General features: G+C 60.7%; 56 protein-coding genes and 1 pseudogene (2 of these 57 running past the window's edge). 33 read left to right on the top strand and 24 right to left on the bottom strand.

Annotation, left to right across the window (positions count from 1 at the left end; all coding sequences use genetic code 11):
- From FZ934_RS03975 to FZ934_RS03965, 3 genes are all read right to left on the bottom strand, one after another.
- On the bottom strand, positions 1-1339 hold the 5' portion of the coding sequence (locus tag FZ934_RS03975) for an RNA degradosome polyphosphate kinase (protein WP_153270018.1). Its footprint begins 866 nt before the window's first position; the window shows 1339 of its 2205 coding nt (coding positions 1-1339); the start codon lies at positions 1337-1339; its stop codon lies off the left edge, out of view.
- Positions 1340-1404: 65 nt separating this feature from the next.
- Complete coding sequence (hdaA, locus tag FZ934_RS03970) at positions 1405-2118, bottom strand: DnaA regulatory inactivator HdaA (RefSeq protein WP_153270017.1); 714 nt, start codon at positions 2116-2118, stop codon at positions 1405-1407.
- The gene (locus FZ934_RS03965; protein WP_153270016.1) at positions 2115-3236 is read right to left on the bottom strand and encodes an AI-2E family transporter; all 1122 of its coding nucleotides are present in this window, start codon (positions 3234-3236) and stop codon (positions 2115-2117) included. Before FZ934_RS03965 ends, hdaA begins: the two co-directional genes overlap by 4 nt.
- Positions 3237-3480: 244 nt before the next feature.
- On the opposite strand from FZ934_RS03965, the gene purM reads away from it, so the two are divergent.
- Together purM and purN are read left to right on the top strand one after the other, a co-directional pair.
- Complete coding sequence (purM, locus tag FZ934_RS03960) at positions 3481-4554, top strand: phosphoribosylformylglycinamidine cyclo-ligase (protein WP_153270015.1); 1074 nt, start codon at positions 3481-3483, stop codon at positions 4552-4554.
- On the top strand, positions 4551-5225 hold the full coding sequence (purN, locus tag FZ934_RS03955; protein WP_153270014.1) for a phosphoribosylglycinamide formyltransferase: 675 nt from the start codon (positions 4551-4553) through the stop codon (positions 5223-5225). Before purM ends, purN begins: the two co-directional genes overlap by 4 nt.
- 82 nt (positions 5226-5307) lie before the next feature.
- Here the strand turns inward: purN and FZ934_RS03950 are convergent, their stop codons facing one another.
- Positions 5308-6471, bottom strand: a complete 1164-nt coding sequence (locus FZ934_RS03950; RefSeq protein WP_153270013.1) for an alpha-D-ribose 1-methylphosphonate 5-triphosphate diphosphatase — start codon at positions 6469-6471, stop codon at positions 5308-5310.
- A 143-nt stretch (positions 6472-6614) separates the two neighbouring features.
- Between FZ934_RS03950 and FZ934_RS03945 the strand changes: the two genes are divergently transcribed.
- Together FZ934_RS03945 and FZ934_RS03940 are read left to right on the top strand one after the other, a co-directional pair.
- The gene (locus FZ934_RS03945) at positions 6615-6854 is read left to right on the top strand and encodes a type II toxin-antitoxin system Phd/YefM family antitoxin (protein ID WP_037134645.1); all 240 of its coding nucleotides are present in this window, start codon (positions 6615-6617) and stop codon (positions 6852-6854) included.
- Entirely contained in the window at positions 6854-7255 is a 402-nt protein-coding gene (locus FZ934_RS03940) for a type II toxin-antitoxin system VapC family toxin (protein ID WP_153270012.1), read from the top strand. Before FZ934_RS03945 ends, FZ934_RS03940 begins: the two co-directional genes overlap by 1 nt.
- On the opposite strand, the pseudogene FZ934_RS03935 reads toward FZ934_RS03940, so the two are convergent.
- Together FZ934_RS03935 and FZ934_RS03930 are read right to left on the bottom strand one after the other, a co-directional pair.
- A pseudogene (locus FZ934_RS03935) lies at positions 7252-7844 on the bottom strand (NUDIX domain-containing protein). The gene FZ934_RS03940 and the pseudogene FZ934_RS03935 overlap by 4 nt on opposite strands.
- Positions 7841-9979 carry a molybdopterin-containing oxidoreductase family protein gene (locus FZ934_RS03930; protein WP_153270011.1) on the bottom strand — a complete coding sequence of 713 codons (2139 nt, stop codon included), beginning with the start codon at positions 9977-9979 and terminating at the stop codon, positions 7841-7843. Before FZ934_RS03930 ends, FZ934_RS03935 begins: the two are co-directional and overlap by 4 nt.
- An 83-nt stretch (positions 9980-10062) precedes the next feature.
- Between FZ934_RS03930 and FZ934_RS03925 the strand changes: the two genes are divergently transcribed.
- Together FZ934_RS03925 and FZ934_RS03920 are read left to right on the top strand one after the other, a co-directional pair.
- Entirely contained in the window at positions 10063-10932 is an 870-nt protein-coding gene (locus FZ934_RS03925; RefSeq protein ID WP_153270010.1) for a 23S rRNA (adenine(2030)-N(6))-methyltransferase RlmJ, read from the top strand.
- 59 nt (positions 10933-10991) lie between these two features.
- Positions 10992-11588, top strand: coding sequence for a glutathione S-transferase (locus FZ934_RS03920; protein ID WP_153270009.1), 597 nt, complete (start codon positions 10992-10994; stop codon positions 11586-11588).
- Here FZ934_RS03920 and FZ934_RS03915 read toward each other — a convergent pair.
- Positions 11579-12484: a LysR family transcriptional regulator gene (locus tag FZ934_RS03915; protein WP_153270008.1), complete on the bottom strand. Its 906-nt coding sequence runs from the start codon at positions 12482-12484 to the stop codon at positions 11579-11581. The two genes, FZ934_RS03920 and FZ934_RS03915, sit on opposite strands and share 10 nt — an antisense overlap.
- A gap of 113 nt (positions 12485-12597) precedes the next feature.
- Here FZ934_RS03915 and FZ934_RS03910 point away from each other — a divergent pair, with 113 nt between their 5' ends.
- Entirely contained in the window at positions 12598-13413 is an 816-nt protein-coding gene (locus FZ934_RS03910; RefSeq protein WP_153270007.1) for an SDR family NAD(P)-dependent oxidoreductase, read from the top strand.
- A 63-nt stretch (positions 13414-13476) separates the two neighbouring features.
- Here FZ934_RS03910 and FZ934_RS03905 read toward each other — a convergent pair whose 3' ends face one another.
- Positions 13477-14109 carry an outer membrane protein gene (locus FZ934_RS03905; protein ID WP_153270006.1) on the bottom strand — a complete coding sequence of 211 codons (633 nt, stop codon included), beginning with the start codon at positions 14107-14109 and terminating at the stop codon, positions 13477-13479.
- A gap of 362 nt (positions 14110-14471) precedes the next feature.
- Here FZ934_RS03905 and FZ934_RS03900 point away from each other — a divergent pair, with 362 nt between their 5' ends.
- From FZ934_RS03900 to FZ934_RS03880, 5 genes are all read left to right on the top strand, one after another.
- Positions 14472-15239, top strand: coding sequence for an SDR family oxidoreductase (locus tag FZ934_RS03900; protein WP_153270005.1), 768 nt, complete (start codon positions 14472-14474; stop codon positions 15237-15239).
- Positions 15236-17272 carry an excinuclease ABC subunit UvrC gene (uvrC, locus tag FZ934_RS03895; RefSeq protein WP_153270004.1) on the top strand — a complete coding sequence of 679 codons (2037 nt, stop codon included), beginning with the start codon at positions 15236-15238 and terminating at the stop codon, positions 17270-17272. The genes FZ934_RS03900 and uvrC overlap by 4 nt, the downstream gene beginning before the upstream one ends.
- Before the next feature lie 110 nt (positions 17273-17382).
- Positions 17383-17973, top strand: a complete 591-nt coding sequence (pgsA, locus tag FZ934_RS03890; RefSeq protein WP_153270003.1) for a CDP-diacylglycerol--glycerol-3-phosphate 3-phosphatidyltransferase — start codon at positions 17383-17385, stop codon at positions 17971-17973.
- On the top strand, positions 17970-18224 hold the full coding sequence (gene moaD, locus FZ934_RS03885) for a molybdopterin converting factor subunit 1 (protein WP_153270002.1): 255 nt from the start codon (positions 17970-17972) through the stop codon (positions 18222-18224). Before pgsA ends, moaD begins: the two co-directional genes overlap by 4 nt.
- Before the next feature lie 213 nt (positions 18225-18437).
- Positions 18438-18899, top strand: coding sequence for a molybdenum cofactor biosynthesis protein MoaE (locus FZ934_RS03880; RefSeq protein WP_153270000.1), 462 nt, complete (start codon positions 18438-18440; stop codon positions 18897-18899).
- 12 nt (positions 18900-18911) lie between these two features.
- Here the strand turns inward: FZ934_RS03880 and FZ934_RS03875 are convergent, their stop codons facing one another.
- Positions 18912-19808, bottom strand: a complete 897-nt coding sequence (locus tag FZ934_RS03875; RefSeq protein ID WP_153269999.1) for a branched-chain amino acid ABC transporter permease — start codon at positions 19806-19808, stop codon at positions 18912-18914.
- A 62-nt stretch (positions 19809-19870) separates the two neighbouring features.
- Between FZ934_RS03875 and FZ934_RS03870 the strand changes: the two genes are divergently transcribed.
- Positions 19871-20419 carry a CGNR zinc finger domain-containing protein gene (locus tag FZ934_RS03870; RefSeq protein ID WP_153269998.1) on the top strand — a complete coding sequence of 183 codons (549 nt, stop codon included), beginning with the start codon at positions 19871-19873 and terminating at the stop codon, positions 20417-20419.
- Positions 20416-20922: a hypothetical protein gene (locus tag FZ934_RS03865; protein ID WP_153269997.1), complete on the top strand. Its 507-nt coding sequence runs from the start codon at positions 20416-20418 to the stop codon at positions 20920-20922. The genes FZ934_RS03870 and FZ934_RS03865 overlap by 4 nt, the downstream gene beginning before the upstream one ends.
- A gap of 70 nt (positions 20923-20992) precedes the next feature.
- Here FZ934_RS03865 and ndk read toward each other — a convergent pair whose 3' ends face one another.
- A complete protein-coding gene (gene ndk / locus FZ934_RS03860) occupies positions 20993-21415 on the bottom strand; it encodes a nucleoside-diphosphate kinase (protein WP_016553456.1) in 423 nt (140 codons plus the stop codon).
- 191 nt (positions 21416-21606) lie between these two features.
- On the opposite strand from ndk, the gene FZ934_RS03855 reads away from it, so the two are divergent.
- From FZ934_RS03855 to FZ934_RS03835, 5 genes are all read left to right on the top strand, one after another.
- Positions 21607-22122 carry a DinB family protein gene (locus FZ934_RS03855; protein WP_153269996.1) on the top strand — a complete coding sequence of 172 codons (516 nt, stop codon included), beginning with the start codon at positions 21607-21609 and terminating at the stop codon, positions 22120-22122.
- Positions 22123-22266: 144 nt separating this feature from the next.
- On the top strand, positions 22267-23313 hold the full coding sequence (locus tag FZ934_RS03850) for a GGDEF domain-containing protein (RefSeq protein WP_153269995.1): 1047 nt from the start codon (positions 22267-22269) through the stop codon (positions 23311-23313).
- Between the two features lie 46 nt (positions 23314-23359).
- Positions 23360-25240 (top strand): ABC-F family ATP-binding cassette domain-containing protein, encoded by a 1881-nt coding sequence (locus tag FZ934_RS03845; RefSeq protein WP_153269994.1) that lies wholly within the window; start codon positions 23360-23362, stop codon positions 25238-25240.
- A gap of 127 nt (positions 25241-25367) precedes the next feature.
- The gene (locus FZ934_RS03840; RefSeq protein WP_153269993.1) at positions 25368-26198 is read left to right on the top strand and encodes a polysaccharide deacetylase family protein; all 831 of its coding nucleotides are present in this window, start codon (positions 25368-25370) and stop codon (positions 26196-26198) included.
- Positions 26199-26293: 95 nt separating this feature from the next.
- Entirely contained in the window at positions 26294-27220 is a 927-nt protein-coding gene (locus FZ934_RS03835) for a Gfo/Idh/MocA family protein (protein WP_153269992.1), read from the top strand.
- Positions 27221-27256: 36 nt separating this feature from the next.
- Here FZ934_RS03835 and FZ934_RS03830 read toward each other — a convergent pair whose 3' ends face one another.
- Together FZ934_RS03830 and FZ934_RS03825 are read right to left on the bottom strand one after the other, a co-directional pair.
- Complete coding sequence (locus FZ934_RS03830; protein WP_153269991.1) at positions 27257-27706, bottom strand: DNA polymerase III subunit chi; 450 nt, start codon at positions 27704-27706, stop codon at positions 27257-27259.
- Positions 27703-29202, bottom strand: coding sequence for a leucyl aminopeptidase (locus tag FZ934_RS03825; protein ID WP_153269990.1), 1500 nt, complete (start codon positions 29200-29202; stop codon positions 27703-27705). Before FZ934_RS03825 ends, FZ934_RS03830 begins: the two co-directional genes overlap by 4 nt.
- A gap of 177 nt (positions 29203-29379) precedes the next feature.
- Here FZ934_RS03825 and FZ934_RS03820 point away from each other — a divergent pair, with 177 nt between their 5' ends.
- From FZ934_RS03820 to rsmA, 7 genes are all read left to right on the top strand, one after another.
- On the top strand, positions 29380-30153 hold the full coding sequence (locus tag FZ934_RS03820; RefSeq protein WP_153272359.1) for a phosphatase PAP2 family protein: 774 nt from the start codon (positions 29380-29382) through the stop codon (positions 30151-30153).
- Between the two features lie 98 nt (positions 30154-30251).
- The gene (lptF, locus tag FZ934_RS03815) at positions 30252-31430 is read left to right on the top strand and encodes an LPS export ABC transporter permease LptF (protein ID WP_153269989.1); all 1179 of its coding nucleotides are present in this window, start codon (positions 30252-30254) and stop codon (positions 31428-31430) included.
- A complete protein-coding gene (gene lptG, locus FZ934_RS03810; protein ID WP_153269988.1) occupies positions 31427-32515 on the top strand; it encodes an LPS export ABC transporter permease LptG in 1089 nt (362 codons plus the stop codon). Before lptF ends, lptG begins: the two co-directional genes overlap by 4 nt.
- Entirely contained in the window at positions 32515-34866 is a 2352-nt protein-coding gene (locus tag FZ934_RS03805) for an LPS-assembly protein LptD (RefSeq protein ID WP_153269987.1), read from the top strand. Before lptG ends, FZ934_RS03805 begins: the two co-directional genes overlap by 1 nt.
- Positions 34867-35047: 181 nt before the next feature.
- Positions 35048-35998 (top strand): peptidylprolyl isomerase, encoded by a 951-nt coding sequence (locus FZ934_RS03800; RefSeq protein ID WP_153269986.1) that lies wholly within the window; start codon positions 35048-35050, stop codon positions 35996-35998.
- A 6-nt stretch (positions 35999-36004) separates the two neighbouring features.
- Positions 36005-37030 carry a 4-hydroxythreonine-4-phosphate dehydrogenase PdxA gene (gene pdxA, locus FZ934_RS03795; protein ID WP_153269985.1) on the top strand — a complete coding sequence of 342 codons (1026 nt, stop codon included), beginning with the start codon at positions 36005-36007 and terminating at the stop codon, positions 37028-37030.
- Positions 37030-37857, top strand: a complete 828-nt coding sequence (rsmA, locus tag FZ934_RS03790) for a 16S rRNA (adenine(1518)-N(6)/adenine(1519)-N(6))-dimethyltransferase RsmA (protein ID WP_153269984.1) — start codon at positions 37030-37032, stop codon at positions 37855-37857. Before pdxA ends, rsmA begins: the two co-directional genes overlap by 1 nt.
- 42 nt (positions 37858-37899) lie before the next feature.
- Here the strand turns inward: rsmA and gmk are convergent, their stop codons facing one another.
- From gmk to fabD, 7 genes are all read right to left on the bottom strand, one after another.
- Complete coding sequence (gene gmk / locus FZ934_RS03785) at positions 37900-38565, bottom strand: guanylate kinase (RefSeq protein ID WP_153269983.1); 666 nt, start codon at positions 38563-38565, stop codon at positions 37900-37902.
- A gap of 3 nt (positions 38566-38568) precedes the next feature.
- Positions 38569-39456, bottom strand: a complete 888-nt coding sequence (locus FZ934_RS03780; protein WP_153269982.1) for a YicC/YloC family endoribonuclease — start codon at positions 39454-39456, stop codon at positions 38569-38571.
- 14 nt (positions 39457-39470) lie between these two features.
- Positions 39471-40709, bottom strand: coding sequence for an endolytic transglycosylase MltG (gene mltG, locus FZ934_RS03775; RefSeq protein ID WP_432443601.1), 1239 nt, complete (start codon positions 40707-40709; stop codon positions 39471-39473).
- Between the two features lie 107 nt (positions 40710-40816).
- Entirely contained in the window at positions 40817-42079 is a 1263-nt protein-coding gene (fabF, locus tag FZ934_RS03770) for a beta-ketoacyl-ACP synthase II (protein WP_153269980.1), read from the bottom strand.
- Between the two features lie 93 nt (positions 42080-42172).
- Positions 42173-42409: an acyl carrier protein gene (locus FZ934_RS03765; protein ID WP_003502080.1), complete on the bottom strand. Its 237-nt coding sequence runs from the start codon at positions 42407-42409 to the stop codon at positions 42173-42175.
- Between the two features lie 290 nt (positions 42410-42699).
- Positions 42700-43437: a 3-oxoacyl-[acyl-carrier-protein] reductase gene (gene fabG / locus FZ934_RS03760; RefSeq protein WP_056825515.1), complete on the bottom strand. Its 738-nt coding sequence runs from the start codon at positions 43435-43437 to the stop codon at positions 42700-42702.
- Positions 43438-43466: 29 nt separating this feature from the next.
- Positions 43467-44411 (bottom strand): ACP S-malonyltransferase, encoded by a 945-nt coding sequence (fabD, locus tag FZ934_RS03755; RefSeq protein ID WP_153269979.1) that lies wholly within the window; start codon positions 44409-44411, stop codon positions 43467-43469.
- A gap of 208 nt (positions 44412-44619) precedes the next feature.
- On the opposite strand from fabD, the gene FZ934_RS03750 reads away from it, so the two are divergent.
- The 6 genes from FZ934_RS03750 (at position 44620) to rplI (ending at position 50299) form a co-directional block, all read left to right on the top strand.
- The gene (locus FZ934_RS03750; RefSeq protein WP_153269978.1) at positions 44620-45663 is read left to right on the top strand and encodes an aldo/keto reductase; all 1044 of its coding nucleotides are present in this window, start codon (positions 44620-44622) and stop codon (positions 45661-45663) included.
- A gap of 144 nt (positions 45664-45807) precedes the next feature.
- Positions 45808-47583 carry an adenylate/guanylate cyclase domain-containing protein gene (locus FZ934_RS03745; protein WP_153269977.1) on the top strand — a complete coding sequence of 592 codons (1776 nt, stop codon included), beginning with the start codon at positions 45808-45810 and terminating at the stop codon, positions 47581-47583.
- 254 nt (positions 47584-47837) lie between these two features.
- Positions 47838-48296 carry a 30S ribosomal protein S6 gene (gene rpsF, locus FZ934_RS03740; RefSeq protein ID WP_112656099.1) on the top strand — a complete coding sequence of 153 codons (459 nt, stop codon included), beginning with the start codon at positions 47838-47840 and terminating at the stop codon, positions 48294-48296.
- Positions 48297-48308: 12 nt separating this feature from the next.
- A complete protein-coding gene (gene rpsR / locus FZ934_RS03735; protein WP_007531286.1) occupies positions 48309-48557 on the top strand; it encodes a 30S ribosomal protein S18 in 249 nt (82 codons plus the stop codon).
- A 155-nt stretch (positions 48558-48712) separates the two neighbouring features.
- Complete coding sequence (locus tag FZ934_RS03730; RefSeq protein WP_153269976.1) at positions 48713-49696, top strand: DUF2232 domain-containing protein; 984 nt, start codon at positions 48713-48715, stop codon at positions 49694-49696.
- Between the two features lie 21 nt (positions 49697-49717).
- Positions 49718-50299 carry a 50S ribosomal protein L9 gene (gene rplI / locus FZ934_RS03725; RefSeq protein WP_153269975.1) on the top strand — a complete coding sequence of 194 codons (582 nt, stop codon included), beginning with the start codon at positions 49718-49720 and terminating at the stop codon, positions 50297-50299.
- A 57-nt stretch (positions 50300-50356) separates the two neighbouring features.
- Here the strand turns inward: rplI and FZ934_RS03720 are convergent, their stop codons facing one another.
- Genes FZ934_RS03720 through FZ934_RS03710 form a run of 3 tightly spaced genes read right to left on the bottom strand, consistent with a single transcriptional unit; the run spans position 50357 to position 53570 of the window.
- Positions 50357-51421, bottom strand: coding sequence for an HlyD family secretion protein (locus tag FZ934_RS03720; protein WP_153269974.1), 1065 nt, complete (start codon positions 51419-51421; stop codon positions 50357-50359).
- A 21-nt stretch (positions 51422-51442) separates the two neighbouring features.
- Entirely contained in the window at positions 51443-53116 is a 1674-nt protein-coding gene (locus FZ934_RS03715; protein ID WP_153269973.1) for an MFS transporter, read from the bottom strand.
- A 10-nt stretch (positions 53117-53126) separates the two neighbouring features.
- Positions 53127-53570, bottom strand: a complete 444-nt coding sequence (locus FZ934_RS03710; RefSeq protein WP_056825500.1) for a MarR family winged helix-turn-helix transcriptional regulator — start codon at positions 53568-53570, stop codon at positions 53127-53129.
- A 342-nt stretch (positions 53571-53912) separates the two neighbouring features.
- Between FZ934_RS03710 and FZ934_RS03705 the strand changes: the two genes are divergently transcribed.
- A complete protein-coding gene (locus tag FZ934_RS03705; protein WP_153269972.1) occupies positions 53913-55406 on the top strand; it encodes a replicative DNA helicase in 1494 nt (497 codons plus the stop codon).
- 30 nt (positions 55407-55436) lie between these two features.
- Here the strand turns inward: FZ934_RS03705 and FZ934_RS03700 are convergent, their stop codons facing one another.
- A complete protein-coding gene (locus FZ934_RS03700) occupies positions 55437-55739 on the bottom strand; it encodes an AzlD family protein (RefSeq protein WP_153269971.1) in 303 nt (100 codons plus the stop codon).
- On the bottom strand, positions 55736-55822 hold the end of the coding sequence (locus FZ934_RS03695; RefSeq protein WP_153269970.1) for an AzlC family ABC transporter permease. It continues 618 nt past the right edge of the window; only the last 87 of its 705 coding nucleotides appear in the window; its start codon lies off the right edge, out of view; it ends in the stop codon at positions 55736-55738. Before FZ934_RS03695 ends, FZ934_RS03700 begins: the two co-directional genes overlap by 4 nt.

Below are 55822 nucleotides of genomic sequence, written 5' to 3'. Positions count from 1 at the left end.
CGAAGACGACCTGCACGCCGGCGCGTTCGAGGTCGCGCGCCCAGCGGATGTTGGCTTCCTCGTCGAAACGCGCCTTCAGCTCGACCAGCGCCGTCACCGACTTGCCGGATTCGGCCGCGTCGATCAGTGCGCGCACGATCGGGCTGTCGTTGGAGGTGCGGTAGAGCGTCTGCTTTATCGCCAGGACGTCAGGATCGCGTGCAGCCTGAAGCAGAAACTGGACCACCACGTCGAAGGACTCGTAGGGGTGGTGAACCACCATGTCCTTTTCGCGGATGGCGGCGAAGCAATCGCCGGCGTGTTCACGGACGCGTTCTGGAAATCGCGCATTGTAAGAGGGGAAACGCAGATCGTCGCGCGGCGCCTTGGTGATCTCAGACAGCGTGTTCAGGGCTAGCAAGCCCGGCAGAACGGCCACGCGGTTATCGGGCACGTTTGTCGCCTGAACCACGAACTGGCGCAGCGATGCCGGCATTTCGGAATCGGTTTCGAGTCGGATGACCGAACCGCGGCGGCGGCGCTTGAGCGCCGTTTCGAAGAAGCGGACGAGATCTTCTGCTTCTTCCTCGACTTCAATATCGCTGTCGCGGATGATGCGGAACGTACCGGAGCCCTGCACCTCGTAGCCCGGGTAGAGCCGGTAGATGAAGATATTGGCGACGTCCTCGAGCGTGATGTAGCGGATCGTATTGCCATCATCGGGCAGGCGCACGAAACGATCGAGCGCCGGTGGCAGGCGCAGCAACGCCGTCATCGGCTCGCGGCCATTCTTGCTGACCAGCTGCAGGCCTATGGAGAAGCCGAGGTTCGGGATGAAGGGGAACGGATGGGCCGGGTCGATCGACAGCGGCGTCAGCACCGGGAAGATCGCCTGCTCGAATTCGGTCGCGAGCCAGTTGCGATCGGTTTCACTGAGTGCGCCCGGACGGACGATCAGGATATCTTCCTTGGCAAGATATTGCTGCAGGACCGCCAGCGAGGCCTGCTGCTCCATCTGCAGGTTATCGATCTCCTGCAGGATGGCGTCGAGCTGCTCGGCGGGCGTCTTGCCGTCAGGCGTGCGAACGACGATGTTCTGGCGCACCTGCCCTTCAAGACCGGCAACGCGCACCATGAAGAATTCATCGAGGTTGGCGGCCGAGATCGACAGGAAGCGAACGCGCTCGAGCAGCGGATGCTCGGTGTTCAGCGTTTCCTCAAGGACGCGCCGGTTGAACTGCAGCCACGAGAATTCGCGGTTGATGAAACGCTCCGGGCTGGAAAGCAGCTCTTCGAGCGGCAACACCGTCTCCTTCGCTTCAGGAGTAGGTTCGTTGTGCCCCGCGACTGCGCTGTCCATTGTCCAATTGCCCCGTTTTCACTCGCTTTGCGAATTATATCAGTTTCACGACGGAACTGTGACAGTCAATCAGCCGCGCCGGAATTGCCCAATTCATTCAACACTTCGGCCGCAAGAGTGCGACTGATTTTCGTGCCTCGAGAGAGCGCCAGCCGGTCCAGTCTTTCGACGATCGTCTGCGCGGCATTCAACGAGCGCTCCATTCGATTAACGATATAGAGCACGAGTTTGTCGTCTATATTAAGCTGCCGGTCGGCGAAGAGCTTCACGATCACCTGACAGAGGAGTTCCTCGTCAGGCTCGCCGATCTCCACCACGGTCGCGGCCTTCAGCCGGGAACGCAGGTCGGGCAACTCGACAGCCCAGGACATCGGCCAGAGGCGGCTTGTCATCAGAAGGCTGTGTCCGTTTTCGCGAACACTGTTGATGACGTGGAAAAGCTCATTGTCATCGAAGCCGACCCGGTCGACGTCCTCGAAGAGCACCGGCCCGTTGGCGGCGCTGACGGCGGCGTACGCTCCCTTGGCCGGCTGGATATCGACGGCGCCGCTATGCTGCTTCCAGATATTGGCAAGATGCGATTTGCCCGAGCCCACGGGACCGGCGAGGATAACGACAGGCGACGGCCATTGCGGCCAGGCATCGACGATCGCGACAGCTGCAGCCAGGCGTTCGGAGATCAAGAGATCGTCGCGACCGCTTGCGGCGGCGTGCGAAAAGGCCAACGGGATCTGTTCCACTGCGACGCGCCTGGAACCAGCATTCTTCACTTCGTTCATTTAGGGTCAGCTTTTGTCCTGCGAACCTGGCCAGTTTTCGACCCGCCCGCATAAAGATCGCTCTCAAGGTAGCGTGAAAGCGCAAAACGGACAAGCACGCCAACGGCCGCAGCGGCCGGAACGGCCACCAGGAGGCCGACAAAACCGAACAGCGCGCCGAAGGCAAAGAGCGCAAACATCAGCCAGACGGGGTGAAGGCCAACACTATGCCCGACGAGCTTCGGCTGCAGGATATTGCCTTCCATGAACTGCCCGCTGAAGAAGACGGCAAGCACGGCCCCGACCCAGATGTAATCCGGCCAGAACTGTACGATGGCGACGCCAACGGCGAGCACCAGTCCGACCATCGAGCCGACGTAAGGGATGAAGCTGATCATGCCCGCGAAGAGGCCGATCAGCAGGCCGAAATTCAGGCCGACGAGCGAGAGGCCGACCGCGTACCAGATGCCCAGGATCAAGCAGAGAGAGCCCTGCCCGCGGATGAAACCCGCGATCGCCTGGTCGATTTCGCGCGCGATCTGGTGGACGTTGGCGACATAGTCCCGCGGTATGTACTGATCGACCTTCGAGACCATTCGATCCCAGTCAAGCAGCATGTAGAAGGCGACAACCGGGGTGACGACCATGAGCGAGATGACGTTGACGACGGCAAGGCCGGAACTCCATACCTGACCGAAAAGCCCGGTGAGCAGTCCGAAGCCCTGCGAGAGGATCTCTGAGAAATTGTTCTTGATCGTTCCGAGCTGGTTGCGAACCCATTCAGGCAAGAGCGAATTCTGCGACTTGGCGATGAAGGTCTGCAGCTGATCGATGTACCCCGGCAGACGGCCGGCGAAGTCGCTCAGCTGGCTGGCAAGGACCGGTATCAGGATCATCAGGGCCAGCACGATCATCACGATGAAGGCGATCAGGATGACGATCGTGGCCATTAGGCGACTCAAGCCGAAGCGCTCCAGCCGGTCCGCCACCGGATCGAGGAAATAAGCGAGCGCCATGCCCGCAAGAAACGGCAGCAGGATCGAGCTGAAGACGAAGAGGAAACCAATGAAGAAGGCGAGCACGATCAGCCAGAAGATGACCTGGCGCTTCAGACCCGCCCCGCTAACCTGCTGTGGCATCATATTCCCCGCTGATCGACGGTCTCGATTTCCGCATCGTCGCGATGCAGCCTTGGTGCACATAGGATGTGGCTGAGAGAATGGTCAACCCCGCCGCTAAAAATCCCGAGAGCCTGCTTCAAAAGAGCGGGAAATTGGGGCTTTTTCCATGCAATCCCTTGCATATAGGCCCGTGTCATGCAATGGCGACCCGCATATCGAGGCGGTGACATTTCCCGCCCGCGCACAGCCATCGGAGAGCAGCATGAGCCAGTCTGGAAAAAACGGCCTGACCTATAGCGACGCAGGCGTCGACATCGATGCCGGAAACCTTCTGGTGGAGAAGATCAAGCCCGCCGTGCGCTCGACGCGCCGCCCGGGTGCGGACGGCGAGATCGGCGGCTTCGGTGGCCTGTTCGACCTCAAGGCTGCAGGCTTCACCGATCCGGTTCTCGTTGCCGCCAATGACGGCGTCGGCACCAAGTTGAAGATCGCCATCGACGCCGATTATCACGACACCGTCGGCATCGATCTCGTTGCGATGTGCGTCAACGATCTGGTCGTCCAGGGTGCGGAACCGCTTTTCTTCCTCGACTATTTCGCGACAGGCAAGCTCGATCCCGATCAGGGTGCGGCGATCGTCGAGGGTATTGCTGCCGGCTGCCGTGACGCGGGCTGCGCGCTGATCGGCGGCGAGACCGCCGAGATGCCCGGCATGTACTCCTCCGGCGATTACGACCTTGCCGGCTTTGCCGTCGGTGCAGCCGAGCGCGGCCAGCTGCTGCCGTCGGGCGACATCGCCGAAGGCGACGTGATCCTCGGCCTTGCCTCCTCGGGCGTTCATTCCAACGGCTTCTCGCTGGTGCGCAAGATCGTCGGCATTTCGGGCCTTGCCTGGGATGCCTCGGCGCCATTCGCGGAAGGCAAGAGCCTCGGCGAAGCGCTGCTGACGCCGACCCGCATTTATGTAAAGCCGCTCCTGAAGGCGATCCGCGAAACCAAGGCCATCAAGGCACTGGCGCACATCACCGGTGGCGGCTTCCCGGAGAACATTCCGCGCGTTCTGCCGAAGCACCTCGCAGCCGAGATTGATCTTGCTGCCGTCAAGGTACCGGCCGTGTTCTCCTGGCTTTCCAAAACGGGCGGCGTTGAAGCCAACGAAATGCTGCGCACCTTCAACTGCGGCATCGGCATGATCGCAGTCGTTTCGGCCGAGAATGTCGCGACGGTTACCGCCGCGCTCGAAGCTGAAGGCGAGACAGTTGTGACGCTCGGCCGGATGATTGCCCGTGCCGAGGGTGCAGGCGGTACGCTCTACAAGGGCACGCTCGCCATATGACATCGCCGCGCAAACGCGTCGTCGTCTTCATCTCCGGCGGCGGTTCCAACATGATGGCGCTGGTCGCAGCCGCCAAGGCTGGCGACTATCCGGCTGAAATCGTCGGCGTGATCTCCGACAAGGCCGACGCCGGCGGGCTCGCCAAGGCGTCAGCCGAGGGCATTGCGACCTTTGCCTTCGTGCGCAAGGACTATGCGAGCAAGGAAGCGCACGAGGAGGCAATCTTTGCCGCGCTCGATCAGCTGTCTCCGGACATTCTCTGCCTTGCAGGCTACATGCGACTGCTGAGTGGCACATTCATCCAGCGCTACGAGGGACGGATGATCAACATCCACCCTTCCCTGCTGCCGCTGTTTCCTGGCCTGCACACGCATCAGCGCGCCATCGACGCCGGGATGCGGATCGCCGGCTGCACGGTGCATTTCGTCACCGAAGGCATGGATGAGGGACCGGTCATCGGCCAGGCGGCCGTTCCTGTTCTCTCCAGCGATACTGCTGACAGCCTCGCGGCACGCGTGCTCACAGTCGAGCATCAGCTTTACCCGCAGGCGCTGCGGCTCTTTGCCCAAGGCAAGGTGAAGATGGAGCGCGGCAAGGCCGTCAGCACCGACGCTGCAGCAGCGCCGGCGGAACGCAGCAGCGTTATCTCGCTGATCGGCGAAGGCGCCTGAAGCACCCGCCCTGCTCCAATTCTCTGTTTCTACGCATATCCATGTCCCGAAAGGCTCCCCTCTCGGGACATATTCCGTGCCCTCAGGCGGCAAGCGCCCGAGGCTGATGCAGCGTGCCATCGCTGTAGACGAACAAACCCTTGCGGAAGGTCGCGCGGATGCGATGCACGTCACCGTCTTCGATGACAACCAGATCGGCCTGCTGACCGACGGCAATTTCCCCGCGATCCATAAGGCCGGCGGAGCGCGCCGCATTGCGGGTCGCCATGGCGACGGCGTGCGGCAGGCTCGTGCGCTCGGCGATCTTAAAGATGCCGGGCACGAAGGCCGCAGGATGATAGTCGGCGGCGATGACGGTCAGAAGGCCGGCGGCAGCGGCATCCAATGCGCTGAGATTGCCGGACATCGATTGGCCACGCAGCGCGTTCGGTGCGCCCATCAGCGTCCAGAGACCGCGACGCCGCGCTTCTTCCGCTGCCGGTAGCGTCACCGGAAATTCGCTGATCGTAACGCCGAGATCGTGCATCTGCGCGACCTTCTCGGCGCTATCGTCATCGTGGGAGGCGAGCGACAGCTTGTGCTTCAGCGCAAGATCGACGATCTGCTTCAGCTTGATCTCGATGTCAGGATTGTTGCGCATCTCGATACGCTTGGCGACCATCTCGGCGGCCATCTCCTCGGAAATGGCGCGACGTTCGGCGATGCTCAGGATGTAACTCTCGATGTTGTTGTACTGCCCCTGCCCCGGCGTGTGATCCGTCAGCGAGACCATGTCGACATGGCCGGCATCGAGCAGCTTTTCGAGCGTCGGCGCGGCGCCGAGATTGGTGATCTCGTAGCGCGCATGGACACGATGATCGATGAGCAGGTTGTTCTTCAATCGGCTGATGCTTTCGATCACGGCCGATGTCGTTTCGAGCGAGCGGACGTGGCCGTAGACGCTTTCCGTCGCGAAGGAGACGGCCGCGAATGCGGTCGTGACGCCTGCGGCTGCAAGCTTCTTGTCCAGTTCGTGGATGCTGAAATCGATCGGCATCGGTGCATTCGGGCGCGGCGCAATCTCGCGCTCCACCATGTCACCGTGAAGGTCCACGAAGCCCGGCATCAGCAGACGCCCGCCGCCCTCGATCGCAGCGTTGGCGACCGGTTCGGGACGGATTTCAGCGATGACGCCATCCTCGACACGGACCGAGCCGTGGCTCACGATCTCATCTGGAAGGACAAGAGTAAAATTGCTGAGCCACATCGGTTCTTCTCCAGGCAGGTATTTATGACAAGGCGGAGCGCATAGCGCTGATTCATGACATCGGTGTGAACACACTACAGGTTGGTCATGCAGTTGACCAACTTTTACAGGGAGGCTAGATTCAGCAAGGCAAGGAGCAGGAAATGACGATCAAGGTTAAGGTGGCTGAAGCAAAGACGCGCCTGTCCGAGCTTCTGACGCAGGTCGAAGCGGGACAGGAGATCGAAATCTCGCGTGGCAGCGTCCCTGTTGCACGGCTGACCAGAATCGACGATCGCGAAGAGCGCGCGCAGGCCATCCGCCTGCTCCGGATCGAGCGAGCGGAGCGTACAAAGACGACCGCTGATGAGATACAGCAATGGCGGCTTGAAGGACGCCGCTGATGCCTTTTGTCGCTGACGCATCGATCGCCGCAGCCTGGCTGCTGCCCGACGAGGAGAATACCGAGGCAGAAGCTGCGTTATCCCGTTTGGAGATCGAGGATGCGTTCGTGCCGGATCTCTTCTGGCATGAAATGCGCAACATTCTGCTGGTCGCGGAGCGCAGGCGGCGCATCACAACCGAGGACATTCTGGGTTGCCTTGTGCGCCTCGAAAGTCTCCCGCTGAGAACAATGTTCGACGACGACCACCAGACGATCATCCGCCTCGCGCGAAAGCATCACTTGTCGGGCTATGACGCGGCTTATCTCGCCCTTGCCCTGGCTCAGGCCGTGCCGCTTGCGACAATGGACGCGAAGCTGAGAACCGCGGCAGCGGCAGAACACTTGCAACAGATGCCCTAGCGCAGGGCGCCGCGGTTCATTGCCGCCCATTGCAGGAGCGTGATGGTCTTCAGGTCGATGATCTCGCCGTGCTCGATCATCGCCACCGCCTTGTCGAGTGGGACCTCCAGAACCTCGATGTCCTCGTGCTCGTGGGCAAGACCGCCGCCGTCGGAGACGCGGTCGGTAGTGTCGATAGAGGCGGCAAAGAAATGCAGCAACTCCATGCTCGAGCCCGGCGAACTGTAGGCCTTGAAGAGAAAGCGGACGTCGCGGACGCGGAAACCGGTCTCTTCCTCGGCTTCGCGGCGGATGGCCGCTTCCGGGGCATCGCCATCAAGCAGCCCTGCCGGGCCTCGATGATCCAGGCCGGCTCGCCATGAAGGAAGACCGGCAGCCGGAACTGGCGGACGAGGACAACGGTGTCTCGCTTGGGATCGTAGAGCAGGATGGTCGCGGCCGGCGTGCGATGATAGACCTCGCGCTGCAGCCGGTGTGTCTCGCCCTCGGAATCCGTATAGTCGATCTGGAAACCGCTCAGGCGCGTCCAGCCGTTCGAGAGCGTCTTTTCGTCGACGATCTCGGCTTTTGCCTTGTCAAATTTCGTCATGCGACATCCTTGCGCAGCCAGACCTTGTTGTCGTGAACCGCCGCGCCGCCATAGGGTGCGACCGGATCGGCGCCGGTCAGGACGTTGATGCCCTCGCCGTCGACATGCGCCTTGTTCGGCCAGAGACCCTCGGCGATCAACACGCCCGGCTTCACCTCTTCGGTGACGCGCACATGGATCCTGAGGTCGCCACGGTCGTTTCCGATCCGCACGAGATCGCCATGGTCGATACCACCGGCAAGGGCGTCGGCCGGGTTCATCATCAGTTCCGGCCGCCCTTCCTTCTGACGCGAGGTCTTCGTTTCAGCGAAGCTCGAATTCAGGAAGTTACGGGCCGGCGACGTTGCGAGGCGGAAAGGATGCTCGGCATCGGCAAGCTCGATGACATCAACCTGATCCGGGAACGCCGGCAGCTGCTCGTGTGGTCCGAGAGCACCGACAGCGGCCGGCGGCTTGTTCGGCGCGGCGCCTTCGACCCAGTCCGGGCGGAAATGGAACTTGCCGTCGGGATGCGCGAAACCCTTGAGGAAATGCGCGTCCTCGAAATCCGGCTGGCGGTCGAACCATTTGTGTTCAAGGAAATGATCGTACCCCGGCAGGTTGCTGTCCTGAAGGACACGGTCGATCATTTCGCGCGCCGTGAAGCCGAAGCCCGGACGATCCGCAACACCGAGGCGCTTGGCCAGTTCTTCGATCACGAACAGGTTTGTTCGCACCGTCTCCGGAGGCTCGACCAGCTTCGGGCCGAGCAGGATGTGGTTCTGGCCTCCGGCGCGATAGATATCGTCATGCTCGACGAACATCGTTGCCGGGATGACGATATCGGCCATCTCGGCGGTATCCGTCATGAACTGCTCGTGCACCGCGACAAACAGGTCGTCGCGGGCAAAGCCGCGCTTTACCAGCCGTTGTTCGGGGGCGATGTTTACCGGATTGGTGTTCTGGATCAGCATGGCCGCCACGGGACCGCGATGGCGGAGCGCTACGGCATCGCCGGTCAGCGCGCGGCCGATCTGCGATTGGTCGATCATGCGGATATCCGCGTCCTTCATCGACTTGCCGGTCAGTTCCGCATTGTTCATGCGGAAGATATCGCTGTTGGAGTGGAAGGCACCGCCGCCCTCATACTGCCAGGAGCCGAGCACCGTCGCGATCGAGGCCGCCGCATGCATGGCGACCGCACCGTTGCGCTGGCGGGTGAAGCCGTAGCCGAGGCGGAAATAGCTCTTCTTCGTCGTGCCGACGAGGCGCGCGAAGGCCTCGATCTCGTCGACGGAAAGGCCGGTGATGGCGGCGGCCCATTCGGGTGTCTTCGTCTTCAGGTGCGCTTCAAGACCGGCGGGGTCGTCGGCATACTTCGCCATGTACTCACGATCGGCATAGCCGTCGCGGAAGGCGATGTGCATGACGGCACAGGCGAGCGCCGCGTCGGTGCCCGGCTTGACGATCAGCGCCATATCGGCCTGCTTCATCGTCGGATTTTCGTAGATGTCAACGACGACGATCTTGGCGCCACGTTCCTTGCGGGACTTGATGGCGTGGGTCATCACGTTGACCTGCGTGGACACCGCGTTCGTGCCCCAGATCACCACGCAATCGGTGCGGCCCATCTCGTGCGGGTCGGGTCCGCGCAGCGTGCCGGTGGCCATGGTGAAGCCGGTCCAGGCCGGATTGGTGCAGATCGACGAGAAGAAACCGGAATAGCGCTTGGCGTGGCGCAGCCGCTCGATCGAATCGCGCTGAACCCAGCCCATGGTCCCGGCGTAGAAATAGGGCCAGATCGCTTCGCTACCGTCTTTCGCTTCCGCCTTGACGAAGGCTTCGGCGATTTCATCCAGAGCTGCGTCCCAGGAAATCTGCTGCCACTGCCCTGCCCCCTTGGCGCCGGCCCGACGCAGCGGATGCATCAGCCGGTCCGGATGGTAGAGCCGCTCGGCATAGCGCGCGACCTTCGCGCAGATAACGCCCGAGGTGTAGCTGTGATCGTTTGCGCCCCGCACGCGGCCGATGCGACCGTCGTCGCCGATCTCCACCTCCAGCGCGCAGGTGGAGGGACAGTCGTGCGGACAAGCGGTGTGACCGAGCCTGACATTCGACTTGGCGGATTTGGCGTGAATGGGGGTCGCAATGTTCATGGCTTTTCTATATTCGAACCGGAAACCAGCCAAAAGTCACAAATGACGTCGATCAGCCGAATTCATCACGGGCATCAGCGAAAATGAACTACCGCCATATCTACCACGCGGGCAATTTTGCCGATGTGCTCAAGCACGCCGTTCTTGCCCGGCTGATCCGCTACATGCAGAAGAAGGATGCAGGCTTTCGCGTGCTCGATACGCATGGCGGCATCGGGCTCTACGACCTCTCCTCCGAGGAGGCACAAAAGACCGGCGAATGGAGCGAGGGCATCGGCAAGCTTCTGGACGCGGAACTTGCCCCGCAGGTCGCCGAGCTGCTTGAGCCCTATCTTACCGCCGTGCGAGAACTGAACCCGGAGGGCGGCATCCGCTTCTATCCCGGCTCTCCGAAGCTCGCCCGCATGCTGTTTCGGCCACAGGACAGGCTCTCCGCGATGGAACTGCATCCGGAGGATTTCGCGCGGCTGCACCGGCTGTTCGAGGGCGACCATCATGTCCGGATCACCGAACTGAACGGCTGGCTTTCGCTCGGCGCACACCTGCCGCCGAAGGAGAAGCGCGGCATCGTCCTCGTCGATCCGCCGTTTGAGGAGGATGGCGAATACGAGCGTCTGGTCGACGGCCTGGCGAAGGCCTATCGCCGCTTCCCGGGCGGCACCTATTGCCTGTGGTATCCGCTGAAGAAGGGCGCACCCATCAAGGAATTCCATGAGGCGCTGCAGGACCTCGACATTCCGAAGATGCTCTGCGCGGAACTCAGCGTTCGCAGCGACCGGGGGATTACCGGATTGACCGGCTCCGGGCTTGTTATCGTCAACCCACCCTTCACACTGAAGGACGAGTTGCACGCTCTTCTACCCGCCCTCAAGGATCATCTGGCGCAGGATCGCTATGCATCGCATCGCGCATTCTGGCTGCGCGGTGAAAACAAGGTGGCGAAGAACGGTTGACCGACTCTTTGCGGCGAGAAATAGTCGCGCCGCAACACGCCCGTTCCGAAAGAGCCGCCATGAAGATCCTTTGCTCGCCGACATCTCCCTATTCCAGCAAGGTCCGCATGGCTGCGCGCTATCTGGAGCTCGATGCTACCGAGATCCGCGTCGATACGAATGCCGGCCCGGCTGTTCTGGTCGACAACAATCCGCTCGGCAAAATCCCGACCTTGCTGACCGATGACGGCCTGTCGATCTTCGACAGCGTCGCCATTATGCATTACTTCGGCCGTCTGAAGGGCAAGCGGCTTTACCCGTCCAAGAATGGCAAGCGCACCGAGGCGGAAATTCTTGAAGCCTTGTGCGACGGCATTTGCGATTGCCTGCTGGCAATCGTCTACGAACGGCGCTTCCGTGACGAAGAGAAGATCCACCAGCCGTGGATCGACCGGCAGTGGAAGAAAGCCGTCAGCGGCTTGAACCATCTGAGCGTTCATCTGCCGAAGATCGGAAAGCGGCTGCATGGCGGGCATTTCGCTCTCGCCGCGGTGCTGGGTTACCTTGATCTACGCTTCAAGGGGCAGTGGGAAGCCGACCATGCCGAACTCATCGGCTGGAGCCGCGACTTCCAGAAGAAATTTCCGGCCTACGGCGAACTGAAGCCTCAAGCCTGAGGCTGCATCCTCTCGGCTTTGACAAAATCGATGAAGGCCCGCAGCGCTGTCGGCAGTTGCCGGCGGCTCGGGTAATAGAGGAAGAAGCCCGGATAAAAGGGGCACCAGTCTTCCAGTACCCGGACCAGCCTTCCTTCGGAAATCGCTTCCTTCACCTGGTCTTCGAAAAGGTATCCGAGGCCGCAGCCCTGCAATACGGCGTCCAGAATGATGTCCTGATCGCCCAAGGTCAGGGGACCGCCGACCTCGATCTCAAGCTCTATGCCGCCGCGTTCGAACTCCCATCGATAGAAGGCGCCGCCGGCAAAGCGGTAGCGTACGCATTCGTGGTCGCGCAGATCGTGCGGCGTCAGCGGTCGCCCCCTGCCCTCGAAATATCCGGGCGACGCGACGACGGCGAAGCGATGGCGCGGACCGATCGGCACCGCGATCATATCCGCCGCGACGCTCTCGCCGAACCGCACGCCGGCGTCGAAGCCCGATGACACCATATCAACAAGCGCATCGTCGATAACGATCTCGACCTCGACAGAAGGGTAAGCCTTCAGGAAGCGAGCGACGATCGGCAGGAGCACGAGCTTGGTCGAGGCGCGCGCCGCATTGATGCGCAGCTTGCCGTGCGGCTGGCCGCGGAAACTGTTGAGATCGTCGAGGGCGGCGTCGATATCGAGAAATGCAGGGCGGATGCGATCGAACAGTCGTTCGCCGGCTTCGGTCAGCGCCACGCCGCGCGTCGTCCGGTTGACAAGGCGAACCTCAAGCCGCTCCTCGATCGCCCGCAGCGCATGGCTTAGCGCGGAGGCCGTCACTCCCAGTTCGACCGACGCCTTGCGGAAGCTTCGGTGGTTGGCGATCGCCAGGAAGATCGCGAGATCGGTGGAGCGCACACGCTTCATTGATGAATTTTTCTCAGCAACTCATAAAACACAACGTAAATTCTCTCAGTTATGTCGATACGCTACCTTCACTCCGTAAGCAAATTGCAGCGCAACGGACAAAGGAGATCGTCATGCGCGTTTGGTTCATCACAGGGGCATCGCGTGGGTTCGGCGCCCTTATCACCCAGGAAGCTCTCAATGCCGGCGACGCTGTCGTCGCAACAGCGCGCAACCCGAACGGCCTTGAAGAGAAGTTCGGCAATCACCCCAACCTGCTCGCCGTATCGCTTGACGTGACCGACGAGGCCTCGGCGCACAAGGCAGCGGAGGCAGCCGTGAAGCGCTTCGGCAAACTCGACATCCTGCTCAACAATGCCGGCTTCGGTCTGCTCGGTGCGGTTGAAGAGGCGACGACAGAAGAAATCGAGAAGCTCTACGCCACCAACGTCTTTGGCCTTCTGAAGGTGACGCGCGCCGTGCTGCCGCACATGCGCCGCCAGCGGTCCGGCCGCGTGCTCAACATTTCCTCCATCGGCGGTTACATGTCGCATGCCGGCTGGGGCGTCTATTGCTCGACGAAGTTTGCGGTCGAGGGCATTTCCGAGGCACTTGCGGCCGAAGTGGCTCCGTTCGGCATCAAGGTCACGGTCGTCGAGCCTGGTTTCTTCCGGACGGACTTTCTCGACGAGAGCTCACTTGCAATCAGTCCAAGCTCGATTGCCGACTATCTGGAAACGCCTGTCGGCGCGATGCGCGAGTTTGCTGCCGGCCATAACCACCAGCAGCCCGGCGACCCTGCTCGTCTCGCGAAAGCGATGATCACCCTCGCGCATTCCGACAATCCACCGCTTCGCATGCCGTTCGGCAGCGATACGGTTGCCGTGATCGAGGCGAAGAACGAGCAGGTGGCGAAGGAACTCGCCGTCTCGACCGACTTCCCGAAATAGAGCCTGTCGGAGAAAACAAAAAAGCCGGGCTGGAGCCCGGCTTTTTCCGTAAGCGATATAAGCTTAGAACTTCATGCCGATACCGACCTTGACGCTGTGCTCGTCGTAGCCGCGAGCGATGGTTGCGCCACCAATTTCGAAATCGTTGTGCTGGTAGTTGGTGTAGCGATACTCGACGCGAGCGGTGATGTTGTTCGTGACGAAAGCTTCAGCACCAGCACCGACCGTGTAGCCGACAGCCGTGTCGCTGTCAGAGCCGGCAGCGTTGCTGAACTTGTTTTTCGTCAGAGCAAGACCGCCGGTGCCATATACCAGGAAGGGGTTCAGGTCGTAACCGACGCGACCGCGCACCGAGCCATTGACTTCGTTCTTGCCAACGCCGCCAGGAGCGCCGCCGTCAGCGCCGGAGTAACCGATGTCGCCTTCGAGACCGTATACGATCTGGCCCTGCTGCCAGTTGTAACCGCTGTAGATCTGCGCGCCGATCGCACGAGCATTGTAGTTGTCGCCAAAGCGGCCGATGTTGTAGGTGCCGGCGCCGCCGAGGTAGAAGCCCTGCCAGGTTGCAGCCGGAGCCGGCTCGTTCTGAGCTACCGGAGCTTCCGGGATCTGGTCAACAGCGTCAGCTGCATAAGCTGCGGAAAGCCCACCGAGGGCAACAGTCGAAACCAACAGGCTGGCAATAAACGTACGCATACTCGTCTCCTTTCAGACCCGCCGCCTTCGTCAACTGTCCTACAGCGAAGCATCAGCGGGCTATTACAAATGTCCCTTGCGGTTCGGAAGGGAAATTGATGTCCAAATGAGGAATTGAAAGAGCCAAAATGTGATTTGATTGTGGCCCACGGGTGGCTGAAATTCGATGTTGCTTTGCCGCAACAGAATATTTGTTAACCATAATGAATGGTTAAATCAGCAATACTTATTTTAATGAATTTATTTCTTAAATAATACATACAATATCCCCCTCTCCAGCACAAGCATGACGCCTATTTATAAGGTCGATCCAGGCGCCTATATATGCCGCGCACAGACTCGCGTGATGAAGAGGCATGATTTTGAACGGGAAAAGACTTCGCACCGCACTCGTGACCGGCGCTGCCAAAAGAATAGGTCGGGCGATAGTCGAGGATCTTGCAGCAAATGGCTTCTCGGTTGCGATCCACGCAAACCGTTCGCTGAAAGAGGCTGAAGATTTCGCGGCAGAATTGAGGCAAAAGGGAATTCGCGCCGTCGCAGTGAAAGCGGCCCTCGAAAAAAATGAGGAGACGGGTGACCTGATAAAAAGGGTTTCGGACGCAATCGGGCCGATCGATCTTTTGGTCAATAACGCCTCGGTTTTCCACGAGGATTCGGTCCGTCATATCGACGCTGCGGCATGGGACGAGCATTTCGCGGTCCATGTCCGCGCCCCGTCGATTCTCTCGGCCGGTTTTGCAGCACAGCTGCCGGAGCAGACGGACGGGCTGATCGTCAACATCATCGACCAACGCGTATGGGCGCTGCGTCCAAGCTTCTACTCCTATACGCTCTCGAAGTCTGCCTTGTGGACCGCGACACAGACCATGGCGCAGGCTCTGGCTCCGCGCATCCGCGTCAACGCGATCGGCCCCGGTCCATCGATGCCGAGCGAGCGGCAATTGCAAGAAGACTTCCAAGCACAGGTTTCAGCGCTTATCCTCAAGCGAGGGCCGAAGCTCGAGGAATTCGGCAAAACGATTCGCTTCCTCTACGAAACGCCCTCGATCACCGGCCAAATGATTGCCCTTGACGGCGGCCAGCACCTTGCCTGGAAGACGCCTGACGTGGCGGAGATTACGGAATGAATTCAAGGAAGCTGCCCGATGGCGGCGTTCTTTATGACGAAACGGATGTCGACGACGATATCGAAGTGGAGAGCGACGCTTCCACGGCGGCGCCGACGGCTGCAATCGATTGGAACGAAGGCGGGGCCAACGAAACCGGCCTTGTTGGCGCCGACCTGATTGCGGAGTTCGTCAAGCGGCTGCCGAACAGCCCTGGCGTCTACCGCATGTTCAATGAGGCCGGCGACGTGCTCTATGTCGGCAAGGCACGCAGCCTGAAGAAGCGCGTCAGCAACTATGCGCTCGGCCGCGTGCATTCGAACCGCATCGCGCAGATGGTGCGGCTGACGGCGAACATGGAATTCGTGACGACGCGCACGGAAACCGAAGCACTCCTGCTGGAAGCGAATCTCATCAAGCGCTTGCGCCCGCGCTTTAATGTGCTGCTGCGCGACGACAAGTCGTTTCCCTATATCCTGATATCAGGCGACCACCGTGCACCGGCGATCCTCAAGCATCGCGGCGCCCGCGCCCGCAAGGGCGACTATTTCGGCCCCTTTGCGTCGGCTGGCGCCGTCGGACGGACGATCAACTCGCTGCAGCGCGCCTTCCTTATCCGCACCTGTACCGACAGCGTCTTCGAGACGCGCACCCGTCCCTGTCTGCTCTACCAGATCAAGCGCTGTTCCGGGCCCTGCACGCACGAGATCAGCGATGCGGGGTACGGCGAGCTTGTGCAGGAGGCGAAGGACTTCCTTTCCGGCAAGAGCCAGAAGGTCAAAGCGCATATCGCCGAGGCGATGAACCTCGCGGCAGAGGACCTCGATTTCGAGCGCGCTGCCGTCTATCGCGATCGCCTGGCCTCGCTCTCGCATGTTTCCAGTCATCAGGGCATCAATCCCGCCGGCGTGGAAGAAGCCGATGTCTTCGCGATCCACCACGAGGGCGGCATCTCCTGTATCCAGGTGTTCTTCTTCCGCACGGGGCAGAACTGGGGCAACCGCGCCTATTTCCCGAAGGCCGACCCGCAGCTGTCGGGTGCCGAGGTTCTGAATGCCTTCCTCGCGCAGTTCTATGACGACAAGCCGGTGCCCAAGCAGATCCTGCTGTCGGAAACGGTCGAGGAACTCGAACTGCTTGCCGCAGCACTTGGCGAGAAGGCCGGGCATAAAGTGTCGATCCTCGTCCCGCAGCGCGGGGAGAAGCGTGATCTGGTCGAGCATGTGATTGCCAATGCGCGCGAGGCGCATGGCCGCAAACTTGCCGAGACGGCGTCGCAATCGCGCCTGCTCGAGGGCTTCAAGGATACGTTCAAGCTTCCTTATGTGCCGCAGCGCGTCGAGATCTACGACAACTCTCACATCATGGGCACCAACGCGGTTGGCGGCATGGTCGTCGCGGGGCCGGAAGGCTTCGTGAAGAGCCAGTACCGAAAGTTCAACATCAAATCGACCGACATCACGCCGGGCGACGACTTCGGCATGATGCGCGAGGTGATGACACGACGTTTCTCGCGCCTGCTCAAGGAAGAAGGTATTCCCGACCGCAGCCAACCGGCATCGCCGGCGGATGCGGCCGACATGCCGTTCCCCGCGTGGCCCGACGTCATCCTCATCGACGGCGGCCAGGGGCAGATGACGGCCGTGCGCGCCATCCTCGAGGAACTCGGGATCACCGACAGCGTGATCGCCATCGGCGTCGCCAAGGGCGTCGACCGCGATGCCGGTCGCGAGCGTTTCTTTCCACCGCAACGCGAGAGCTTCACCCTGCCGCCGCGCGACCCCGTTCTTTATTTCATCCAGCGCATGCGCGACGAGGCGCACCGCTTCGCCATCGGCTCGCATCGCGCCCGGCGCAAGAAGGAGCTGGTCAAGAACCCGCTCGACGAAATCGGCGGCATCGGGCCGTCGCGCAAGCGCGCCCTGCTGCAGCACTTCGGAACCGCCAAGGCGGTTTCCCGCGCTGCTTTGTCCGATCTGATGGCCGTCGAGGGCATTTCGGAGACGGTCGCCAAGCAGGTTTACAATCATTTTCACGATGACGCCGCGAAATAGGTGGAGTCAGTCGCAAATTCCACGCAAAGGCAGCGAAAAAATAGAAAGAATGTTGACGCTTTACCGTCAAAGCCGTCATCTACGGGCACATCACTTCAGAGACATGTTTCATGGCATCGCGCGCATATAATATTCCGAACCTGCTGACCTACGGCCGCATTCTTGCTGTTCCGGCGATCGTTCTCTGCTTCTTCCTCGAGGGGAAGCTGGCGATCAGCAATACCGCGCGATGGGTGGCGTTGTGGATCTTCGTGATCGCATCGCTCACCGACTTCCTTGACGGCTATCTCGCCCGCATCTGGAACCAGACGTCGAACATCGGACGCATGCTCGACCCGATCGCCGACAAGCTGCTTGTCGCCTCCATCCTTCTGCTGGTCGCCGCCGACCAGACGATTGCGGGCTGGTCGATCTGGGCTGCGATCACCATTCTCTGCCGCGAGATCCTGGTTTCCGGTCTGCGTGAATATCTGGCGGCCCTTAAGGTCAGCGTGCCGGTCACCCGGATTGCCAAGTGGAAGACGACGGTGCAGCTGGTTTCCATCGCGTTCCTGCTCGCCGGTCCTGCGGGCGATGAGGTCTTCCCCTATACGACGAAGACGGGCATCGGCCTTCTCTGGATCGCAGCGTTGCTGACGATCTACACCGGGTATGACTACTTCCGGGCCGGTCTGAAGCACATCGTGGATGACGAAGAATGACAAAGCTCGTCTATTTCGCCTGGGTGCGCGAACGCATCGGCAAGGCCGAAGAAGAGATCACGCTCCCCTCATCCGTGGTCACCGTTGCCGATCTTCTGAATCATTTGAAGACGATGGGCGAGGAATATGAGACCGCGCTTCAGTTCCCCGACGTGATCCGCGTCGCGATCGACCAGGAGCATGTCGAGCACGACGAGCCGATCGGCGACGCCAGGGAGATCGGCATATTCCCGCCGATGACGGGCGGGTGACTATCATGACGGCTGTGGCGCGGCGCCCCCCTCTGCCCTGCCGGGCATCTCCCCCTCAAGGAGGGAGATCGGCTGGGGGTAGCCGCTCGCTCGGACCTCAACGTTCTTCGGGGATCCCGCCACGAGTCGATCTCCCCACCTGTGGGGGAGATGTCCGGCAGGACAGAGGGGGCTGGCACGGCACTCCCTCGCCGAAAAGCCGAAACCACACTTATGAGCATCTCTCCCACCATCCGCGTCCAGCGCGAGGATTTCGACCTCCAGGCCGAGATCGACGCGCTCAGCAAGGGCAATCCCGGCATCGGCGCCATCGTCACCTTCTCCGGCCTCTGCCGCGATGAGGGCGGGACGCTCGCTGCACTCGAGCTCGAGCACTACCCTGGCATGGCCGAGGCGGAGATGACGCGGATCGCCGCGATGGCGATCGGACGCTTCAAGCTCGTCGGGCTGACCGCCATCCATCGCTATGGAAAGATCGCGGCCGGCGAGAATATCGTGCTGGTCATCGCAGCGGCGCCGCACCGGCAGGCCGCCTTCGACGGGGCGAATTTCGTAATGGACTACCTTAAGACGTCGGCGCCCTTCTGGAAGAAGGAGCATGGCAAGGACGGCCAAGAGCGGGAGTGGATCGAGGCCAAAGACGTCGACGATACCGCCCGCGACAAGTGGAAATGAGCCTCTCCATCCCTAGGGAGCGACGCGCTCGCGCCTGCTGAGAACGAGCAGTAAGACCAGCAGCGAAAAGACGGTAAAGTCCCGCCACAGGTATGATCCGTAGGCGGTCCAAAGGGTTTCGACGAAACCCAGGCCCGCCGCCCCTCCCGCGGATTTCACGGGATCTGAATACCCGCCGACGGCAGCCACCATCAGCACCTTCAGCCCGAACAACAAGCCGTCGCCGAAATCCATCGTCCCGTAATAGGCAGTCGAGAGAATCCCGCAAATCGAGGCGACCAGCGCAGCGGTGGCATAGGCCACCAGGAAGACGCGACGCGAACTGGTGCCGCAGAGCTCCGCCGCCAGCGGGTCGTCGGTGACCGCGCGCCACATGCGCCCCCATGAGGAGCAGCCGAGGACGAAGGCGCCGATCAGGACGAGCACGCACATCAGGACGGTGTTGACCAACTGTATCTGCGTCAGCACGACGTCGAATGCACCGCCATGCCAGAGCACGACATGGCTGTTCATGAAGGGTGACAGCCACAGGCTTCTCGTATTGGAAGCAAGGCGGGCGGTTTCCATGAGCACGATCGTGACGCCGAGCGCTGCGACAATCACCGTGTTCGACGCGTTGCGCACCAACGGCAGCATGATCGAACGCCCGACCCAGATGCCTGCGGTCACCCCATAAAGCACTGCGCACACCGCGCCGAAGCCGAGGGCTGCGGGCAGGATCAGCCATAGCCTGTTGTAGGCGATGTCAGTGAAGAGCAGCAGGATCTGGCCTGAGAAGGCGAAAATCGCGCCGTAAGTTATATCAGGACGCTTGGTCACGCCGAAGGCAACGGCATAGCCGAATGCCAGCGCAGCATAGAGCGCTGCCAACGGCACCGCATTCGCCAGCTGCTGCAACAGATAGGCCATACCGCTCTCCCGATGGCAAAATCATAACTAGCAAAATTCATTTTACCAGTTATATTTTGAGGATGAGCTTTTCGTGGACAGAACATCGATTTGCCGGTGGGGCGTTGGCGCTGGATGTCGCCAACAGCGTCATTCTTCGCCACGACGACGCCAGGTCAATCGACCGTTTTGCGACCGAGACACAGCTTGCGGCTTTTCCCGATGCGGCCTCCCGGTTCTGTGCCGAACGTGCGCTGTTCGGCGATGTGGCGCCTTCGTCTCCTGACGACAAAAGGCGGTTCATCGACCTCAGGGAAGCAACCGACCGCTATTTCAGGGCGCGTATCCTTGACGGAGACGACGACCTGCTGCTGGCCGACCTTCTGGACGCGGCGGCCGGAAATCTCCGCGAGGCAGAGCGGAACGACATCGCGCACGCGACCGCCCGCTCCGCCATCGCCCTGATTTCGATGCCGGAACCGGAACGCATGAAGATATGCAGGAATTGCGGCTGGCTCTTCATCGACCGAAGCAAGAACCGAAGCCGCGCATGGTGCGACATGGCCGTTTGCGGCAACCGTGCCAAGGCGAACCGACACTACCGGCGGAAAAAAGAGGAGGACGCCCGATGAAAGCAGGATGGATCGCAGCGCTCGCGACCGCGATTGTTGTCCTCGCGGGCTGTCAGAGACAGACGGACAATCTGGTCGAATTCGGTGGCCATGTCTTCGTGTTCAATTACCGGGTGGCGGTCGCCACCTATCTCGTGACACTGAACAAGAAGGCTCCGATCCCTGATGGCAGCGTTGCCATCGCCGAGTTCGAGAACCCGAGCGGCGGCGATCCGCTTGTCACGAACGAGAAGATCTACCCCTTCTGGGACAAGATCACGATCCAGAGCCCTGCCGTTCACTGCGTCAAGAAAGACAGACCCTACGTGGTCAACGTGCGGCTGGTCGATGCCGGCGGCAAGACGTTGCAGAGCCTGCAGACGAAGGTGATTTCCAGCGTCGATCAATCCGTGATGCCGGGCAAGCCGCTGGTCGTCGGGCCGTTTTACAACAAGAATCCCGAGGTCTTCAAAGCCGACGGAACGACCGACTACGACACCAAGGACACCTGCCCCTCGACGTAAAAAAGCCGGAGCGATGCCCCGGCTTTCAGAGTCAGTTCAATGCGTTCAGCGGATTTGCTGAACTCTTGAATCAGCCGACGATTTCGGTGTCGGAGAACCAGTACTTGATTTCCTGAGCAGCGGTTTCCGGAGCGTCGGAGCCGTGAACGGAATTTTCGCCGATCGACAGGGCGTGAACCTTGCGGATCGTGCCTTCGTCAGCGTTTGCCGGGTTGGTCGCACCCATTATTTCGCGGTTCTTCAGGATGGCGCCTTCGCCTTCCAGAACCTGAACGATGGTCGGGCCGGAGGTCATGCCTTCAACCAGTTCGCCGAAGAAGGGGCGTTCCTTGTGAACAGCGTAGAAGCCTTCTGCTTCGCGCTTGCTCATCCAGACGCGCTTGGAGGCGACGACGCGCAGGCCGGCATCTTCGAGCATCTTGGTGATAGCGCCCGTCAGGTTGCGCTTCGTTGCGTCCGGCTTGATCATCGAGAAGGTGCGTTCAATGGCCATTGTAATAATCCTCAGTTATCGGGGAAAAGTGGGCGGTGTTTACCCGTCCGATTGCCTGAAAACAAGGGGGACCGGTAATTTCACGCCAGTGTCGCACGCTCGGAAGCCATCATCAATTTTCATGGCGTCATCACTACCGATCAGGCGAAATCGTCCTATGATCGGTTCGAAGAGCAGATCGAGGAGTGGAAATGCTGAAACAATACAGGATGTTTGCCGACTACAATCGTTGGGCCAATGACATCGTCTACACCGCCGCAGCCGAACTCACGGGCGATGAATTCCAAGCCGATCGCGGTGCCTTCTTCGGCTCCATGCAGAGAACGCTCAATCATATTCTGGTCGCCGACAGGATCTGGATGAAGCGTTTCAGCGGCACCGGCAACGCACCTACAAGCCTCGACCACATACTGCATGCCGACCTGCCGTCCCTCACCGAGGCGCGTCGAGCCGAAGACCAGCGGATCATTACGTGGGTCGACACGCTTGACGATGCGGCCATCGCCGCCGACTTCACCTACACGCCGGTCACCGTTTCGACCGTGATCACGCAGTCGCTCTGGAGCGGGCTCTCCCATGTCTTCAATCACCAGACGCATCATCGCGGCCAATGCCACATGATCCTGACCGGCCTTGGCAAACCCAGCCTTTCCCTCGACCTCGCATACTACCTGAGGAGCGACGGCAAGAGATGGCTTGGCGCCTGATAAGCAAGGCCTCATTAACCGCGTTACCGGACAAGCCGACCGAAACCAGTCCGATCGAGCCTGAATTCAAGCAATTTTAAGCGATTGCGCGCATAGGACTCTACAACGCGAGGTCGGACAGGACCGAAAAGCGAGGGGGCCGCAATGCGAAATGCAGCATCGAATGCACAGACGCAACGTGAAGCGGCGCGTCCGCCGGTCGCGACCGACATTCAGCGCGTGAGCCAGCATATCACGCGGCTTGGGATCGCTGGGTTTCCGCGCAACTACGAGCTCCTGCACGAAGCCATCATCGGACAGAACGCAGCCCTGGCGCAGGATATCGCCGCGCTTGGGCCCAATCCGAAACAGTCGTCGCTCGATGAACTCGGCCTGAAATATCGCCTTGTCAGCCATTGCGGCATGATCGACAGCGTCTCCCAGGCGGAGACAAGCAAATTGCTCCGAGACCTTGCGGACCAGCTTGCCGAAAGCCTCGCCGGCAAGAAGTCCTTTGTGCGGGCAACGGCGGCAGTTCTCGGTTCGATCGTCGACTCTCCCGACCAGAGCCTTTCCTCGCTGATGAGCGAGATGGAATATCTCTCGCGGACCTTGGAAGAGACGCTGGCGGCGGAAACCGCTCTCGAAGCGAAGCTCGAGACCGATATGGAACGGCTCGATGCGCTCGCCCGGGGCGTGGCCGCGGCCCATGCCGCCGCAACGACCGACAAGCTCACGGGACTGCCGAACCGCATCGCGCTCAACAAGACGATGGCCGATCTCTACGAGCGAGAGGAAGGGGCTGCCGGCAGCGCCCTCATCATGGTCGACATCGACGAGTTCAAGGCCTTCAACAGCCGCTACGGCCAGCAGATCAGCAGCCGTCTCCTGAAAAAGCTCGCGGATATCTTCCGCAAGTCGATCAAGAAGCACGACTTCGTTTCGCGGACGGATGGCGACGAGTTTGCGTTTCTGTTCGCCAATGTGGGAATGCAGGAGGCCGTCGCCATTGCCGAACGACTGCGGACCGCTGCCGAAGACAACCTGATCTTCGCGGCGACCGACACCGCCTCCGCAAGGTTGACTGTGTCTCTCGGCATTGCGCTTAGCGGCGACGCCGCCACCGCCTCCCAGCTACAGGCCAATGCGCGTGTGGCCCTGCATGCCGCACAGTCGAACCGGCGCCAACCGGTACAGGCCTTCGGACGCTGACAGGCAGGCTCTTGCGCTGGCTGCGGCTTTCAGCCAAAACGCCGGCATGATTACGATCACCGATATTTCCGCGCGTATTGCCGGCCGCCTGCTTCTAGATCATGCCAGCGTTTCCCTGCCTGCCGGCACCAAGGCCGGCCTGGTCGGGCGAAACGGCGCCGGCAAGTCGACCCTTTTCCGGATCATCACCGGCGACCTCGGGGCGGAGACCGGATCGGTCTCTCTTCCTAAGAACGCCCGCATCGGTCAGGTCGCGCAGGAAGCGCCGGGCACGGAAGAATCCCTGCTGAGTATCGTTCTGTCCGCAGACAAGGAACGCAGCGCGCTGCTGAAGGAAGCGGAGACCGCAGGCGATCCCCACCGGATCGCCGAAATCCAGATGCGGCTCGTCGATATCGACGCACACTCCGCCGAAGCGCGGGCTGCGAGCATTCTCGCAGGCCTCGGCTTCAGCCAGGAAGCACAGTTGCGTCCGGCGTCCTCATTCTCGGGCGGCTGGCGCATGCGCGTTGCCTTGGCATCGGTGCTCTTTGCCGAACCCGATCTCCTGTTGCTCGACGAACCGACAAACTACCTCGACCTCGAAGGAACCCTCTGGCTTGAAGACTACGTGCGGCGCTATCCGCACACGGTCATCGTCATCAGCCACGACCGCGACCTGCTCAACAACGCGGTCAACTCGATCGTCCACCTCGATCAGAAAAAACTCACCTTCTATCGCGGCGGCTATGACCAGTTCGAGCGCCAGAAGGCAGAAGCCGACGAACTGCAGACCAAGGCCAAGGCCAAGAACGACGCCGCGCGAAAGCATCTCCAGAGCTTCATCGACCGCTTCAAGGCGAAAGCTTCCAAGGCTCGCCAGGCACAGAGCCGCGTGAAGGCGCTGGAGCGGATGGGAACGGTCGCGGCGGTCATCGAAGATCACGTCCAGCCGATCACCTTTCCCGAGCCGGAAAAGCAGCCCGCCTCGCCCATCGTCGCCATCAGCGGCGGCGCAGTCGGATACGAGCCCGGGAAGCCGATCCTGAAGGGCCTCAACCTGCGGATCGACAATGACGACCGCATCGCCCTGCTCGGCTCGAACGGCAACGGTAAATCGACCTTTGCGAAGTTCATCTCCGGCCGGCTTGCTCCGCAGGCCGGTGAACTTAAGCAGGCACCCAACCTCAAGATCGGCTTCTTCGCCCAGCATCAGCTCGACGATCTCGTTCCCGGCGATTCACCGGTCGAACACGTCCGCCGACTGATGCCTGATGCGCCGGAAGCAAAGGTGCGTGCACGCGTCGCGCAGATGGGCTTGGCCACCGAAAAGATGTCGACCGCCGCCAAGGATCTTTCGGGCGGCGAGAAGGCGCGTCTGCTGATGGGGCTTGCCGCCTTCCACGCGCCGAATCTCCTGATCCTCGACGAGCCGACCAACCACCTCGACATCGACAGCCGCCGCGCCCTGATCGAGGCGCTGAACGACTACGACGGCGCGGTCATCCTGATCTCGCACGATCGTCACCTGATCGAGGCAACCGTCGATCGGCTCTGGCTCGTCAACAATGGCACCGTCACGACCTTCGATGGCGACATGGAAGAGTATCGCGACCTCGTCGTGTCGTCGGGGAAGAAGAAGGACGAAAAGGTTCAGGTCGAGGAATCGGCGTCCAAGGCCGACCAGCGAAAGCTCAATGCCGACAAGCGCGCTTCGCTGGCGCCGCTGAAGAAAAAGATCAATGAAGTCGAATCGTTGACCGGCAAACTGGAGAAACTGATTCAGGCGCTTGATGTGGAACTTGCAGATCCGCAGCTCTACGAGAAGGCGCCAGCGAAGGCAGCCGAAAAAGCCAAGCAACGGGGCGAGGCCGCGGCCAAGCTTGCCGCCGCTGAGGAACAATGGCTCGAGCTTTCCTCCGAGTACGAAGAGGCTATGGCAGGATAGCCACACTTGCTGCTGAAACCGTTGCTGGCCAGGATTTCTTGACGGCAACGATACTGCGGAAACCGATCGTTAACCATAATTCGAAAGGTTGTCTCAACATTCATTACTGATTTGTTGAGCCCCTTTCATGCATCGCTTCACGCTATATTCCGGCCTCGTCCTGTGCGCGGCACTCGCTGGCTGTCAGACTGCAAAACAACCTGCGCCAGACAGGACGATCAAGACGTCGTCGATCGTCGCCCCCGAAGGCCAAGCCGATACCGGCGGACAAACGAGCCGGCAGACAGCGATGCCCGGCGCGCGGCACAACCTCGCCGGCCGGACGTTGACCGTTTCCTCGATCCACGAGCTGCGCCTTGAAGACAAGGAAGTGATCCTGAGCTTCGACGACGGCCCGATCCCCGGCCGTACGGACCGCGTGCTGGCAACGCTGGACCAGTTCGGCGTCAAGGGCGCGTTCATGATGGTCGGCGAAATGGCCGAGCTTCACCCGGCGCTGGCGAAAAAAGTCGCCATGGAAGGCAACGCCATCGGCAGCCATACCTACAAGCACCAGGATCTGGCGACCATCAGCTTCGATGCAGCCATGGCCGAGGTCACGCGCGGTGAAGCCGCAGTCACCAAGGCGACAGGCGTGGACGTCAACTTCTTCCGCTTCCCCTATCTCGCCGATACGCACAAGCTGCGCGCCGCCGTCGCGATGCGCGAGATGGTGGTCATGGATGTCGACGTCGACAGCAAGGACTATTTCAACACCTCCCCTGCCGCCGTCACGAAGCGCACCATGGACCTCCTGCACAAAAGAGGCCGTGGCATCATCCTCATGCATGATATCCACACCCGCACGGCCAACATGCTGCCGACGCTTCTCATGCGCCTGGAAGCCGAGGGCTACAAGGTCGTGACGCTCAAGTTCAAGAAGCAGGACGCTCCGGCCCAGGTGATGGCGTCACTCTGACAGTCACGCCGGCGCTTGCTCGCCGGCTTCTTTCTGATAGAACAGTGACAAAATAAATCATACTTTTGAGCGAAACACCGAACGCGAGTAGCAGCATGTCACCCATCAACCTCGCCATCGTTGGCGTCGGCAAGATTGTCCGCGACCAGCATCTTCCGTCCATCGCGAAGAATCCCGATTTCAACCTCATCGCGACGGCGAGCCGCCATGGCACCGTCGATGGCGTGCAGAGCTTCACGACCATCGATGCGATGCTGGAGGCTGTTCCCGAGATCAATGCGGTATCGCTGTGCATGCCGCCGCAGTACCGCTATGAGGCCGCGCACAAGGCTTTGTCGGCTGGAAAGCATGTATTCCTGGAGAAGCCTCCCGGTGCGACGCTGAGCGAAGTCGCTGATCTCGAGGCGCTGGCCGCTTCCAAGGGCGTATCGCTGTTCGCCAGCTGGCACTCGCGCTATGCGGCAGCCGTCGAGGCGACCAAGTCCTTCCTCGCGTCCACCACTATCGAAAGCGTTCACGTCATCTGGAAGGAAGACGTCCGCCACTGGCATCCAAATCAGGACTGGATCTGGCAGGCCGGCGGCCTCGGCGTTTTCGATCCCGGCATCAACGCCCTTTCGATCGTGACGCACATCCTGCCAAAGGCGATCTTCCTCACCAGCGCGACGCTGGAATTCCCGGAAAACCGCGACGCACCGATCGCTGCCGACCTGTACTTCAAGAACGCCGACGGCGTGCCGGCGCGCGCCGAATTCGATTGGCGCCAGACGGGCAAGCAAAGCTGGGACATCATCGCCGAGACGGCTGACGGCCAGATGGTTCTCGCGGAAGGCGGATCGAAGCTGTCGGTGAATGGCGAACTGAAGTTCTCCGCACCGGAGGAAGAATATCCAGCACTCTACCGCCGTTTCGCGGAAATCGTCAAAGCCGGCACCTCGGATGTCGACCTTGCACCGCTTCGCCACGTCGCGGATGCGTTCATGCTCGGCAGACGGAAGTTCGTCGAAGCCTTCCACGATTGATACAAAGAAGCCCGCGAAATGCGGGCTTCACTGTTTCTAGGCCTTCTTTTCCCAACGGCCTTCCGGGGTCTGCTGCCAATAGGTCAGCGTATGCCCCTCACCTTTCAGCTTCTTCCATTGCCCACGGGCGCCTTCCAGCTGCTCCTGGTCATAGCCGTCGAACATGAAGACGACGCGCTGATAGGCATCGAGCGACGGAGGTTCGGCGCCGTCGACGATGAAGCGGACAGTCGCCAAGTTTGGATTCGCGTCCGATACGGTCAGCAACACCGGTTGGCTTTCAGCCATCTCCCCATCATCAGTGCCGTGCGGCAGGAAGCTGTCCTCCCGAAAAGTCCAGAGATGCTGATCGAGGAGATCGCGGCGCGCGGCTTCCTTCATCTGGACGCAGACGCGCCAGCCGCGCTCGACACTTTTGTCGAGCAGCGGCGGAAGCGCGTCCTCCAGCTTGGATTCGGTCAGGTGATAGAACAGGACTTCCGTCATGATTCGTAGTTGGCGCGCACGAGCTCGTCGAGCAGCCGCACGCCGAAACCGGAACCCCAGGACTGGTTGATCTCATCGAGAGGAGACCCCATCGCGGTCCCGGCGATGTCGAGATGCGCCCAGGGCGTGTCCTGCACGAAGCGCTTGAGGAAGTGTGCGGCAGTGATCGAGCCCGCGTGACGGCCGCCGGTGTTCTTCATGTCGGCGAACTTGCTGTCGATCATCTTGTCGTATTCCTTGCCCATAGGCATGCGCCACAGCTTCTCGCGCGTGACGAGCCCGGCAGCGGTCAGCTGCTCGGAGAGCTCGTCGTCGTTCGAGAACAGGCCTGCGTGCACATTGCCAAGCGCAACGAGAATCGCACCGGTCAACGTTGCCAGGTTGATCATGAACTTGGGCTTGAAGCGGTCGTTGCAATACCAGAGGGCATCGCAAAGCACGAGGCGGCCTTCGGCATCGGTGTTGATCACCTCGATCGTCTGGCCGGACATCGACGTCACGATATCGCCTGGACGCTGGGCGTTGCCGTCAGGCATGTTTTCCACAAGCCCGATGATGCCGACGACGTTGGCCGCGGCCTTGCGCGCTGCAAGCACGTGCATAAGTCCGGTGACGGCGGCGGCTCCGCCCATGTCGCCCTTCATGTCTTCCATGCCGGCGGCGGGCTTGATGGAGATGCCACCCGTGTCGAAGACGACGCCCTTGCCGATGAAGGCAACAGGCTTCTCTCCGCTCTTGCCGCCTTTCCACTGCATGATGGCGAGCCTCGGCGGGCGTACGGAGCCCTGAGCGACGCCGAGAAGCGCGCCCATGCCGAGCTTCTGCATTTCCTGCTCCGTCAGCACCTCAACCTCGACGCCGAGCGCCTCGAGTTCCTTCGCCTTGGCAGCAAATTCCACTGGTCCCAAAACATTCGGCGGCTCGTTGACCAGATCGCGCGCCAGGTTCACACCACCGGCAACCGCCTGCGACACCTTAAATATTTCAGCCGCCTCGCGGGCAGCTGCCGTTACGATGACCACCTTGGTCGGTTCGTTTCGCGACTTGCCGGCAGTTTCTTCGTCCGCCTTCTTTGTCTTGTATGTGTCGAAGCTGTAGGCGCGCAGCAGCATGCCGAGCGCGAAGTCCGCCGCCTGTTGTGGACCAACTTCGACGTCAGGGGCGTCGAGGAAGATCGTGACCGAGCTGGCGTTCTTGATCTTCGACGCGGAGGCTCCGCCCACTTTCAGCCAGTCATGAGTCGCCAGGCTGCCTGGCTTCCCAAGCCCGATCACAAAGATTCGTTCCGCTGCCGAGCCTTCTGGCGCAACGATGTCGAGCGCGGTCGCAAGCTTTGCGCTGAAACCGGCGACTTTGGAGGCTCTGGCGATCACCGACGCCGGGTCGACCACCTTGGCGCCGGCAGCGGTTTCGGCCTCGCTGGCCTTCAGAAGGATTGCGTATCCGCCTGATGGTTCCGCGGTCTTTTCAAACGATATCTCGAACTTAGCTGACATGTCTTCTCCAGTGGGATTCTTTGGGAAATCCTCTCTGCCCGCATCATTTCGGGTTTCAGCGTCGAAAACAAGACGATGCGACGACCTATGCCGCTCTTGTCACCCCGCCGACATTCAAACGCGTGTCATTTTGGTTGCCCATGATCCAGGGCAACCATGAACCCTGTGTCTTCGGCGATGATATCTGACGCTAAAAGCCTGTTGGCGACGTTTGGCGAGCCTGGCCCGAACAGGGCAACTCACGCTTTTTTCCTTCTGTTTTCCGCGTGGTTTGCGCTGCTGATCTTCTTCAACCTGTTCCCCTCGCTGGATCTCTACGTTGCGGAACAGTTCTTCAGGGCGAAGACCTGTCTCGACGGATCGCTGAAAGAACATTGCGGAAGCTTTCCCTATCGAAGCGAGTCGGCGCTGCGTGCCGTTCGATCGTTTCTCTTCCGCCTGCCCTATCTGATTGCGATCGCCATGCTCTGGAAGCTGTTTGCCTGCTACGAGGAGTATGGCGCGACATTCAACGCCGTCCGAGCCCGCGCTTTGAGGATCGCGCTTTCGTCGCTCGTCCTCGGGCCGATTCTCCTCGTGAACGTCGTACTAAAGAGTTACTGGGGGCGTCCGCGACCCTCGCAGACCATCGATTTCGGCGGACCATTCGACTTCGTCCAGGCGGGCTCCATGGCCGGGAAATGCCTCACGAACTGTTCGTTCGTCTCCGGAGAGGCGGCAGCGGCAGGCTGGCTGTTCTGCCTTGCGTTTCTTGTACCGCGCCATTTGCGGGCCGCAGCCATCGTGCCGATGGGCGCCATTTCCCTGCTGGTGGCGCTTCTGCGGCTTTCATTCGGCGCCCACTACCTTTCCGACGTCATGCTTGGATGGCTGTCATCGCTCGTCGTCTTCGCTGCGACGATGATGCTAACCGATTCGCCACACACTGAAAAAAAACTGAAATTTGAATGAATTTTCGAATGTGCCTTGTCGCAAAAGCGAACCAAAGAGCGTAGATGGGGTTCCGCTGCGAAGCGGGACAAGTTCGCAAAGAGCGTTCAAGGGCATGCATGAAACTGCTTGAAACATACATATTGCGGCGCGTAGGCCAGATGTTTCTCGTGGCCCTTTTGCCCGTACTTGCGATCATCTGGACGACGCAGGTGCTGCAGCGCATCAATCTGGTGACCGATAGCGGCCAGTCGATGGGCTCGTTCGCAAAGCTCGCGACACTGATTCTGCCGTCGATCATTCCGGTCGTCCTTCCGTTCGCGCTCGTCATCGGCATCACCCAGACGCTGACGACGATGAACAACGATTCCGAACTCGCGGTCATCGATGCAGCAGGCGCTCGCCGCAGCACCATCCTGCGGCCGATTCTCGTTCTTGCCGCCATCATCAGCGCCTTTTCCTTCCTGGTCGACAATGTCATCGAGCCGAAGGCGAAGTCCGGCGCACGCCAGATGATCGCAGCTGCCTACGCCGACTTGCTTTCGACCGTCATCGAAGAGAAGAACTTCCGCCGCATCGACAACGGTCTCTACGTGCAGATTTCCGAGCGACTTTCGGGACGCATTCTCAAGGGGCTTTTCGTCGTCGACGAGCGTGACCCGGCTTTCGAGTTGATCTATTACGCTCGCGAAGGTGCTGTGGATGCGAAGGGTACCTCGCTGATCATGCATGACGGCGAAGTGCACCGTAAGACAACGACCGGCGATGTCTCGGTTATCCGTTTCGATTCGTATTCCTTCGATCTCTCGGACCTTACCCAGAACCGCGGCCAGGCAACGCTTCGGGCATCTGACCGCGAGCTTTCGTTCCTGCTGGATCCCGACAAGAACGACAAGGATTACATTTCGCGTCCAGGCAGTTATCGTGCCGAGCTCCATCGACGCCTGAGCGACTGGCTGCTTCCCATGGTGTTTGCGCTCGTGTCGCTGGCGATAGCAGGCGATGCCCGGTCTCATCGAGAGGCGCGATTGCATCCGATGGTCTCCGCGCTGGTGCTCGCCTTCACTATTCGCTGGGCGACGTTCTATGCCGCCAACCAGATCGATACGAAGCCGATGTTCATCGGTGTTCTCTACGCGATCCCCTTTGCCGCGAGTGCGCTTGCGATCGCATCGATCGTTTTCCACAAACGGCTGTCTCTGGCATCTTTCGTAAGCGATCGCATCGCGATGCTCTGGCGCAAATTGGTGCAGAACCGACGTGGCACCGCAGGGCCGTCTGCTGGAGGTCGCGCATGATCTTCGGAACGCTCGGGCGCTATTTCTTCCGCCGTTACGTATCGACCACCATCTGGTTTTTCCTCGGCGTCACAGGGATCGTCTTCCTCGTCGATTTCAGTGAAACGGCAAGCCGCATGGCCAGCCTTCCCGGATACACAGTCGCCGGTGGCCTCCTGATGACCGCGGTCCGCCTCCCCCTTATTCTGCAGCAGACCGTGCCGTTCATTGCCCTGTTTGTCGGCATGACGGTTCTGATCGGCCTGAACCGCAAGTACGAACTCGTCGTGACGCGCGCTGCCGGCATTTCGGTTTGGCAATTCATGTCTCCGTTCGTGGCTGGCGCGTTTTTTCTCGGGCTCGGAGTGATCGCAGCGCTCAATCCGCTGGCTGCCTGGGGACAGCGACAGGCTGCTCAGTTTGAAAGCAACTGGCGTGGCGATAACGGTGCTTCGACCAGCGCTCCGCAGGTGCCGTGGATCCGTCAAATCAGCAAGGACGACGACGTCGTCATCGGCGCGCACAGCGTCGTCGACGACGGAACGCGGCTTGTGGATGCCGTATTCGTACACTTCGATTCGAGCGCTCACATCATTCTGAGACAGGACGCCGCGACCGCAAAATTGGAAGATGGTTACTGGCTTCTTAAGAACGTTGTAGAGCGTCGGCCAGGTGAAATAGCAACTCGCAAGGATGAGGTGCGGGTTCGCACCAATTTGAAACAGGACTTCATCCAACAGCGGCTTACCAACCCTGAAACCATTGGCTTTTTTGATCTCTCCCATCGAATCGAAATCGCGAAATCCTTCGGGATTCCGACCAAGGCTCTGGAGACTCAATTCCACTCTCTGTTGTCGCAGCCATTGCTGCTCGTGGCGATGACTCTCATTGCTGCAACAGTGTCCCTAAAATTTAGCCGGTTCAACCAATCGAGGTCAGTGATTCTAGGTGGAATCCTGTCGGGCTTCGTGCTTTATGTGGTCACCGTGCTTGTAAAAGCATTCGGAAGCAGTGGGGTTGTCCCGCCTTTCGTGGCGACGTGGATTCCGGTCATCGTCGCCTTGGCTCTGGGTGCAACAATTCTGCTTCATCAGGAGGATGGCTAGTGGCGGCAGGCAACCGCAAGATTGTTCGTAAGCAGTTGGTTGCCCTGTTAGCAGGCGTAGCACTGAGTACCTATACTTGCAGCGTTCCCGTGGCATTCGCGCAGGACGCTTTACAGAACATAAAGCCAAACGTCCCGGCAGAAGCGAAGATGCTTCTTTCGGCAAATGAGCTTGTCTACAACAAGGACGCGGAAATCGTTTCCGCCATCGGCGGCGTACAGATCAACTACGCCGGCTATAAGATGGTGTCGCAGCGCGTCGAATATAATCAGAAGACCGGCCGGTTGATGGCGCTCGGAAATGTCGAGCTCGTCAGCCCCGACGGAAACCGCATGTATGCGGACAAGCTCGACGTGACGGACGATTTCGCCAACGGGTTCATCAACTCGCTGCGCATCGAGACGGCCGACAATACGCGCCTCGTGGCGGAGAGCGGCGAGCGCGTCAGCGGCACGCAGATGATCCTGAACAAGGGTGTCTACACCGCCTGTCTGCCTTGCGCGGAAAACCCGCAGAAGCCGCCATTCTGGCAGGTGAAGGCAGAGCGCGTCATCCAGAATGGCGAGAAGCACACGATTCGCCTTGAGAGAGCCCGCCTGGAGCTTCTCGGCCATCCGATCGCTTATGTCCCGTGGCTGGAAGTGCCCGACAACACCGTCAAGAGAAAGTCAGGCTTCCTCTTCCCGAGCTACACTTCCGCGCAGAACCTCGGATTCGGCGTCTCCGTCCCATACTACTACGTCATATCGCCGAGCATGGATGCGACGGTCACGGGAACTGGATACACGAGCCAGGGCTTCCTGCTCGATACCGAATTCCGCCAGCGTTTCGAGAACGGCACGCACACGTTGCGTATCGCCGGTATCGATCAGATGAGCCCCGACAAGTTCACGGCCGGTACCAGCGATGCAGAGAAGGATTTCCGCGGCGTCGTTGCTTCCAAGGCCGAGTTCAAGGTTAATCCGCGCTGGACGTTCGGCTGGGACGTCATGGTGCAGAGCGACAACAACTTCGCCCGTACCTACGAGTTGAAGGGACTTAACCAAACGACGCACACCAACCAAGTCTACCTGACTGGTCTTGGGTCGCGTAACTACTTCGATCTGCGTTCGTTCTACTTCGACGTACAGGATGCGGACTCGGCCAACGTCGCCGAAAAGCAGCAGGCGATCGTCTATCCTGTGATGGACTATCACTTCGTTGCGCCGCAACCGCTCGCAGGCGGCGAACTCTCGGGGAATATCAATTTCACCAACATCTCCCGTACGCACAACGATGCGTACGATGTCGCCGGCTTCGACCGCTTCCGCGGTCTGCAGGGGCAGACATCGCGCCTGACCGGCGAGCTTGAGTGGAAGCGGACTTTCGTGACGCCAGCCGGCGTTCTCATAACGCCGTTGCTTGCGGCCCGTGGTGACGCGCTCGCGCTCAACATGGACAGCCCAAATTCCATTTCCGGATTCTCGTACGGTGGCGATTACGACACAAGCGATGCCGCCACCCGTGGCATGATCACCGCCGGCCTCGAGATGCGTTATCCGATCCTTGCGACGACGGAGAACAGCACGCACCTGTTCGAGCCCATCGTCCAGGTCTATGCACGTCCGAACGAGTCGCTTGCCGGCGCTCTGCCTAACGAAGATGCGCAGAGCTTCGTTTTCGACGCGACCAACCTCTTCGAACGCGACAAGTTCTCCGGCTATGACCGTATCGAAGGCGGCACCCGCGCGAACGTCGGCATCCAGTACACCGGCACGTTCGACAATGGCTACAAGCTGCACGGCATCTTCGGGCAGTCCTACCAGCTTGGCGGCCAGAATTCGTTCGACACCTACGATCTCGTCAACGTCGGCGCCGATTCCGGCCTTGAGCACACGCGCTCAGACTATGTCGGACTTGGCGGCATCGAGACCCCGCAGGGCTTTGCCTTCGCGGCATCGTATCGGCTTGACGAAAAGAGCTTCGACCTGCGTCGCGGCGATCTGACGGCCGGCTTCCAGACGGACGTGTTCCAGAGCCAGTTGCTCTACACCCACGTTTCGGCGCAGCCTGAGTACGGCTTCACCACTGACAACGATGAAGTCCAGGCGCGAGCCACCGTCAAGTTCAAGGACTACTGGTCCATCTTCGGTGGCGTCGCCTACGACTTGCACAACAATGTCGTAAGCCGCCAGATGGTCGGTCTCTCCTACGAGGACGAGTGCACGATCTTTACCATTGCCTATACCGACAAGCGCGACCTCAGCGACGAGTCGGCGAGCGACTGGACGATCGGCGCGAAGCTGACGTTCCGTACCCTCGGCGACCTGAACCTCGGCTCTGGCGACGTCAGCAACTCCAGCATCTACTGACGAATTGACATACGGCGAAAGAAAGGGGCCTTTCTTTTGCCGTATCGCTATGCAGGACATTGTCGCTAGCCGACTTATGGGGCATATGCTGAACCGATCGTGTGCAGCAATGCCGCTTCGTCTTGAAAAAGGTATGAGCGTGGCTCTCGAAAGCCGCGTCAATGGGAAGGGTCGATAATAGATGATTGACGCTGGAAAGTCCGCCAAGACGGCATTCGCAGCCATGGCATTCACGATGCTGGCGGCTTTGGTTGCACCACAGGCAGGCAAGGCTTTCGCGGCAAGCGAAGTCAAGGTCGTCGTCAACGGCACTGCGATTACCAGCGGAGACGTCGCCAAGCGCCAGGCCTTCCTTCGCCTTCAGCACCAGAAGGCGGATGGCAAGGCTGCCGAAGAACAGCTCGTCGATCAGACATTGAAGCAGCAGGAAATTGCCCGCGTTCGCATGTCCGTTTCGAAGGCTGATGTCGACGCCTCCTTTGAGCGCTTCTCGACGGGCAACAAGCTGACGCCTGCGCAGATGACCCAGATCCTGAATCAGGCCGGCGTTGGCGTCGAGCACTTCAAGGCGTTCATCGCCGTGCAGATGAGCTGGCCGCGTCTCGTAAACGCCCGTTACGGCGCGTCCGGCAAGATGTCGAACGCAGACCTTGTTGCGCGCATGATGCAGAACAACAAGCAGAAGCCCGAGACGACCGAATATATTCTCCAGCAGATGATTTTTGTCGTGCCTGCGAACAAGAAGGGCATCGTCGGAAAGCGCAAGAGCGAAGCCGAGGCGTCGCGCTCGAAGTACCCGGGCTGCGAACAGGCGAAGGTCTTCGCCGCAACGATGCGCGATGTTTCCGTACGTGAACTCGGTCGTATCCTTGCTCCCGAGCTTCCGCCTGAATGGAAGCCTCTTGTCGAGCAGGCCAAGGGCAATACCACGGGGACCCGCGTGACGGAAAAGGGCGTCGAGTATCTTGGCATCTGCAGCCAGCGTCAGGTTTCCGACGACCAGGCCGCTGAAATGGTCTTCCGTCAGGAAGATCTGAACAATGCCAAGGGCAAGGACGCGGCGCCGGAAAATGAAAACTCGACCAAGTATCTGGCTGAACTGCGCAAGAAGGCGCAGATCCTGCGTCCCTGATACTCCATGACCGTTCCCTTTTCGCGGCCACTGGCCCTTACGCAAGGCGATCCGGCCGGTATCGGCCCTGACGTAACATTGATGGCCTGGGCTCGCCGACGTGAGCTCGGCCTGCCGACGTTCATCTTCATCGGCGATCCCGATGTTCTCGCGGCGCGCGCCAGACAGCTCGATATTTCAGTTTCTATCCGCGAATCGAATTGTGAGGAGGCCGGTGCGTTGTTTCCTGACGCGCTGCCGGTTTTGCCGATCGCCGCTGGCGTCGATGTCGCTGCTGGCGAGGCCCACGTCGCGACTGCAAAGGGAACGATTGCCGCCATCGAGAAGGCTGTTTCGCTGACGATCGCGGGCGACGCACTGGGTGTGGTTACGAACCCGATCGCCAAATCAGTGCTCTATGAAAGCGGCTTCCGCTTCCCAGGGCATACGGAGTTCCTGGCTGAACTCGCGACCCGCGCGACCGGCACGCCGGTCACGCCAGTCATGATGCTTGCCGGGCCAAAGCTGCGGACAATTCCGGTGACGATCCACATTCCGATCAAGGACGTCCCGCAGGCGCTGACGGCGGAAAGCATCATCGAAACCTGCCGGATCGCGCATACCGACCTCAAGGAACGCTTTGGCATCGCCAATCCGCGCCTCGCCGTCGCGGGCCTCAATCCGCATGCCGGCGAAGACGGCACGATCGGCCGGGAGGATGAAACGATCGTCAGGCCCGCGGTGCAGTTTCTGCGTTCCGAGGGCATAGACGCCATCGGTCCCCTGCCCGCAGATACGATGTTCCACGATTCGGCTCGCGAGCGTTACGACGTCGCGGTGTGCATGTATCACGATCAGGCTCTCATTCCCGCCAAGGCGCTGGGTTTCGATGACGCCGTCAACGTCACACTCGGGCTCCCGTTCATTCGGACATCGCCCGATCACGGCACGGCCTTCGGCATTGCCGGCAAGGGCCTCGCGAAAGACAGCAGCCTCGTTGCGGCGCTGAAGCTTGCTGCGCATCTCGGACGGGTCGTAGAGGGCCGCCACTGATGGCGGCTCTGGACGGGCTTCCGCCACTTCGCGACGTCATTCAGCGGCATGGCCTCGACGCCCGCAAGGCTCTCGGCCAGAACTTTTTGCTCGACCTCAATCTTACCCAGAAGGTCGCGCGCACGGCGGGCTCCCTGGAAGGCGCAACCGTGTTCGAGGTAGGTCCCGGCCCGGGCGGACTGACGCGGGCAATCCTGGCGCTCGGCGCCAAGAAGGTCATTGCCGTCGAGCGCGACACGCGCTGCCTTCCGGCTCTGGCGGAAATCTCCGATCATTATCCCGGACGCCTTGAGGTGATCGAGGGTGACGCGCTGAAGACCGATTTCGAGGCGATGGCACCGGAGGGTCCGGTCAAGATCATTGCCAATCTCCCCTACAATGTCGGGACTCAACTTCTCGTCAACTGGATATTGCCGAAGCAGTGGCCGCCGTTCTGGGACTCGCTGACGCTGATGTTCCAGAAGGAAGTCGGCGAGCGCATCGTCGCGACCGAAGATGACGATCATTACGGGCGCCTCGGCGTTCTCTGCGGATGGCGCACGAGCGCTCGTATGGCGTTCGATATCCCGCCGCAAGCCTTCACGCCGCCGCCGAAAGTCACCTCGACTGTCGTCCATCTGACGCCGAACGAGAACCCAGCGCCGTGCGCCGTCGGCAACCTCGAAAAGGTGACGCACGCGGCGTTCGGTCAACGCCGCAAGATGCTGCGGCAGAGCTTGAAGCCGCTCGGCGGAGAAGCATTGCTGAACAAGGCTGAGATCGATCCATCGCGCAGGGCAGAAACTCTCTCGGTGGAAGAATTCGTGCGGCTCGCCAACTGCCTCTAGAGGCAGCAGCTATCAGGCGTTATCAGCAGCAGCGATGCCGGATTAAAGGTTCGGCTCTTCGGTCAACAGGCCTTTGACGAAGTCGAACAGGCCATGGCGCCGGTCGCGACGGACACGCTCGGCATTGACGATACAGCTTACATTGCGGAAGGCTTCGTCCAGATCGTCGTTGACGATGACGTAGTCGTACTCGCGCCAACGCTCGATCTCGGCTCGAGAGTTCAGCAACCGAGTCCGGATGACGTCTTCCGAATCCTCGGCGCGACGATGCAGCCGTGACTGGAGCTCCGTCATCGTTGGCGGCAGTACGAAGATCGAGACGATATCGGCCTTCATCTTCTCCTGCAGCTGCAGCGCTCCCTGCCAGTCGATATCGAACAGCATGTCGCGGCCCTCGGCCATGGCGGCTTCGACCGGCTCACGGGGCGTACCGTAGAAGTTGCCGTGTACCTCAGCCCATTCCAGCAGGTCGCCGGCATCGCGCATTCTCTCGAACTGCGGGACGGTGATGAAATGATAGTGCTTGCCGGCGATCTCGCTCGGGCGCTTCGCTCTCGTCGTTACGCTGACGGAGATTTCCAGGCTGTGGTCATCGCGCAGGAGATTGCCGGCAATGGTCGACTTGCCGGCGCCTGACGGCGAGGAAAGAACAAGCATCAGCCCGCGTCGGGCGATCTTGGTGGGCATAGTCGACGAAGCCGGGCTCATGTCTCACTCCAAATTCTGGACTTGCTCGCGAAACTGGTCGATGACCACCTTCAACTCGATGCCGGCAGCGGTTACGGCAGCGGCATTCGATTTCGAGCAAACGGTATTCGATTCGCGGTTAAATTCTTGCGCAAGGAAATCCAGCTTGCGCCCGACCGGACCGCCCTTGGCGAGCAGATCGCGCGCTGCGGCGACATGTGCCTTCAGGCGGTCGACTTCCTCGCGCAAATCGGCCTTCGTCGCCAGCAGCGCTGCCTCGGCATGCAGCCGGTCGCGATCGAACGGGCCTGCGCCGTCCATCAACATCGCGACCTGCGCCGAGAGCTTCGCGACGATCTCTGCGGTCGAGCGCGACGGATCCCGTTCGACAGTCTGGGTCAAACTCTCGATCATCGCGACATGATCGAGAAGCACCCGCGCCAGCGCACTGCCTTCGCTTTCGCGCATGAGGCAAAGGTCTGACAGCGCAGCCTTCAAGCCATCCATGATCTCAGCGTCGCGCAGTACGATCGCGTCTTCGCTATCCTCGGGTTCGCGGAAGTCAATGATCCCGCGGATTGACAGCAGCGTATCGAGCTGCAGCGGCGCCGGATCGATGATGCCGCCCAACTGGTCGCGGAGCGACAGCACGGCGGCCAGCGCTTCCTGGTTCAGGACGGTTTCCAGCCGGTTCTCGCTGGTGGAAACGGAAAGCGAAACCTGCATGTTGCCACGGCCGAACTGCTCGCCGACGAACCGGCGCACATCGGCTTCCAGTCTTTCGAGGCCCGGCGGCAGCCGCAACCGTACGTCCAGCCCCTTGCCATTGACCGAGCGCAGCTCCCAGGCCCAGCGCCAGCGCCCCGTCGTGCCCTCACGACGCGCGAAACCGGTCATAGACTGAAGAGCCATTCGATCCTCCGAAATCAGTTGGTTTTCTTTTTCTTCGGAGCTGGTGCAGCCGGCGTGTCGGCAGGCGCCGCTCCGTCTGGCTGGCCGTCCACGGCAATATTCGGGTCCGCGCCCTTGTCCGCCTCGAGCTTCCGCCAGCGCTTGACGTTGGCGTTGTGCTCCTCAAGCGTCGCCGCGAAAACGTGGCCACCCGTGCCATCGGCAACGAAGTAGAGGTCTTGCGTCTTCCAGGGATTGGCAACGGCCTCCAGCGCATCACGTCCGGGATTGGCGATCGGCGTCGGCGGCAGTCCCTTGATGACGTAGGTGTTGAAGGGCGTCTCTTTCTTCAGGTCGGACTGGTAGATCGGCCGGTCGGCCGGCTTTCCGTCTCCACCGAAGAGACCATAGATAATCGTCGGATCAGACTGCAGACGCATGCCCTTGGACAAGCGGTTCAGGAAGACGGAAGCAACGTGGGCACGTTCGTCCGCGACACCTGTTTCCTTCTCGACGATCGAGGCAAGTACCACCAGCTCCTCTTTCGATTTCAGCGGCAATGACGGATCACGCTTGTCCCAAACCTGGTCGACGAGCTTCTGCTGTGCTGCAGCCATCTGTTCGACGATCTCGGAGCGCTTCGTTCCGCGCGAGAACTTGTAAGTGTCGGGACGCAGCGCCCCTTCCGTCGGAAGGACTGCCGGCAGATCGCCTTCGAGGACCGTATCCTCGTTCATACGGTTGAACATCTGCCGAACGGTAAGGCCCTCAGGGAACGCGACCGAATAGAGGATCGACTTGCCCGATTTCAGCAGCTCCATGATGTCGTTCATGGATGCGTGCGCCTTGATCTCGTACTCGCCGGCCTTCAGGCTTTCGCCCTTTTCAAGATGCGTCGCCGTCAGATAGCGGAAGACTCGGCTGTCCGAGATGATGTTGTTGCGCTCCAGGTTGGAAGCGATCTCGGCGACGCCTGCGCCGCCGCGAACGATGAAGTTCGTATTCGTCTCGAGAGGGCCAGGCTCCTGATAGGCGGAGATCGCGTAATAGAAGATCAGAACCGCGCCGGCACAGCCGAGCACAACCAGCGTCATCAGGAAGTTGAGGAAGATAACGACCTGGCTGCGCGCCTTCTTGGAGCGCTTCGGCGGCTCCGGCACGCGCTCGGGACGCAGCGCTTCAGCAGGCGATTTCGGAATAAACGGCCCGTTCTGCGACTGCTGGCCCGGCTGGCCAATCGTGTCGTTGCTCTGGTTCGTATCGTTCACCGGCAATCCTCTAAGCTTGGCCTACATCCCGCTTCTCGCGAAGCAATGCGGCAAAATACAGGTGGGCAACCCGCCTTGCGCGTTGCCCGAGGGCCGTCAGGACGCCGAGTCTATCAGCCGACGTAGCGGCGAAGCACCAGCGATGCATTCGTGCCACCGAATCCGAACGAATTCGACAGCGCAACATTGATCTCGCGCTGGCGTGCCTTGTGTGGGACAAGGTCGATTGCCGTTTCGCGCTCGGGATTGTCGAGATTGAGCGTCGGAGGCGCGATGTTGTCGCGGATCGCAAGCGTCGCGAAGATCGCTTCGATCGCACCAGCCGCACCGAGCAGGTGGCCGGTCGCGGACTTCGTCGACGACATGGAGATCTTCGACGCCGCATCGCCGACCAGGCGCTCGACGGCGCCGAGTTCAATCGTATCGGCCATGGTCGATGTGCCATGAGCGTTGATGTAGTCGACATCAGCAGGCGTCAGACCGGCACGCTTCAGGGCAGCGGCCATGCAGCGGCCGGCGCCCTCGCCATCTTCCGACGGAGCGGTGATGTGGTAGGCGTCGCCCGAGAGACCGTAGCCGACGACTTCGGCATAGATCCTCGCGCCGCGAGCCTTGGCGTGCTCCAGTTCCTCGAGAACGACAATCCCGGCGCCCTCGCCCATGACGAAGCCGTCACGGTCCTTGTCGTACGGACGCGATGCCTTGGTGGGATCGTCGTTGTGCTGGGTGGAGAGTGCCTTGCAGGCTGCAAAGCCCGCCAGAGAAATGCGGCTGACCGGCGATTCCGTGCCGCCTGCGACCATGACGTCGGCGTCGCCGAATGCGATCAGACGAGCAGCGTCGCCGATCGCGTGAGCGCCCGTCGAGCATGCGGTAACCACGGAGTGGTTGGGGCCGCGCAGCTTGTGGCGAATGGACACCTGGCCGGATACGAGATTGATCAGACGACCGGGAATGAAGAAGGGAGAAATACGGCGTGGCCCCTTGTCGCGGAGCGTATAACCCGCTTCGACAATGCCCTCGATGCCACCGATGCCGGAACCGATCAGCACGCCGGTCGAGATCTGTTCCTCGTCCGTCTGCGGATGCCAGTTCGCATCGTTCAGCGCCATATCCGCAGCGGCCATGCCGTAGATGATGAAAGGATCAACCTTGCGCTGTTCCTTCGGCTCCATCCAGTCATCGGCGTTGAAGGTACCGTTGGTACCGTCACCAACAGGAATACGGCAGGCGATTTTTGCGGGAAGGTCTTCGACTTCGAACTCAGTGACCAGCCGGGCGCCGTTTTGGCCCGCAAGCAATCGGGACCACGTCACTTCCGTTCCGCATCCCAGGGGCGATACCATGCCCGTACCTGTTATAACCACCCGTCTCATCGACCGCATTCCCCCGCCTTTTATGTTCTTGGAGAACCATGCCAGAAATAAAAAGGGCGGACTCCGGGTCCGCCCTTTCTCAAACGCTCAGGATTAAGCCTGAGCCTTTTCGATAAACTTTACAGCATCGCCGACCGTCAGGATCGAGTCTGCAGCGTCATCAGGAATTTCAACGCCGAATTCTTCTTCGAACGCCATGACCAGTTCGACGGTGTCGAGCGAGTCAGCGCCCAGATCGTCGATGAAGCTTGCGCCTTCGACAACCTTGTCGGCGTCGACGCCAAGATGATCAATAACAATTTTCTTTACGCGTTCTGCGATATCGCTCATGTCGGTTTCCTCGACCTTATATCCTGATCAGAATGCCTTTATGGCACTCTACCCTGTTTCAGCCTGCGGCGCCCTAAGGCCACCTTCGGCAAACTCTTTCAACCCGGCTACCAGAAATGTCCCAGGCTTGCACAAAAGCCCGCCGGTCCGTCTTCTTTCTCGGGAGACTGTTCACAGTCAATGGCCCGCTTAACACGGTTTAAGTCTGCCGCAAAGCCAGAAAATCAACCCCATCGGGTTGGTCAACATGCTATTGCGGGGAAAACCGCCCCAAGAGGCAGTTTCCCGTTTCAGATCATGGCCATGCCGCCGTTTACGTGCAGTGTCTGGCCCGTCATATAAGAGGCTTCCGACGAAGCGAGATAGGCGACCGCGGAGGCGACTTCAGCGCCCGTGCCCATGCGCTTCATCGGGATCGCTCCCATGATCGCTTCCTTCTGCTTGTCGTTCAGCTTGCCGGTCATGGCGCTTTCGATGAAGCCAGGTGCCACGCAGTTGACAGTGACGTTGCGGGTCGCGATCTCCTGGGCCAGCGACTTGGTGAAGCCGATCATGCCTGCCTTGGAGGCGCAGTAGTTCGCCTGGCCGGGATTTCCGGTAACGCCGACGACCGAGGTGATATTGATGATGCGGCCATAACGGCGGCGCATCATCGGGTGCGTCAGTTCGCGCGTCAGGCGGAACATCGCCGTCAGGTTCACTTCGATGACGTTATCCCAGTCCTCGTCGCTCATGCGAACAAAGAGGCCGTCCTTGGTGATGCCGGCGTTGTTGACGAGGATGTCGACGCCTTCGAGGTCGGCTTCGGCCTTGACGCCGAGCGCCTTGACTTCGTCGCGGTCGGCAAGGTTTGCCGGGAAGATCTTGACGCGATCGCCGAGGTCATTTGCCAGCGCCTCGAGCTTCTCGACGCGGGTGCCGTGCAGGCCGACGATGGCGCCCTGCTTGTGCAGGAGGCGGGCGATTTCTTCACCAATGCCGCCAGAAGCGCCGGTGACCAGAGCCTTGCGGCCGGAAAGATCGAGCATGGAGGTGTTCCTTGTAATCGTTAAATCTATCAGGCCATCAGGGCGGCGACGGCCGCATCGATGTCGGCAGGCGTGTTGACGGCAATACCGTTCACAGTCTTGTCGATACGGCGCGCGAGACCGGTCAGGACCTTGCCGGAGCCGATCTCGTAGAGCGTCGTTGCACCGTTGGCGGCAAACCACTCTACCGTTTCGCGCCAGCGAACCTGGCCCGTCACCTGTTCCACGAGCAGCTTTGCGATCTCGTCGGCGTCGGTCACGGGTGCCGCACGCACGTTGGCGATGACAGGCACGACCGGGTTGGACTTCTTCACAGCCGCCAGCGCTTCGCGCATCGCTTCCGCGGCGGGAGCCATCAGGGACGAGTGGAAGGGAGCGGAGACCGGTAGAAGGATCGCGCGCTTGGCACCCTTTTCGGTCGCGATCGCGGCGCCCTTTTCGACGGCTGCCTTCTCGCCTGATATGACGATCTGGCCACCACCGTTGTCGTTGGCGATCTGGCAGGATCCGACGGCAGAGGCTTCCTCGCAGACAGCGACGACATCTGCGTGCTCGAGGCCGATGATCGCAGCCATGGCGCCAACGCCAACCGGCACGGCAGCCTGCATGGCATTGCCGCGAATGCGCAGCAGTCGCGCGGTGTCGGCGAGCGAGAAGGTACCGGCGGCGCAGAGTGCGGAATATTCGCCGAGCGAATGGCCAGCGACATAGGAGACCTTCGCCTTGAGGTCGACGCCCTTGGCTTCGAGGACGCGGATGACCGCCATCGAGACCGCCATCAGGGCCGGCTGCGCGTTGGCCGTCAGGGTCAGCTTGTCTTCCGGACCATTGAACATGGTCTCAGAAAGCTTTTCGCCCAGAGCGTCGTCGACTTCTTGGAAGACAGCGCGCGCCTCGGCGTAGTTCTCGGCAAGATCCTTGCCCATGCCGACAGCCTGGCTGCCCTGTCCCGGAAATGTAAAAGCGATGCTCATTCCTATGTCCTTTTTTAAATGGACCTCTGGTTATTTCGCCTCCAATTGACATTCTTTCCTGCAGAGTCAAGTGGCGGAGCCCCGCGTTCCAAGGCTTTTGCGGCTGCGAGAAAGGCTGGTTTTGCCTCTTGCGCTCGCTCGATTCCGGTCTAGATTTGCTCCGTCTTTTCAGACCAATCCTTTTCCAGATCACCTTCAAGGCTTTCAGATGAAATACAAGAAACTTGGCCGCACGGATATTTCCGTGTCCGAAATCTGCCTGGGCACCATGACCTGGGGCACGCAGAACACCGAGGCTGACGCGCATGAGCAGATGGATTATTCCGTCGAGAAAGGCGTCAACTTCTTCGATACGGCCGAGCTCTATCCGACCACGCCGGTTTCGGCGGAGACGCAGGGGTTGACGGAAGACTATATCGGCAGCTGGTTCCAGAAGACCGGCAAGCGCAAGGACATCGTGCTCGCCACGAAAGTCGCAGGCCCCGGTCGCTCCTATCTCCGCGGTGGTGACGGCGCCGATGCCAAGAACATCCGCCTCGCGATTGAAACAAGCCTGAAGCGGCTGAAGACCGACTATGTCGACCTCTACCAGATCCACTGGCCAAGCCGCGGCCATTTCCACTTCCGCCAGAACTGGCACTACGATCCCTTCAAGCAGGACCGTGCCAAGGCCGTCGCCAACATCACCGAGATCCTCGAAACCATGGGAGAACTGGTGAAGGAGGGCAAGGTGCGGGCGATCGGCCTCTCCAACGAGACGACCTGGGGCACGCAGAAGTATCTCACGCTTTCCGAGACGCTCGGGCTGCCACGCGTCGCGACCATCCAGAACGAGTACAATCTGCTCTACAGGCACTATGATCTCGATCTTGCGGAGCTGTCGCATCACGAGGATGTCGGCCTGCTCGCCTACTCGCCGCTCGCCGGCGGCATCCTCAGCGGCAAATATGTCGGAGGCGCCAAACCGGAGGGCTCGCGCGGCTCGATCAACAGTGATCTTGGCGGACGCCTGCAGCCTCTGCAGGAGGCTCCGACCAAGGCCTATCTCGAGATCGCGGCACGCCACGGCCTCGACCCGTCGGCGATGGCGCTCGCCTTCTGCCTGACACGCCGCTTCATGGCATCGGTTATCATCGGCGCAACGACGATGAAGCAGCTTGAAACGGACATCGGCGCGATCAGCCTGAAGCTCTCGCATGAGGTGATGACGGAGATCGAGGCCGTTCACCGCCAGTATCCGATGTCGATCTAACGCTATCGACCCGGCCGACGTACGGCCGGGTCCTTCCTCCGCTCGCTTGCCCGGATGACCGCCGGCAAAGCGATTTTGCTTCTCGGCTCGGGGCATTTCAGCTAGGTTTACGGAGCTCTGGCAGCGCCGCAGGAGCATTGTCCCGTGGAACGAAAGCTCGCAGTCATCCTTGCCGGCGACGTTGCCGGCTACAGCCGCCTTGTTGCAGCCAACGAGGAAGATGCGCTTGCGACATTGAGCGTCTACGGCGCCACGATCAGCGATCTTGTCAACGAACATGGCGGCCGGATTTTCGGCAGTGCCGGGGATAGCGTCGTTGCCGAATTTCCAAGCGCCGTGCAGGGCGTTCGCGCCGCAGTCGCCATCCAGCGTGCGCTCAACCGGCGCAATGCGGACCTGCCGCCCGACCGGCGCATGGAGTTTCGCCTCGGTCTCAATCTCGGCGATGTCGTCGTATCGGGAGACAACCTGCTCGGCGATGGCGTCAATGTCGCGGCGCGGCTGCAGGAAGTGGCGCTACCCTCCGGTATCTGCATCTCCGGCGCGCTGCGCGAGCATATCGAAGGGAAGCTGGATTTCCCCCTGATCCCGATGGGCGACCGCACCCTGAAAAACATTCCGCGGCCGGTATCCGTTCATCGCGTGCATTGGGGTGGAGAGGACCCGCTGGAGACCGGCGTGCTCGCCGGCCCGCTCCGGCTGCCGGACAAGCCCTCGATTGCGGTTCTGCCTTTCGTCAACATGTCGGACGACCCGGAGCAGGAATTCTTCGCCGACGGACTGACCGAGGACATCATCACCGCCCTGTCGCTTTATCGATGGTTCTTCGTTATCGCCCAGAATTCGTCCTTTGCCTACAAGGGCCGAGCTGTCGATGTGAAGCAGATCGGGCGCGATCTCGGCGTCCGCTATCTCGTCGAAGGCAGCGTGCGCCGTGCCGGGTCGCGGGTCCGCGTTACCGGCCAGCTCATCGAGGCGGAGAGCGGCGTCCACCTCTGGGCGCAACGCTACGACCGCGAGATCGCCGATATCTTCGCGATCCAGGACGAGCTTACCCAGAACGTCGTCGGTGCCATCGAACCGGAAATCCTCATCGGCGAGAGCCGCCGCGCGCTGCTGCGGACCACCGACAATCTCGACGCCTACGAGAGCCACATGCGCGGGACGTGGCTGCACAACGCTCAGGACACGGCCGAGCATTTCATCGAAGCCATTGCCTGGCATCGCCGCGCAATCGAACTCGCCCCGGATCTCGCCCGTGCGCATATGATGCTGGCCCGCTCCCTTTACGCGCGTTGCTTCCACGGCTTCAGCGACGACGTCGACAGGGACAGCACCGAGCTTCGGGCCGCCGCCGAGCGCTCGGTGGCGCTCGACCCACGCGACCCCTACTCTCACTACGCGATGTGCCTTGGCCATTTCGTCGGGCAAAATGCGCCGGCGGCCGTCGAGGAAGCGCAACAGGCGATCGACACCAATCCGAACTTCGCCCTTGCCCACATGGCATTGGGATGGGCGCGCATCTTCACCGGCCATTTCGCGGAAGCCTATGACCCGCTTCACATGGCCCTGCGGCTCAGCCCGCACGATCCGCTGACCTATCTGATCCTCGACCGGCTGGCGCTATCCCACTATCACCTCGGCAACTACGAGGAAGCGATCCACTATTCCGAACGCGGCCTGCCCCTGCGCCGCGCCTACTTCAACCGCGTCGTGCTGCTTGCAAGCCTCGGGCAGCTCGATCGGCATGACGAAGCACGGCGCCTGATACCGGAGATACTGGCGAACGTTCCGGCCGATCTCGAGCATTACTGGAAGATCCTGACGCCCTACGTCGCGCCTGCGCATTACGACCATTTCGTCGACGGCCTGCGCAAGGCGGGGCTGCCTTCGTTGAACTCGCAGCGAGAACATTGCTGACTGTCCCTTGCGTTTCCGCCAAAAATCCGTATAAGCCGCCCTGTTCGCAAAACCCGGTCTTCTGGCTGGTGGCTGAACGGAGGGCCGGTTTCCCACGGGAAATCGTTCGGAACGGAAGCGTTCCAGCCTCCCGTGTCTCCGCTCTCGACCGTCTCGGAACGCTTTTCTTGCCTGGGTTTACCCAATCAGGAGCAGTCGTTGAGGCTTAGCCGCCGAATATCGGGTTGAATAAACGCAAGAAAGGCAAAGCTGTCATGGCTCTTTATGAACATGTATTCCTTGCCCGACAGGATATTTCCGCTCAGCAGGTCGATGCCCTCGTAGAACAGTACAAGGGTGTTATCGAAGCTAACGGCGGCAAGGTCGGGCGCGTAGAGAACTGGGGCCTCAAGTCCCTGACCTACCGCATCAAGAAGAACCGCAAGGCTCACTACGTTCTCGTCGACATCGACGCTCCGGCTGCTGCCGTGCAGGAAATGGAACGTCAGATGCGCATCAGCGAAGACGTCCTGCGCTACATGACGATCGCTGTTGAAGCTCACGAAGAAGGCCCGTCTGCCATGATGCAGAAGCGCGACCGCGACGACCGCGGCCCGCGTGAAGGCGGCGACCGTGGCCCGCGCCGCGAGTTCGGCGACCGTCCGCCGCGCCGTGACGGCGACTTCCAGCGTGGCCCGCGCCCTGATCGCGCTCCGCGCGAAGACCGTGCATAAGGAGAACTGAGAATGTCTGAATCTTCCTCCGCACCGGTACGTCGCCCGTTCCACCGTCGTCGCAAGACTTGCCCGTTCTCCGGCGCAAACGCTCCGCGTATCGACTACAAGGACGTTCGTCTCCTGCAGCGCTACATTTCCGAGCGCGGCAAGATCGTTCCTTCCCGTATCACGGCTGTTTCGCAGAAGAAGCAGCGCGAACTCGCTCAGGCGATCAAGCGCGCTCGTTTCCTCGGCCTGCTGCCGTACGTCGTCGCTTAATCAGCTGACGAGACCAAATCGAGGGAAGGCAGCAATGCCTTCCCTTCTCCCTTTCGCGATGGGCGCGGATCGGAACTCTTAAAACCCATGTTGAGGTCTTTCTGAAACCGATTCGGAAAAACCCTCTAACTGCTTGATGAAGCAGGACAGCGACCGTGAACAAACTGGACAAAAAAACGCTGGGCATCGGCGCACTCGCCGGATTGACCGCCGCACTTCTGGTGCTCGGCGCAAGCCTGCAGCCGTCGTTCAGTGCGGTTCTCTACGCCGCTTCGGCCCTTCCCATTCTTCTCGTCGGCCTCGGCTGGGGCAACATGGCGGCAATCGCTGCCGTCGTTACCGCCGCTGCACTCGGCGCGATCGCCATCTCGCCGACCTTCGCGCTGATGATGACGCTGGTCACGCTGCTGCCGGCAGGTTGGCTCAGCCACCTTGCAAATCTTGCCCGTCCCGCCTCCGAACTCGGCGGTCCCGACCATCTGATGGCGTGGTATCCGCTTTCGGATATCCTGCTGCACCTCTGCGGCCTCGTCACGATCGCCGTCATCGTCGTCGGCGTGATGATCGGCTACGGCCCTGAGCTTATCGACCGACTGGTCGACGTGCTGTTCGGCTCGCTTTCACAGCAGCAGCCCGAATTCAAGCCCGATCCGGCGGTGACGGCGCAGACCAAGGCGCTGGTGCTGCTCATGCTGCCCGCCATCCAGGGCGGCATGTGGGTGATCATGCTGTTTGCCGCCTATTACATCGCCACCCGGATCGTCACCGCATCCGGCCGCGGTCTGCGCCCGCGCGAGGATATCCCCTCGGCGCTGCGCATGAACCGCAATTCGATCTTCGTCTTCCTCATCGGTCTCGCCGCCACCTTCTTCGGCGGCATGCCGGCGACGATCGGAGCAACTGTCGTCGGCACCTTCGGCGCCGGCTTCCTGCTTTCCGGATTCGCCGCGCTGCACTTCCGCACGCGCGGCAAGGATTGGCGTCTGCCGGCGCTCATCCTCTGCTACCTGGCATCGCTACTCCTGATGGTGCCAGCCTTTTTCATCCTCGTGTTGGGCTTGAGCGATACCCGCAAGGCGATCGCGCTGACCCCGAACAAGGATGCTGATGCCCCCAAACAGACAGACACGAAAATCTAGAGACACGAAAGGAACACGAACATGGAAGTCATTCTTCTTGAACGCATCTCCAAGCTCGGCCAGATGGGCGAAACCGTAAAGGTTCGCGACGGCTTTGCTCGTAACTACCTCCTGCCGCTCGGCAAGGCTCTTCGTTCCAACGAAGCCAACAAGAAGCGTTTCGAATCCGAGCGCGCAACGCTCGAAGCTCGTAACCTCGAGCGCAAGTCCGAAGCACAGACCGTTGCTGACGCTCTCGAAGGCAAGTCCTTCATCGTCGTTCGCTCGGCTGGCGAAACCGGCCAGATGTACGGCTCGGTCGCTGCTCGCGACGTCGTTGAAATCCTGGCTGCAGAAGGCTTCAACATCGGCCGCAACCAGGTTCACCTGAACACCCCGATCAAGGCGATCGGCATCCACAAGGTTGAACTGCAGCTCCACGCTGAAGTCGAAATCAACATCGAGCTCAACGTTGCTCGTTCGGCTGAAGAAGCTGAGCGTCAGTCCAAGGGCGAAACCCTTACGTCGGTTGACGCGATCTACGGCGTTGACGAAGACGCCCTGCGTCCGGAAGACTTCTTCGATCCGGAAGCTGACGGCAACGCAGAAGACGACGACGCATAATTGTCCACGAGATCTTCTCGGGAATAAGCGAAAGCCCGACTCACGCCGGGCTTTCTGCTATTTGGAGGCCGTGTTCTGCTGTGGAGGCGCGCTCTTGTCGACATCGACGACGACAGAAAGCCCCGGCCCCAGATCCTTGACCGACGGCTGATCGGCTTCGAAGCGGATGCGCACGCCGACACGTTGCGCGATCTTCACGAAATTGCCGGTGGCGTTATCCGCCTTGATGACCGCGAATTCGGAGCCTGCTGCCGGTGAGAAGCGCTCGATGTGGCCCTTAAGCCGCAGCTTGCCGAGGGCATCGACGGTGATGGTCACGGGTTGCCCGATCTGCATGCCGTAGAGCTGCGTTTCCTTGAAGTTCGCGACGACCCAGACATCCTCGGGCACGACCGCCATGAGCTGGGTGCCCGCCGTCACATATTGGCCGATGCGCACGCCGACTTCGCCGAGATGGCCGTCGCGTGGTGCGACGATTTTGGTGTTCTGCAGGTCGATTTCGGCCAGACGGACGACGGCTTCGGCGCTCGCGACGTTGGCCTCCAGCAGCGACCGGTTGACGATGATGGTTGCAAGGCTCTGCTTGGAAACCTCGAGTGCTGCCTCGGCTTGGCTTACCGCGGCCTTCGCCTGGTCGAGCGTTGCCTGCGCGGCCTCGGTTTCGCTCTGCGATGCGACGCCGCGGTTGCTGAGATTACTGACACGGTCCCAGGCCAGTTGCGCCCGCTTCAGCGAGGCATTGGCGCTGTCGATCTGTGCCTGGCTCGAGGCGATGCTGGCCTTTGCGGAAAGCTCCGACTGGCGAGAATTGTCCAGCGACGCTTTCTGTCCCTCCAGAGCGGCACGCGCCTGGGCAAGTTTCTGGGCGTAGATCCGATCGTCGATCCGGGCAAGTTCATCCCCCTCCTTGACCTGCTGATAGTCCTTCACGGGCACATCGACCACATAGCCGCTGACCTGAGGGCTCATGATCGTGACATAGCCCTTGATATAGGCATTGTCAGTGGTTTCAACCGACGTCACGAAGGGTGGCAGGCGCCAGGCATAGAGAACAAGCAGAACGCCGGCGATACCGGCAAGGAGGGCGATGATGGTCGGTGGAGACCGGAAGAGCTTCAACATGCGGAAACCTTGAAATCAAAATTACGATGCGGCGACTGCGGTACGATCCGTCCAGGGCCATGGCAGCCGCCGCCATGCCTGGTGAAGAAGAATGACGATCAGGCCCAGGACGGCGGAATAGCCGATCACGAGGAATGTATCGTTGTAGGCGAGGATATATGCCTCGCGCGTCACCTGCTGCCCGAGCAGGGCAAGCCCCTCGGCGTTCAGCAGCATCTTGTCGTTCAATACCTTCCCATATGCCGCGCTGAGCTGTGAAACGCGCTGCGCCACGATCGGATCCTGCAGGAGGATGTGTTCGACCAGAACGTTGGAATGGAACTTCTCGCGAATGGTCACGAAGGTTCCGAGCATTGCCGAGGCGAAGAGCGAACCGATGCTCTGTGTGAAAACGAAGATGACCAGGAAATTGACGATGTACTGCATGCCGCGAGCCATTGCCGTCTTGAACCCGTTCGCCATCACCGGCGGCAGGAACATCGCCGCACCGGCCGCGACCATCGCTTGGCTGAGATACATCTGCGGCGGCCGCGTCAAGCTGGTGGACTGGCTATCGAGGAAGGCGCCGCCGGCGATCAGCGCGAGAGCCAGCACATGCGCGGTCTCGACATAGCGGGTCGTCATCAGGAATGCACAAAATAGACCGCCGATCAGCGAGGCGAGCAGGATGATCCCGTAAAGCGTTGTCGTCTGATCGTTCAGAAGTCCGAGCTGCTGGTAGAAGTTCGCGGCGGTGGACGACTGCTCCGAGGACACAAAGCGGAAGAGGAGAAGAACGCCGGCCATGCGCAGATTGGCTGCAGAGAACAACCAGCGAAAATCGATCAACGGGTTGGCCCGTGGCAGCTCCATCACCAGCATCGCCCCGACCGATCCCACCGATATGGCGAGCAGGACACCGATCCACGGCGCCTCGAACCACCAGTAGAGCCGCCCGAGCGTCAGCACCACGGCCAGACAGCCGAAGCCGACGGCAAGCAGCAGGTAGCTCAAGATATCCAGCCGCTGGATGACTTTCGCCCGGGGCGGCGCAGTGAGCGGCAGCAGATAAATGATCGGCAGAACGATCAGCGCCAACCCCATTTCGAACATGTAGAGCGCCTGGTAGCCGCCGAAGTGCAGGAGCGACGGCGAGACGATGCGGGCGACCGGCGACGCAAAAAGCGTGCACATCAGGGCAAGGCTGATGCCGAGCGAAAGCTTTCGTTCAGGCGGAAACGGTTCCAGCATGTAGAGAAAGCCGAGCGTCGACAGAGGAGCCGCCGCCATGCCGCTCAGGGTGCGGACGACGAGAGCCGAATGCAGATCGGTCACGAACAGGTTCAGCACGGCGGCGATGACGAAACAGATGATGCCGAGTTCGGCGAAGCGCCGCAATCCATACTGGCTGCGGATCTTGAACAGCGCGATCGACATGCTGGCATAAGGCGCCATGTAGGCTGCCGAAAGCCAGGAGACCTCCGTGGTAGTCGCGGAGAAGGAACCCTGAAGCTGATAGATGTTGGCCGTCAGCAGGTTCATGCCGAGGCCCTGCGTCAGGAATAACAGGACCGACGCCACCATATAAAGCGGCATCTTCCAGGCAGGCATCGGCACCGCCGCGGCTGGTGGCGGTGTCGTCTGCTGAGCGCTCGCCATCGCCTCGTCCGCCGGTTGGGGCGTCGCATTGTCGTTGGCGGTCTGGGCGAGGCTCATCGGCAGGACCTCAAATTCCGCGAATGCCCTGCAGGTTGGCTTGCATGGCCCGTATCACTTCCAAAGTAGTTCTCAGATCGTCTTCGGGAATACCGGCGATGACCTGGGCGCGCACTTTCACGGCGATGTCATCGATCTCGCCGGCCACGACCTTGCCTGTCTCGGTAATGTAGATTTCCTTGGCGCGGCGATCCGAGCCGGCGACCCGCCGCTGCACGAACCCCTGCCCTTCCATCGCGTCGAGAATCCTGACCAGTGTCGGCGTCTCCAGCTCCAGCCGTTCGGCGAGCTCGCGTTGGTTGATTCCGTCCTTCTTGTTGAGCGTGAAGAAGACGCGTGCGCGGGGCAGCGTCATGTTGCGTTCCCGTACTATTTTGTCGAAGACGGCCCTCAGCTTGCGATTGAAAGCAGCAACGTCTTCGATCAACTCACGTCCAAGAACGGGATTTCCCATTAAATTCAGCCCTATTTTGTTAGTGCACTAATTATATCTTTACTACCTACCCTGTTTTCCGGTGTATTTCAAGAGGCGACCGCACGCGGCTGGATGCAAGTCTTCTCCGACACGCCTAAACTGTCAAACAAGGCACGAAGCAGGTGAGTCGTTTTCTGGCCGTGCTCTGAAAGAGACAGTTTCGGTATTTTTGCATTTACTGCAAGAGCCACTGTGGAGAAGTCGAACAATGGGCACAGGCCCGAAGTATCGACGACGGAACGGAAAGCCTCTGGCTTGCACACTTGATTTTCTAGTGAGCGCGCGCCAAACCCGAAGCCGAAGAAGACAGAACGGATAAAGATGAACGACGCCGCTCGAAAGATTGCCGCCGTTGCTCCTACGGAGCAGCACTATCGCGAAGCCCCGAACAACATCGAGGCAGAACAGGCGCTTCTCGGCGCGATCCTGATGAACAACGACGCCTATTACCGGGTGTCGGACTTCCTCAAGCCGATCCATCTGTACGAACCGCTGCATCGCAAGATCTTCGAGGTCGCCGGCGATATCATCCGCATGGGCAAGATTGCCAATCCTGTGACGATCAAGACCTTCCTGAAGGCCGACGAGAAGGTCGGCGACATGACGGTCTCCGAATACCTTGCCCGGCTCGCCCGCGAAGCCGTGACCATCATCAATGCCGAAGACTACGGCCGCGCGATCTACGATCTGGCACTGCGCCGCGCGCTGATCACCATCGGCGAGGACGTCGTCAACATCGCCTATGACGCGCCGCTCGACATGCCGCCGCAGGCGCAGATCGAAGACACCGAGCGCCGGCTGTTCGAACTTGCGGAAAACGGCCGCTACGACGGCGGCTTCCAGGCGTTCAACGACGCCGTGGCGCTGGCGATCGACATGGCTGCCGTCGCCAAGGAACGTGATGGTGGCCTTTCCGGCATCTCGACCGGCATCCACTCGCTTGACGGCAAGATGGGCGGCCTGCAGCGCTCGGACTTGATCGTGCTCGCCGGACGTCCGGGCATGGGCAAGACCTCGCTTGCCACCAACATCGCCTACAACATCGCCGCCGCCTACGAGGGCGAAGTGCAGGCGGATGGCAGCATGAAGGCAAAGCAGGGCGGCGTCGTCGGCTTTTACTCGCTCGAAATGTCGTCCGAGCAGCTCGCCACCCGTATCATCTCCGAGCAGACGGAAGTCTCTTCCTCGAAGATACGCCGCGGCGACATCAACGATGCCGACTTCGAAAAGCTGGTCGCCTGCTCGATGATGATGCAGAAGGTGCCGCTCTTCATCGACCAGACCGGTGGTATCTCCATCGCCCAGCTTTCGGCCCGCGCCCGCCGCCTGAAGCGTCAGCGTGGCCTCGATTGCCTCGTGGTGGACTACATCCAGCTCATGACCGGCGCCGGCAAGGGCGACAACCGCGTGCAGGAAATCACGCAGATCACGACCGGCCTGAAGGCGCTCGGCAAGGAACTCAACGTTCCGATCATCGCCCTTTCGCAGCTCTCGCGTCAGGTCGAAAGCCGCGACGACAAGCGCCCGCAGCTCTCCGACCTCCGTGAATCGGGCTCGATCGAGCAGGACGCCGACGTCGTGCTCTTCGTGTTCCGCGAGGAATATTACGTCAAGAACTCCGAACCGCGTGACATCCACGATCCGAAATATCCGGAGTGGGAAGCGCATTTCGACAAGGTCAAGGGCACCGCCGACGTCATCATCGCCAAGCAGCGTCACGGACCGACGGGCACCGTCAAGCTCGCCTTCCAGTCGGAATTCACGCGCTTTGCTGACCTCGCCGACCCCTCCTTCATCCAGTACGAAGAGCACTGACGCGACCGTCGCATCAGTAGCGAGGCTGAACTAGAGCTCTGCAGCTCGTAGAATGGCAACCGTCGCGACACCGACGGCAACGCTTGCGAGCATGGGCAGACGCCTTGCGGCAAGCGCGGTGACGATGCAAGCAATCGTCTCCGCCCAGCCGGTCGCAAACGCGGTCGGCGCGATCACGGCCATCAGCACGGCCGGCGGTATCGCTTCGATTGCCGTTCGGCCCTGCTCCGAAACCTCGACATGACGGATAAGCACGAGGCCGCCCATGCGGGTCGCGATCGTTGCCGCCGCCATTGCGAGGATCGCGAGAAGCGTGTGAACATCCAAGCTCATGCCGTGACCTCGCGGGTCTTGCCCGACCAAAGAGCGGCAGCAAGCCCTGCCAGAGCGCCGGCGGCGATGTACCAGACACCTGG

The organism is Rhizobium grahamii (genome assembly GCF_009498215.1).
Classification (GTDB): Bacteria; Pseudomonadota; Alphaproteobacteria; order Rhizobiales; family Rhizobiaceae; genus Rhizobium; species Rhizobium grahamii_A.
The sequence above is the reverse complement of the archived record's forward strand: the minus strand, read 5'-3'. Positions and strand labels throughout refer to the sequence as shown.

What these genes read in the sequence shown, in the direction of transcription:
- hdaA (WP_153270017.1), bottom strand. Translation starts at nt 2,118, where the DNA reads ATGAACGAAGTGAAGAATGCTGGTTCCAGGCGCGTCGCAGTGGAACAG.
- FZ934_RS03965 (WP_153270016.1), bottom strand. Translation starts at nt 3,236, where the DNA reads ATGCCACAGCAGGTTAGCGGGGCGGGTCTGAAGCGCCAGGTCATCTTC.
- purM (WP_153270015.1), top strand. Translation starts at nt 3,481, where the DNA reads ATGAGCCAGTCTGGAAAAAACGGCCTGACCTATAGCGACGCAGGCGTC.
- purN (WP_153270014.1), top strand. Translation starts at nt 4,551, where the DNA reads ATGACATCGCCGCGCAAACGCGTCGTCGTCTTCATCTCCGGCGGCGGT.
- FZ934_RS03950 (WP_153270013.1), bottom strand. Translation starts at nt 6,471, where the DNA reads ATGTGGCTCAGCAATTTTACTCTTGTCCTTCCAGATGAGATCGTGAGC.
- FZ934_RS03945 (WP_037134645.1), top strand. Translation starts at nt 6,615, where the DNA reads ATGACGATCAAGGTTAAGGTGGCTGAAGCAAAGACGCGCCTGTCCGAG.
- FZ934_RS03940 (WP_153270012.1), top strand. Translation starts at nt 6,854, where the DNA reads ATGCCTTTTGTCGCTGACGCATCGATCGCCGCAGCCTGGCTGCTGCCC.
- FZ934_RS03930 (WP_153270011.1), bottom strand. Translation starts at nt 9,979, where the DNA reads ATGAACATTGCGACCCCCATTCACGCCAAATCCGCCAAGTCGAATGTC.
- FZ934_RS03925 (WP_153270010.1), top strand. Translation starts at nt 10,063, where the DNA reads ATGAACTACCGCCATATCTACCACGCGGGCAATTTTGCCGATGTGCTC.
- FZ934_RS03920 (WP_153270009.1), top strand. Translation starts at nt 10,992, where the DNA reads ATGAAGATCCTTTGCTCGCCGACATCTCCCTATTCCAGCAAGGTCCGC.
- FZ934_RS03915 (WP_153270008.1), bottom strand. Translation starts at nt 12,484, where the DNA reads ATGAAGCGTGTGCGCTCCACCGATCTCGCGATCTTCCTGGCGATCGCC.
- FZ934_RS03910 (WP_153270007.1), top strand. Translation starts at nt 12,598, where the DNA reads ATGCGCGTTTGGTTCATCACAGGGGCATCGCGTGGGTTCGGCGCCCTT.
- FZ934_RS03905 (WP_153270006.1), bottom strand. Translation starts at nt 14,109, where the DNA reads ATGCGTACGTTTATTGCCAGCCTGTTGGTTTCGACTGTTGCCCTCGGT.
- uvrC (WP_153270004.1), top strand. Translation starts at nt 15,236, where the DNA reads ATGAATTCAAGGAAGCTGCCCGATGGCGGCGTTCTTTATGACGAAACG.
- pgsA (WP_153270003.1), top strand. Translation starts at nt 17,383, where the DNA reads ATGGCATCGCGCGCATATAATATTCCGAACCTGCTGACCTACGGCCGC.
- moaD (WP_153270002.1), top strand. Translation starts at nt 17,970, where the DNA reads ATGACAAAGCTCGTCTATTTCGCCTGGGTGCGCGAACGCATCGGCAAG.
- FZ934_RS03880 (WP_153270000.1), top strand. Translation starts at nt 18,438, where the DNA reads ATGAGCATCTCTCCCACCATCCGCGTCCAGCGCGAGGATTTCGACCTC.
- FZ934_RS03875 (WP_153269999.1), bottom strand. Translation starts at nt 19,808, where the DNA reads ATGGCCTATCTGTTGCAGCAGCTGGCGAATGCGGTGCCGTTGGCAGCG.
- FZ934_RS03870 (WP_153269998.1), top strand. Translation starts at nt 19,871, where the DNA reads ATGAGCTTTTCGTGGACAGAACATCGATTTGCCGGTGGGGCGTTGGCG.
- FZ934_RS03865 (WP_153269997.1), top strand. Translation starts at nt 20,416, where the DNA reads ATGAAAGCAGGATGGATCGCAGCGCTCGCGACCGCGATTGTTGTCCTC.
- ndk (WP_016553456.1), bottom strand. Translation starts at nt 21,415, where the DNA reads ATGGCCATTGAACGCACCTTCTCGATGATCAAGCCGGACGCAACGAAG.
- FZ934_RS03855 (WP_153269996.1), top strand. Translation starts at nt 21,607, where the DNA reads ATGCTGAAACAATACAGGATGTTTGCCGACTACAATCGTTGGGCCAAT.
- FZ934_RS03850 (WP_153269995.1), top strand. Translation starts at nt 22,267, where the DNA reads ATGCGAAATGCAGCATCGAATGCACAGACGCAACGTGAAGCGGCGCGT.
- FZ934_RS03845 (WP_153269994.1), top strand. Translation starts at nt 23,360, where the DNA reads ATGATTACGATCACCGATATTTCCGCGCGTATTGCCGGCCGCCTGCTT.
- FZ934_RS03840 (WP_153269993.1), top strand. Translation starts at nt 25,368, where the DNA reads ATGCATCGCTTCACGCTATATTCCGGCCTCGTCCTGTGCGCGGCACTC.
- FZ934_RS03835 (WP_153269992.1), top strand. Translation starts at nt 26,294, where the DNA reads ATGTCACCCATCAACCTCGCCATCGTTGGCGTCGGCAAGATTGTCCGC.
- FZ934_RS03830 (WP_153269991.1), bottom strand. Translation starts at nt 27,706, where the DNA reads ATGACGGAAGTCCTGTTCTATCACCTGACCGAATCCAAGCTGGAGGAC.
- FZ934_RS03825 (WP_153269990.1), bottom strand. Translation starts at nt 29,202, where the DNA reads ATGTCAGCTAAGTTCGAGATATCGTTTGAAAAGACCGCGGAACCATCA.
- FZ934_RS03820 (WP_153272359.1), top strand. Translation starts at nt 29,380, where the DNA reads ATGATATCTGACGCTAAAAGCCTGTTGGCGACGTTTGGCGAGCCTGGC.
- lptF (WP_153269989.1), top strand. Translation starts at nt 30,252, where the DNA reads ATGAAACTGCTTGAAACATACATATTGCGGCGCGTAGGCCAGATGTTT.
- lptG (WP_153269988.1), top strand. Translation starts at nt 31,427, where the DNA reads ATGATCTTCGGAACGCTCGGGCGCTATTTCTTCCGCCGTTACGTATCG.
- FZ934_RS03800 (WP_153269986.1), top strand. Translation starts at nt 35,048, where the DNA reads ATGATTGACGCTGGAAAGTCCGCCAAGACGGCATTCGCAGCCATGGCA.
- pdxA (WP_153269985.1), top strand. Translation starts at nt 36,005, where the DNA reads ATGACCGTTCCCTTTTCGCGGCCACTGGCCCTTACGCAAGGCGATCCG.
- rsmA (WP_153269984.1), top strand. Translation starts at nt 37,030, where the DNA reads ATGGCGGCTCTGGACGGGCTTCCGCCACTTCGCGACGTCATTCAGCGG.
- gmk (WP_153269983.1), bottom strand. Translation starts at nt 38,565, where the DNA reads ATGAGCCCGGCTTCGTCGACTATGCCCACCAAGATCGCCCGACGCGGG.
- FZ934_RS03780 (WP_153269982.1), bottom strand. Translation starts at nt 39,456, where the DNA reads ATGGCTCTTCAGTCTATGACCGGTTTCGCGCGTCGTGAGGGCACGACG.
- fabF (WP_153269980.1), bottom strand. Translation starts at nt 42,079, where the DNA reads ATGAGACGGGTGGTTATAACAGGTACGGGCATGGTATCGCCCCTGGGA.
- FZ934_RS03765 (WP_003502080.1), bottom strand. Translation starts at nt 42,409, where the DNA reads ATGAGCGATATCGCAGAACGCGTAAAGAAAATTGTTATTGATCATCTT.
- fabG (WP_056825515.1), bottom strand. Translation starts at nt 43,437, where the DNA reads ATGCTCGATCTTTCCGGCCGCAAGGCTCTGGTCACCGGCGCTTCTGGC.
- fabD (WP_153269979.1), bottom strand. Translation starts at nt 44,411, where the DNA reads ATGAGCATCGCTTTTACATTTCCGGGACAGGGCAGCCAGGCTGTCGGC.
- FZ934_RS03750 (WP_153269978.1), top strand. Translation starts at nt 44,620, where the DNA reads ATGAAATACAAGAAACTTGGCCGCACGGATATTTCCGTGTCCGAAATC.
- rpsF (WP_112656099.1), top strand. Translation starts at nt 47,838, where the DNA reads ATGGCTCTTTATGAACATGTATTCCTTGCCCGACAGGATATTTCCGCT.
- rpsR (WP_007531286.1), top strand. Translation starts at nt 48,309, where the DNA reads ATGTCTGAATCTTCCTCCGCACCGGTACGTCGCCCGTTCCACCGTCGT.
- rplI (WP_153269975.1), top strand. Translation starts at nt 49,718, where the DNA reads ATGGAAGTCATTCTTCTTGAACGCATCTCCAAGCTCGGCCAGATGGGC.
- FZ934_RS03720 (WP_153269974.1), bottom strand. Translation starts at nt 51,421, where the DNA reads ATGTTGAAGCTCTTCCGGTCTCCACCGACCATCATCGCCCTCCTTGCC.
- FZ934_RS03715 (WP_153269973.1), bottom strand. Translation starts at nt 53,116, where the DNA reads ATGAGCCTCGCCCAGACCGCCAACGACAATGCGACGCCCCAACCGGCG.
- FZ934_RS03710 (WP_056825500.1), bottom strand. Translation starts at nt 53,570, where the DNA reads ATGGGAAATCCCGTTCTTGGACGTGAGTTGATCGAAGACGTTGCTGCT.
- FZ934_RS03705 (WP_153269972.1), top strand. Translation starts at nt 53,913, where the DNA reads ATGAACGACGCCGCTCGAAAGATTGCCGCCGTTGCTCCTACGGAGCAG.
- FZ934_RS03700 (WP_153269971.1), bottom strand. Translation starts at nt 55,739, where the DNA reads ATGAGCTTGGATGTTCACACGCTTCTCGCGATCCTCGCAATGGCGGCG.